The sequence below is a fragment of the Nocardia higoensis NBRC 100133 genome, from assembly GCF_000308595.1.
GTDB classification, from domain to species: domain Bacteria; phylum Actinomycetota; class Actinomycetes; order Mycobacteriales; family Mycobacteriaceae; genus Nocardia; species Nocardia higoensis.
Map to the genome: position 1 here is coordinate 1 of NZ_BAGA01000046.1, position 40980 is coordinate 40980.

35 protein-coding genes and 2 pseudogenes are annotated in these 40980 nt (G+C 70.8%); 24 read left to right on the plus strand and 13 right to left on the minus strand.

Features of this window, described 5'->3' with window-relative positions; genetic code table 11:
- The 3 genes from ON26_RS05415 to ON26_RS05425 form a co-directional block, all read left to right on the plus strand.
- The coding region (locus ON26_RS05415) for a DUF8176 domain-containing protein (protein WP_245545735.1) at positions 1-690 on the plus strand (690 nt) is incomplete at its 5' end.
- A gap of 325 nt (positions 691-1015) precedes the next feature.
- The gene (locus tag ON26_RS05420) at positions 1016-1702 is read left to right on the plus strand and encodes a TetR/AcrR family transcriptional regulator (RefSeq protein WP_373280925.1); all 687 of its coding nucleotides are present in this window, start codon (positions 1016-1018) and stop codon (positions 1700-1702) included.
- Between the two features lie 2 nt (positions 1703-1704).
- The gene (locus ON26_RS05425) at positions 1705-3396 is read left to right on the plus strand and encodes an FAD-binding dehydrogenase (RefSeq protein ID WP_085998951.1); all 1692 of its coding nucleotides are present in this window, start codon (positions 1705-1707) and stop codon (positions 3394-3396) included.
- 322 nt (positions 3397-3718) lie between these two features.
- Here the strand turns inward: ON26_RS05425 and ON26_RS05430 are convergent, their stop codons facing one another.
- Both ON26_RS05430 and ON26_RS05435 read right to left on the minus strand, forming a co-directional pair.
- The gene (locus tag ON26_RS05430; RefSeq protein ID WP_040794872.1) at positions 3719-4975 is read right to left on the minus strand and encodes a diguanylate cyclase domain-containing protein; all 1257 of its coding nucleotides are present in this window, start codon (positions 4973-4975) and stop codon (positions 3719-3721) included.
- Positions 4976-5217: 242 nt separating this feature from the next.
- On the minus strand, positions 5218-6126 hold the full coding sequence (locus ON26_RS05435; RefSeq protein WP_051026716.1) for an STAS domain-containing protein: 909 nt from the start codon (positions 6124-6126) through the stop codon (positions 5218-5220).
- 182 nt (positions 6127-6308) lie between these two features.
- On the opposite strand from ON26_RS05435, the pseudogene ON26_RS05440 reads away from it, so the two are divergent.
- Positions 6309-6578 (plus strand): annotated as a pseudogene (locus ON26_RS05440) (DUF2277 domain-containing protein); the annotation flags it as partial.
- Between the two features lie 198 nt (positions 6579-6776).
- On the opposite strand, the gene ON26_RS05445 reads toward ON26_RS05440, so the two are convergent.
- Positions 6777-9287, minus strand: coding sequence for a LuxR C-terminal-related transcriptional regulator (locus ON26_RS05445; protein ID WP_157171791.1), 2511 nt, complete (start codon positions 9285-9287; stop codon positions 6777-6779).
- A 426-nt stretch (positions 9288-9713) separates the two neighbouring features.
- Here ON26_RS05445 and ON26_RS05450 point away from each other — a divergent pair, with 426 nt between their 5' ends.
- Positions 9714-10232, plus strand: a complete 519-nt coding sequence (locus tag ON26_RS05450) for a L,D-transpeptidase (RefSeq protein ID WP_051026717.1) — start codon at positions 9714-9716, stop codon at positions 10230-10232.
- On the opposite strand, the gene ON26_RS05455 is transcribed toward ON26_RS05450, so the two are convergent.
- Positions 10229-11893 (minus strand): amidase, encoded by a 1665-nt coding sequence (locus ON26_RS05455; RefSeq protein WP_040794876.1) that lies wholly within the window; start codon positions 11891-11893, stop codon positions 10229-10231. The two genes, ON26_RS05450 and ON26_RS05455, sit on opposite strands and share 4 nt — an antisense overlap.
- 215 nt (positions 11894-12108) lie before the next feature.
- Between ON26_RS05455 and ON26_RS05460 the strand changes: the two genes are divergently transcribed.
- Together ON26_RS05460 and ON26_RS05465 are read left to right on the plus strand one after the other, a co-directional pair.
- On the plus strand, positions 12109-12714 hold the full coding sequence (locus ON26_RS05460; RefSeq protein WP_040794877.1) for a ClpP family protease: 606 nt from the start codon (positions 12109-12111) through the stop codon (positions 12712-12714).
- On the plus strand, positions 12711-13304 hold the full coding sequence (locus ON26_RS05465; protein ID WP_040794878.1) for a ClpP family protease: 594 nt from the start codon (positions 12711-12713) through the stop codon (positions 13302-13304). The genes ON26_RS05460 and ON26_RS05465 overlap by 4 nt, the downstream gene beginning before the upstream one ends.
- Before the next feature lie 228 nt (positions 13305-13532).
- Here ON26_RS05465 and ON26_RS05470 read toward each other — a convergent pair whose 3' ends face one another.
- Positions 13533-13898, minus strand: coding sequence for a helix-turn-helix domain-containing protein (locus tag ON26_RS05470; protein WP_040794879.1), 366 nt, complete (start codon positions 13896-13898; stop codon positions 13533-13535).
- Between the two features lie 110 nt (positions 13899-14008).
- On the opposite strand from ON26_RS05470, the gene ilvD reads away from it, so the two are divergent.
- Together ilvD and gnd are read left to right on the plus strand one after the other, a co-directional pair.
- Complete coding sequence (gene ilvD / locus ON26_RS05475) at positions 14009-15775, plus strand: dihydroxy-acid dehydratase (RefSeq protein ID WP_083883748.1); 1767 nt, start codon at positions 14009-14011, stop codon at positions 15773-15775.
- 80 nt (positions 15776-15855) lie between these two features.
- Positions 15856-17328, plus strand: coding sequence for an NADP-dependent phosphogluconate dehydrogenase (gene gnd / locus ON26_RS05480; RefSeq protein ID WP_040794880.1), 1473 nt, complete (start codon positions 15856-15858; stop codon positions 17326-17328).
- 111 nt (positions 17329-17439) lie between these two features.
- Here the strand turns inward: gnd and ON26_RS05485 are convergent, their stop codons facing one another.
- Positions 17440-19035, minus strand: a complete 1596-nt coding sequence (locus ON26_RS05485) for a GMC oxidoreductase (protein WP_040794900.1) — start codon at positions 19033-19035, stop codon at positions 17440-17442.
- Positions 19036-19339: 304 nt separating this feature from the next.
- The gene (locus ON26_RS05490; protein ID WP_040794881.1) at positions 19340-20242 is read right to left on the minus strand and encodes a cutinase family protein; all 903 of its coding nucleotides are present in this window, start codon (positions 20240-20242) and stop codon (positions 19340-19342) included.
- A gap of 128 nt (positions 20243-20370) precedes the next feature.
- Here ON26_RS05490 and ON26_RS05495 point away from each other — a divergent pair, with 128 nt between their 5' ends.
- Positions 20371-20913 carry a YaeQ family protein gene (locus ON26_RS05495; protein WP_040794882.1) on the plus strand — a complete coding sequence of 181 codons (543 nt, stop codon included), beginning with the start codon at positions 20371-20373 and terminating at the stop codon, positions 20911-20913.
- 1 nt (position 20914) lies between these two features.
- Here ON26_RS05495 and ON26_RS05500 read toward each other — a convergent pair whose 3' ends face one another.
- From ON26_RS05500 to ON26_RS05515, 4 genes are all read right to left on the minus strand, one after another.
- Positions 20915-21541, minus strand: a complete 627-nt coding sequence (locus ON26_RS05500) for a TetR/AcrR family transcriptional regulator (RefSeq protein ID WP_040794901.1) — start codon at positions 21539-21541, stop codon at positions 20915-20917.
- A 94-nt stretch (positions 21542-21635) separates the two neighbouring features.
- Entirely contained in the window at positions 21636-22556 is a 921-nt protein-coding gene (locus ON26_RS05505) for a hypothetical protein (protein WP_040794883.1), read from the minus strand.
- Entirely contained in the window at positions 22553-23842 is a 1290-nt protein-coding gene (locus tag ON26_RS31475) for a hypothetical protein (protein WP_157171792.1), read from the minus strand. The genes ON26_RS05505 and ON26_RS31475 overlap by 4 nt, the downstream gene beginning before the upstream one ends.
- A gap of 79 nt (positions 23843-23921) precedes the next feature.
- Entirely contained in the window at positions 23922-24557 is a 636-nt protein-coding gene (locus ON26_RS05515; protein ID WP_040794884.1) for a TetR/AcrR family transcriptional regulator, read from the minus strand.
- 196 nt (positions 24558-24753) lie between these two features.
- On the opposite strand from ON26_RS05515, the gene ON26_RS05520 reads away from it, so the two are divergent.
- The 11 genes and pseudogenes from ON26_RS05520 to ON26_RS05570 all read left to right on the plus strand — a co-directional run bounded on the left by ON26_RS05520 (position 24754) and on the right by ON26_RS05570 (position 36834).
- Entirely contained in the window at positions 24754-25680 is a 927-nt protein-coding gene (locus ON26_RS05520; RefSeq protein WP_040794903.1) for a metal-dependent hydrolase, read from the plus strand.
- Between the two features lie 16 nt (positions 25681-25696).
- Positions 25697-26848 carry a hypothetical protein gene (locus ON26_RS05525; protein ID WP_040794885.1) on the plus strand — a complete coding sequence of 384 codons (1152 nt, stop codon included), beginning with the start codon at positions 25697-25699 and terminating at the stop codon, positions 26846-26848.
- A 215-nt stretch (positions 26849-27063) separates the two neighbouring features.
- Entirely contained in the window at positions 27064-28236 is a 1173-nt protein-coding gene (locus tag ON26_RS05530; protein WP_040794886.1) for an aminoglycoside phosphotransferase family protein, read from the plus strand.
- 259 nt (positions 28237-28495) lie between these two features.
- On the plus strand, positions 28496-29749 hold the full coding sequence (locus tag ON26_RS05535; RefSeq protein ID WP_040794887.1) for a cytochrome P450 family protein: 1254 nt from the start codon (positions 28496-28498) through the stop codon (positions 29747-29749).
- A gap of 220 nt (positions 29750-29969) precedes the next feature.
- On the plus strand, positions 29970-31529 hold the full coding sequence (locus tag ON26_RS05540; protein ID WP_245545737.1) for an ABC transporter substrate-binding protein: 1560 nt from the start codon (positions 29970-29972) through the stop codon (positions 31527-31529).
- A 74-nt stretch (positions 31530-31603) separates the two neighbouring features.
- The gene (locus ON26_RS05545; protein ID WP_040794904.1) at positions 31604-32557 is read left to right on the plus strand and encodes an ABC transporter permease; all 954 of its coding nucleotides are present in this window, start codon (positions 31604-31606) and stop codon (positions 32555-32557) included.
- Positions 32550-33389 (plus strand): ABC transporter permease, encoded by an 840-nt coding sequence (locus ON26_RS05550; RefSeq protein WP_051026721.1) that lies wholly within the window; start codon positions 32550-32552, stop codon positions 33387-33389. Before ON26_RS05545 ends, ON26_RS05550 begins: the two co-directional genes overlap by 8 nt.
- Positions 33386-34417: an ATP-binding cassette domain-containing protein gene (locus ON26_RS05555; protein ID WP_040794889.1), complete on the plus strand. Its 1032-nt coding sequence runs from the start codon at positions 33386-33388 to the stop codon at positions 34415-34417. Before ON26_RS05550 ends, ON26_RS05555 begins: the two co-directional genes overlap by 4 nt.
- Positions 34414-35058 carry an ABC transporter ATP-binding protein gene (locus tag ON26_RS05560; RefSeq protein ID WP_040794890.1) on the plus strand — a complete coding sequence of 215 codons (645 nt, stop codon included), beginning with the start codon at positions 34414-34416 and terminating at the stop codon, positions 35056-35058. Before ON26_RS05555 ends, ON26_RS05560 begins: the two co-directional genes overlap by 4 nt.
- 130 nt (positions 35059-35188) lie before the next feature.
- The gene (locus ON26_RS05565) at positions 35189-36010 is read left to right on the plus strand and encodes an SDR family NAD(P)-dependent oxidoreductase (protein WP_040794891.1); all 822 of its coding nucleotides are present in this window, start codon (positions 35189-35191) and stop codon (positions 36008-36010) included.
- A 3-nt stretch (positions 36011-36013) separates the two neighbouring features.
- Positions 36014-36834 (plus strand): annotated as a pseudogene (locus ON26_RS05570) (LLM class flavin-dependent oxidoreductase).
- Between the two features lie 6 nt (positions 36835-36840).
- Here ON26_RS05570 and ON26_RS05575 read toward each other — a convergent pair.
- Together ON26_RS05575 and ON26_RS05580 are read right to left on the minus strand one after the other, a co-directional pair.
- The gene (locus tag ON26_RS05575) at positions 36841-37521 is read right to left on the minus strand and encodes a hypothetical protein (protein WP_040794892.1); all 681 of its coding nucleotides are present in this window, start codon (positions 37519-37521) and stop codon (positions 36841-36843) included.
- A 2-nt stretch (positions 37522-37523) separates the two neighbouring features.
- Positions 37524-38714, minus strand: coding sequence for a damage-control phosphatase ARMT1 family protein (locus tag ON26_RS05580; RefSeq protein WP_051026722.1), 1191 nt, complete (start codon positions 38712-38714; stop codon positions 37524-37526).
- A 248-nt stretch (positions 38715-38962) separates the two neighbouring features.
- Between ON26_RS05580 and ON26_RS05585 the strand changes: the two genes are divergently transcribed.
- The 3 genes from ON26_RS05585 to ON26_RS05595 all read left to right on the plus strand — a co-directional run.
- Positions 38963-39511 carry a hypothetical protein gene (locus ON26_RS05585; protein ID WP_040794893.1) on the plus strand — a complete coding sequence of 183 codons (549 nt, stop codon included), beginning with the start codon at positions 38963-38965 and terminating at the stop codon, positions 39509-39511.
- 70 nt (positions 39512-39581) lie between these two features.
- Positions 39582-39995: an SRPBCC family protein gene (locus ON26_RS05590; RefSeq protein ID WP_174375368.1), complete on the plus strand. Its 414-nt coding sequence runs from the start codon at positions 39582-39584 to the stop codon at positions 39993-39995.
- A 314-nt stretch (positions 39996-40309) separates the two neighbouring features.
- The coding region (locus ON26_RS05595; RefSeq protein WP_040794894.1) for a Bcr/CflA family efflux MFS transporter at positions 40310-40980 on the plus strand (671 nt) is incomplete at its 3' end.

Sequence of the window (40980 nt, forward strand, 5' to 3'; positions counted from 1 at the left end):
GAAGGTGCGTCGGTCATGGCGTCCTACGCGGTGGGGTCACGACGTGCGTCGCCGGGTGCCCGGCGCCCGGTCTGGCCGGGCATGATCACGCCGGGGGCGGCGCCGGGCGGACGCGGGCGCAGAGGCTCGCCCGGGCACGGCAGCCTGGCGAAGCGCCGGCGGCGCGGACGGCCGCCGCGACGACGCAGACCCTGGCTGGTCACCGCGGTGGCGCTGGGCGTCTCGCTGTCGGCGGCGGCGGTCGTGCTGGCCTATGTCTCCACCGCCCCCGGGCCCCGGCAGTCCGCGACCGTGGCCGACCCGGTGCTCGGCGGCGGACCCGGGTGCGAACCGCTGCGCACCCCGGAACTGGTGCGCGGCAACGGCACCGGTTCGGCGGCGAGCGGGCCCGACGCGGTGCTCGCCTTCCAATACGCCTACTACGTGACCCGCTCCGGCGCCGAGGCCCGCGCGATCACCACCCGTGACGCCGCGGTGTCGTCCGCCGAGGTGATCGACGCGGGCATCGCCTCGGTGCCGCCGGACACCAGGCACTGCGTGCTCATCTCCCCGCTGCCGGACGGCAGGCTGGACGTGGTGCTCACCGAGGTCCGCCCCGACGGCGCCGTCAAGACCTATCGCCAGTTCGTCACGGTGGCCGAGCGCGCCGACGGCGTCCTCATCACCCGGATCGGGCCGCCGGACCGGTAACTCGTGCGGGACCGGGCGATCTCGCCGGCGCCGCCGATTTCGCGGCGTCCGGCCGGAACGACCAACTGCCCGCCGGGTTCCGGGTTGTGGACCACCGGCCGCCCGGGCCGGTGAACGCCGCCGTGGAATCGCTTCGCGAACCACCTTCGCGGGCAGGTGGCCGCTGGGAGATGGCTGCGCGAACCGCCCTCGATCGGGATCGACTCTGATACATTTTCGTATCGGATACATCGGTGTATCGAACGCGGTGCATATCGGCGGCAGCGGCGCGATGTCGGGCCCGCCGATCGGACGGCGGAGCACGCGACTGCCGCTAGGAGGAACCGTGACGGCGGCAGCACAGGCCGGAGATCCGCGGACGAGCGCCGCGTCCCCGGCGCCCGTGCGTAAGGCGGCGGCCGACAAGCCGCCGAGCCGACGACGGGTGCGCACCCGCGATCGCCTGCTCGCCGCGGCCTACGAGGTCTTCGCCGAGGAGGGGTTCGGCCGCGCGAGCGTGGAGCGGGTGTGCGAACGGGCCGGTTTCACCCGTGGTGCGTTCTACTCGAACTTCACCTCCCTCGACGAGCTGTTCCTGGCGATGTGGGAGCAGCGCTCGGCGGCCCTGCGCGAGGATCTGCGCGCGGCGCTGGACGCCCTGGCCGTCGACGGTCCCACCGATGTGCGCGCGGCGGTGGCGGGTCTGCTGGCGGCGGTGCCGCTGGAAGAGGCCTGGTTCCGGATCACCGCCGAATTCACCGCGCACGCGCTGCGCACCCCCGATCTGCGCCGGGTGATGGCCGAGCGGGAGGAGGCCATCGTGGCCGCGCTGGCCCCGACCGTCGGCGCGGCGCTGCGCCGGGCCGGGCGCACCGTCGCCGATCCCGTGGCGCTCGGTCAAGCGCTGGTGGCCGTGCACGACGGCACGGCCACGCAGGTGTTGATGGAGCCGGGCAACCGGACGGTCCTGGGTCGGCGTGCCGACCTGTTCTGCCACGTCGTGCTGGCCTACAGCACGCCAATCGAAGGATGACGATGAGCACAAGCGAATCCGCGCACGCGGCCGGCCACGACGACGAGGTGATCGTGGTCGGTGCGGGCCTGGCCGGTCTGGTCGCCGCCCACGAACTGGCGCTGGCCGGTAAGAAGGTGCACCTGCTCGACCAGGAGAACCGCAACAACCTCGGCGGTCAGGCGTTCTGGTCGCTGGGCGGGCTGTTCATGGTCGACACCCCCGAGCAGCGCAGGCTCGGCATCAAGGACTCCTACGAGCTGGCCTGGCAGGACTGGCAGGGCTCGGCCGGTTTCGACCGCGAGGACGAGGACCACTGGGCCCGCCGGTGGGCCCAGGCCTATGTACGCTTCGCCGCCACCGAGAAGCGGGACTACCTGCGCGCGCTCGGACTCCGGGTCACCCCGCTGGTCGGCTGGGCCGAACGCGGCGGCGGCGCCGCCGACGGTCACGGCAACTCCGTGCCGCGCTTCCACCTCACCTGGGGCACCGGTCCCGAGGTGGTGCGGGTGTTCGCCGAACCGGTCCTGGCCGCCGAACAGCGCGGGCTGGTCCGGTTCAGCTTCCGGCACCGTGTGGACGAACTGATCGTCGAGAACGACGCGGTGGTCGGAGTGCGCGGCAGCGTGCTCGAGCCCACCGATCTCGAGCGCGGCAAGGCGTCCTCGCGAACGGTCGTCGGCGACTTCGAATTCCGGGCGAAGGCCGTGGTGGTGACCTCCGGCGGCATCGGCCACAATCACGCCCTGATCCGGCAGAACTGGCCGGTGGATCGGCTCGGCCCGTGCCCGGAGACGATGATCTCGGGCGTGCCCGCGCACGTGGACGGGCGGATGCTGGCGATCTCGGAGGCCGCGGGCGGTGCGATCGTCAACCGCGACCGCATGTGGCACTACACCGAGGGCATCCACAACTGGGATCCGATCTGGCCCGACCATGCCATCCGCATCATCCCCGGCCCGTCCTCGCTGTGGTTCGATGCCAACGGAAAGCGGCTGCCCGCGCCGTGTTTCCCCGGTTTCGACACCAACGCGACGATGAAGGCGATCCTGTCGACCGGCTACGACTACTCGTGGTTCGTACTCACCCAGTCGATCATCGAGAAGGAGTTCGCGCTCTCGGGTTCGGAACAGAATCCCGACATCACCGGCAAGGATCTCAAGCTCACCCTGGCCAGCCGGGTCGCCAAGGGCGCGCCCGGCCCGGTGGAGGCGTTCAAGAAGCACGGCGTGGACTTCGTGGTGGCCGACACGCTGGCCGAGCTGGTCGAGGGCATGAACAAGATCGCCCGGGGCCCGCAGCTGGATGTGGCCGACCTGGAGCGCCAGATCGTCGCGCGTGACCGGGAACTGGACAACAAGTTCAGCAAGGACGCCCAGCTCATGGCGATCACCAACGCGCGCCAATCCTTCGCCGACAAGGCGGGCCGGGTCGCCAAGCCGCATCGCATCCTTGACCCGAAGGCGGGTCCGCTGATCGCCGTGCGACTGAACATCCTCACCCGCAAGACCCTCGGCGGCCTGCAGACCACGCTGGACTCACAGGTGGTGCGCCCGGACGGCACCCCGTTGCCCGGCCTGTACGCCGCGGGCGAGGTCGCCGGCTTCGGCGGCGGCGGCGTGCACGGGTACAACGCGCTGGAAGGAACCTTCCTCGGCGGTTGCATCTTCTCGGGCCGGGCCGCCGGGCGGGCGCTGGCGAAGTCGTTGTCCTGAGCCTCGTTCGACCGGAAGTGCCGGCAGCCACGAGGTTGCTGCGCCGGCGGCGCGGGCACAACGGGTCTCGATGCGCGCGCCCGCCGTCCGGGGCCACCGGGTCCGGGCGGCGCGGTCGTGATGATCATGAAAACCGACGATGCCGCCGGGAGGGGGAGCCCGGCGGCATCGACTCGGAGATGCGCGACTCGCAGGGGGTTCGAGCCGCACGGTAGTCGGCTCAGGGAGGGCCGACCCGATTGCCGATCGTACGCTGGCGCAGCATCATCGGCCCGCGCCGACACCAGGACAACCTGGACAATCGCACGTCCGGGGTGCATCCTCAGGCGCTCGCTGCGGCCTTCTCCCGGTACATGGCGATGTCGGCGTCGTGCAGCACCTCGGTGAGCGAGCGCGGGTCGGCGGGCGAGAGCCGGGTCGCGCCGATCGACACGCCGATTTCCAGGCGATTGCGCGGCAGCCGGATCGGCTCGCCCACCACCGCGTGCAGGCGCTCGGCGGCGGCGGCGGGGTCGCGGCCCGGACCGCGCAACAGGATCAGGAACTCGTCGCCGCCCAGCCTGCCGATGAGGTCGCCGTCGGCCACCGCGCGACGCAGGCGCCGGGCGATGATCCGCAGCACCTCGTCGCCCGCCAGATGGCCGTGGCGGTCGTTGACCGACTTGAATCGGTCCAGATCGACGAACAACACCGCGGAGAACTCTTCGCGCGCGGGCTCGGCCAGTGCGTGTTCGAGGCGGGCCAGAATGGTGGCGCGGTTCTTCAGTCCGGTGAGATCGTCGTGGGTGGCCTGGTAGCGCAGTTTGCGGTGGCGGTCCCGGTTCTCGGTGATGTCGGTGAACGAGGCCACCACCGCCGAGTTCGGGTCGTCCGGGTCGAGCGGGCGGCAATTGCCCGCCAGCCAGCGTCTGCCGCGATGGTGCCCCTCGATGCCGAAGACGAATCCGGTCGTCGGCTCGCCGGTGTGCACCGTGCGCACCATCGGATGCGCGGCCGGCAGCAGCGGCGCGCCGTCGGCGTCGACCATCCGCAGCGACAGCTCCTGATAACCGCGCCCGACGAGTTCGGCGCCCTCGCAACCGAGCAGGCGCAACGCGGCCGGGTTGATCGATTCGATGCGCCCGGCCCTGGTCATCACCACGACGCCCTCCTGGAGCTGGGAGACGACCGCGGCGAAGTGCTGTTCCATCCGCCGCCGCGCCGCCTCGGCCGCGCGCTGGATGCTGAGATCGTGCAACACCACCTGGTAGGCGTTGCGGCCCTGCCACACCGTGCGCACCGTCGCCGTCTCCACCGGAATCCGCATGCCGTCAGGACGGATCAGGGTCGCGGGCACCCGCCTGCTCGGCCGGATCGCGGTGGCGATCTCCGCGGGATGCAGGAAGTCGGACAGCGGTCGCCCGAGGACGTCGGCGCCCGCGGCGAACAGCCGGACGCCCGCGGGGTTCAGGTACGCGATCGAGCCGCCCTCGTGCACGCAGATGGCGTCGGGGGAGTGCTCGACGAGCGCGCAGTAGCGCTGTGCCAGTTGCGCCACGCCGGTGCCGCCGGGTGTCGCTGTGTAGGTGTTCTCGGCCATGCGAATCCTGTTCGTCGTACGACGCGGCGAATAGCACGGTGTAGCTCGCATCAGGACATCGATCCGGCGAATACCCACCCTGCGCCGAGATCCGAGTCCGAGATGCCGATACCGGAGGAGCGATCGATCGAAAGTCAAAAGAGACTAAGTGGTATCGACGATCGACAATAGCGAATGGCTGTGCCGTGGGCAATTACCCCGCCACCGGGCATTTCCGGCCGGTACCGACTCCGATGCCGCCGTCAGTTCGGCGATTCGCCGGGGCGCCCGTAGTCGGTCACGCGGGTCACTTCGTAGCCGAGCAGCCGCTCGGCCTCTTCGATGCCGCCCTGCAGATCGCCGACGGCGTTCATCTTCGACAGGTCGAGGCCGATCGTCACGAGTGTCAGGGCGATTTCGGAGGACAGTCCGGTGATGATGACGCTCGCGCCCATGAGGCCGGAGGCGTCGACGGTCTGGACGAGGTGGTTGGCCACGGTGGAGTCGATAGTGGGTACGCCGGTGATGTCGATGACGACCACCTTGGCGCGGTTGGCGCGGATGGCGCGCAGGAGTTGCTCGGTGAGCTGGCGGGCGCGCTGGCTGTCGAGTACGCCGATGATCGGCAGGATGAGCAGCTGTTCGCGGACCTGCAGGACCGGGGTGGACAGCTCGCGGATGGCTTCCTGCTGCTGGCGGATGATTCGCTCGCGCTCCTGCACGAACGAGATCGCGACCATGCCCGCGACCCGGTTGGCGGCGGGCTCGTAGACATCCAGGACACGGGTGAGCAGATCGAAATCGGTCTGGTACTTCTCGAACAGCGAACGGGCCAGCACATCGCGCAGCAGCAGCACGATGCCGAGGATCTCGTCGGTCTGCACCCCGCGGACCACGATCCGCTCGGACAGGTCGCGGGCGTAGTCGCCGAGCGCGCCGACCGAGCCGGTCTCCAGCACGGTCACGTAGTTGTCGTAGACGGAGGTGACCTCGGTGAAGATCTCCTCGGGGGTCATCGCCGTCAGCAGTGCGGCCTCGGTGATGCGCCGCGCCCACTGCGCGCGTAGGCCGGTCCGGTTGCTGCGCAGGTGTTCGACCAGCTCCGAGAGCAGGTGTTCGCCCGCGCTGTTCGCACCCGGGGCGGCCCGGGCGGAGTTGAACAGTTCGGACAACGGGGAACTCCATTGATCGAGACGTCATGGTGATGCCCGGACGCCGGGTCGGCGCGCACAGGCCGTCGCCAAGCGGCATCGTATACCGCCCTCCGCGTCGTTCGGACGGGTTTTCCGCGCTGTGCGCCAAGATAATTCGTCAACCGTCCAGTTTGTATAAGGGGTCGCGCTAGCCTCGGTGTATGTGCCGAAACATCACCGCTCTGCGCGGACTGGAACCGGCCGCGACGCCCGAGGAGATCCACGCCGCCGCGTTGCAGTACGTCCGCAAGGTCGGCGGGCTGACCGCCGTCTCGGCGAGCAATCGCTCGGCCGTCGAGGAGGCCGTGGCCGAGATCGCCGCGGCGACCACCCGGCTGCTCGAGCGCCTGCCCGAACGCAAGGTGCCGCCCAAGAGCGTGCCGCCCCTGCGTCGTCCGGAAGTTCGCGAACGCATCGCCGCCCGTGCGGCAACCGGTGACCACGACCGTGCCCACGCGCATGAGCACTCCCACGATCACGGGCACGCCCACGCTCACGATCACGATCCCGCCTGAGCGGGCGGAGTCCGCCCGCGTCGGTGCGAGCCGTACCCTGATGCCCGCCGGCGCGGGACAGCCGCCGAAGCGTGTCCCGACGATGCGGGCCGGTGGAATCAGACCCGGATCGGCTCAGAGCAAGCCGCTGCGGCGGGCGGTATCCAGGGCGCCGACGCGGGAATTGGCGCCGAGCTTGCCGTAGATCCCGCGCAGGTGTGTCTTGACGGTATTGATCGACACACCCAGGTCGGCCGCGATCTGCCCGACGGTGCGACCGGTCGGCAGCTGCTTGAGCACCAGCAGCTCGGTGTCGGTCAGCGCCGGGCGGAAGATCTCGCGGTGGGCGGCCGGATTCGCCCTGATCCTGGCGACGAACGACTCGGCACGCGCGAACCGCCCGGAATAGGCGTCCAACAGCGCGATCGCGCCGGGCACATCGAGGAACGGCCGCACGAGCTCGCCCTCCGCGGCCTCGTGCACCGCCCGCTCCAGCGTTTCCGCCCCGGCCCTCGGCCTGCCCAGTGCGAAGTGCGCCACCGCGCAGACCAGCCATCCGGTCACCCTGCTGTTCGGCCGCAGTGCGCCGTCCGCGCGCAGCAGTGGTTCCATCAGGTCCAGTGCCTGGCGCGGCTTGTCCTCGGCGAGCGCGCAGGCCGCGCGCGCCAGCAACACATCGGGCAGCTCGCCCAGGCGTGATCGGGCCTTGTCGGTGAGCAGGTGGGCGGTGCGCGGTTCACGCATCCGCAGCAGCGCCCAGACCACGTGCGGTACCAGCGCGGCGGTGTTCACCGCGTGGTCCTCCCGGTCGAGCAGGGCCAGCATGTCGCGGTGCAGCGTGTCCACCGCCGTACCCGGCGCGCTCCCGTTCGACCCGTGGCCGGGTTGGGCGGTGCCGAGCCTGGCCAGCTGGCCGACCAGGTGACCGTGTCCGCCCACCAGCGGGCTGTGCGCGCCGTCGCGATCGCGGCGCCAGGCCAGCGCGGCGGTCAGATAGGCGGGTTCGGGCGCCTCCCCGCGCAGGTAGGCGGCGCCCGCGGCGATGGTCATCACCTGCGCGGCGTCGAAGGAGGCGAGCAGGTCGTGATCGGCGGCCACGGCCAGCGCCCGTGCCGCCCGGCGGCGCATGGCGACCGTCGACTCGGCCGCTGCGGCGGCCAGGGCCAGCCGGGTGGCGGTGCGCAGGGCGAGGCGGGGATGGCAGGCGTGCTCGGCCAGCGCCGCACCGCGGTGCAGGAGTTCCTCGCCCTCATGGATCCGTCCGGCGAGCAGGGCCGCGGTCGCCGCCTGCAGGGCCGCGTAGCAGTCGATGTCCGGGTTGCCGGTGGCCGCGGCCGCGGTGAACGCCACCGGCGGGGCGCCGGTGCAGGCGGCCACGTCCACGGCCAGCGCGCCGATCAGCGCCTCGGTCCACGCCGCGGGGGCGAAGGACGCGCGATGGGCGCCGCGCTCGACGGCCAGGTCCAGGTACGCGCCCGCGTCGGCGAGATCGCCGTGCACGAGCGCGTCGAGCACCCGCAGTGCCCACAGGTACGGGTCGTCCATGACCTCGACGGCCGCGCGGGTCAGCTCGTCGAACAGCGCGCCGCCGTCGCCGTCGAGCACCATCGTCAGCCCGGCGGTGACCACGAAATCCAGCAGTTCGCGTCGATCGCCGACGGCGCTCAGATGAGCGAGGGCTTCGGGCAGGTGCCCGGCGGCGTGCAGCCAGCGCGCGGCATGGGCGTGCAGTTCGGTGATGCGGGCGGGACCGAGCCGGTTCGCCTCCGCGCGGAAGCAGGCGCGCAGCATCGGATGGTGCTGGATCCACACATCGGTGCCGCGTGCGGTGCGCAGCAGGGGAAAACCGATCCGGTCCAGTTCGTCGAGGTAGTGCCCCGCGCCGCCACCGGCCAGTTCGTCGGCGAGCTTCTCGGTGAACGCGGCGGGAACGCCGGTGACCGTGAGGAAATCCCGCAGTGCGGGGGTGAGCTCGTCGAGCAGTTCGGCGGCCAGATATCCGGCGACCGTGTGCGGCGGGCGTTCGAGCAGCACCGGCGCGTCGAGTTCCTCCGGATGCGCGGCCAGATGAACGGCCAGGATGCGCACCAGCGCGGCCCAGCCCCTGGTCAACTCGTCGACCGTCGCCAGGCCCGCATCGTCGAGACGTACACCGTGCTCCCCGCACAGCCGCGCCGATTCCCCTGCGGTGAAGGCGAGTTCGGCCGCTCCGAGGCGGCTCAGGCGGGCCCGCAGCTCCAGCAGGTGCCAGCGGATCGGCGGATCGTGGCGGGCGCAGACGATCACCGTGGTGGCGGGCGGCGCGTCCAGCAGGAGACGTTCGAGCTCGGCGGTCGCCTCGGGATCGGCCAGCAGGTGCGCGTCGTCGAGAACGAGCACGCCGTCGGGCGGGAACGCGCCGGACGCGCCGACCAGTTCGGGGGCGCGGGCCCAGCGCACGGTGAGGTCGGGGCGATGGGCGGCCCAATCGGCGACCAGCACGGTCTTGCCCGCGCCGGCCGGTGCGCTGATCAGCAACACCCGGCCGTTGCCCGCGGCCACGGCGGCATCCACGGTGTCGAACAGCAACGGTCTGGCGATCGGCGTGAAAGTGGGCGTCGGCGCCCTCGAGAACCCGGCATGACCGGGGTGGTACGAAGTGCTCACGGCGCCCTGCCTTTTCGATGCTTTCGTGCCATTCCGACTGTTCTGCCACGACCGAAAGAACTCGATTCACCACACCACGCGCTCAGAGAGCAGAATTTACCGGACCGATGCCCGTGAAGTCCGTGCCCGTGGTTGTTGTTATTCAATTTTCACCGCCGCGGATCCGCGTTGTCCGCTCGTCGCTTTTTCTTTCGAACAGAAGAATTGCCGGGCGTGCCGCGGTGGGTTCGGGTGTGCTCGTCGTATGCTGCTGCGGTTGTGGCCGGACAGCTGTCCGACGACGCCGCAGCGACGACTCGGCAACGGTTGCATACCGTTGCGACCCTGCGCTCCCTGCGGCGGCCATGATCGAAAGACACCTCGCGGTGAACCCAAGCAGCCCGTCGGTACGACGAGGTCCGATCGGGTAGAGAGGTCAGGTGCGTGATGAGTTCTGTGCGTTCGTCCCACTGGGCGGGTCGTCTCGCCACCGTTCTAGGTTTCGCCTCCGCGGCCGCGATGGCCACCGGGATCGCCGGTATCGGGGTCTCGCGGGCCGAGCCGCTGTGGCCGGGCGGCCCCGACATCCCGGGCGTGCCCGCCATCATCAAGCCACCGCCCGCGCCGTGTTCGGAGCTGGCTCGCGCGTGTATGCGGCTGACCACCAACGAGGCCTGGCTGATGGACGGCGGCCGCACCGTGTACGGCCCGACGCCCGTCTCCCACGGCATGCCCGGTTACGAGACGCCGCCGGGGGTGTTCACGGTCTCGTTCATGAAGCCGTTCCACTGGAGCACGATGCACAACGCGCCGATGGAGTACGCGATCTTCTTCAACGGAGACATCGCCTTCCACATCGGCCCCGTCGACAAGCAGTCGCACGGCTGCGTGCGGATGACCCCGGAGGGCGCCAAGGCGTTCTTCGACTACCTGTCGCCCGGTGACCGCGTGGAAGTGGTCGTCTAGCCCGGTGTCGTGGCCGTGGCCGTGGCCGTGGTCGGGACGAATCGATAGGCGGGATTGAAGGTCTCGGTGTTGGTGGGATCCGGGCCGGGGCCGGGCGGCTGCGGCGTGACCGCGGGCAGCGCGCGCGGGCTCGGCCGCAGCGGCGGTTCCTCCCGCCAGTGCGGCGCGGCCGCTTCCAGGGCGAGGCCGAGGTCGATGAGTTCGGCTTCGGCCCAGGGCAGGCCGCCGATCTGGACGCCGAACGGCATGCCGGTCACCGACGAGCGGCCCGCGGGCATCGCGACGGCGGGCGCTCCCGTGTAATTGGCCCAGGCCACCGGCACGAGATCGGCGTCCAGCAGCGACAGCGCGGCCGCCTGGGCGCGCTGCGTACCGTCGTGGGGCGCGCCGGGCACCACGATCGCGGTCAGGCCGTGCTCGGCGAACATACGGTTGTAGTCGCGCTGATACTCCGCACGCGCCTGGCTGAACTCCTGATACTCGGTGAACGGCGCGGCCAGTGCCGCCAAGCCGAGTCCGACCACCGGCAGACTGCTGGGACGCAGTTCGGGTATCCGGTCCGCCCACTGCCGATGGTAGGTGCCCAGTTCCCTGGCCCCGCCGGTGGCCAGCACCTCGGGCTCGCGCGGCAGCCGCACGTCGCGCAGTTCGCCACCGAGATCGGTGATCAGGCGCAGGAATTCGCCGAACAGCCGGCCCAGCTCGGCGGGCAGGTCGACGCCGACGACGCCGAACACCTTGCCGGACAGTGGTTTCGGACCTGACGGTGCCGCGATCGGGTAGAGCGATTCGGCGGGCGGGGCGGTCGTGGTGACCGGATCGTGGGGATCCGGTCCCGCCATGAACGACAGCAGCAGCGAGGCGTCGCCGAGGCTGCGGCCCATCGGCGAGGGGTGGTCCCTGGTCCACATCACCGGGATGATCCCGTAGTTGCTGCACCGTCCGAAGGTCGGCTTGATCGCGCTGATCCCGCAGCGTGAGGCCGGTAGCCGCGCGGATCCGCCGGTATCGGTGCCCAGCGCCAGCGGCGTGAACCGGGCGGCGAGCACCGCCGCGCTGCCGCCGGAGGAGCCGCCGACGGTATCGGCGATCCGCCAGGGATTGCCGACCTGTGGTGTCGCGGTCAGCAGCGCGAATTCGTCGAGCCGGGCATGGCCCATCAGCACCGCGCCGTTGTCGCGCAGCTTGCGCCAGACCGTCGAATCGCCCGCCGCGACATTGTTTTCGAGGATGCGGCTGGATGCGGTCAGCGGCAGCCCGGTCACCGCGTACAGATCCTTCACGCCGATCGGCAGCCCGCACAACAGCGGCGCGTTGCCTGCGGCCAGTCGTGCCGCCGCCGCGTCGGCCTGCGCGCGAGCCGTTTCGGGGTAGACGTGGACCCAGGAATTGATCTCCCCGTCGTATTCGGCGCTGCGCCGCAGGCAGGCGTCGAGCAGTTCGCCGGGGTGCAACTCGCGGGCCTGCAACAGGCTGACCGCCTCCAGCGCGGACAGCAGCGCGGGATCGGTCGCCCGTATCGAGCCCGGGTCGGGCAGGGCGGGCGATCGCCGGGGCAGGGCCCGGCTCGGAGCGGCGCCGAACAGCGCGCCGGCGCCCGCGGCGGCCGCCCCGACGCGTGCGGTGCGAAGGAACGACCGACGCGAGAAAGACAAAGACACGTATCCCCCTGATTCATCCGATAGCGCGTGCGCTCCCGGCGCTGCGCCGATGCACGGAACCTGACAGGACACATCATTGGGTCGCTGAAATCAATTGCAGCTCATGAGTTTTCGACTTGAAAGCCCCGAAATACCCGGGCTCTCGCCGCTGTGAGCGGATCTGCTCCCGGCAGCACGGGCCGCGATTCGGCCGGTCGCCGGGGCACGGTGGTCACATGGCTCACGACGACAAGACACCGCTGTTCGACTGGCGGGCCAGAGCGCAATTGCTCGGCCGCCGCATCCTGGTCCTCGACGGTCCGCTCGACGACGACAACGGCACCCTGCTGGCCACCCAACTGCTCACGCTGGCCGCCGAGAACGACACCGCCCCCATCGCACTGTGGATCCATTCGCCCGGCGGCTCGGTGCCCGCCATGCTCGCCATCCGCGACGTGATGCGGCTGGTGCCCTGTGAGGTGTCCACCCTCGCCCTCGGCCTGGCGTGCAGCGCGGGACAGTTCCTGCTCTCCGCGGGCACACCGGGCAGGCGCTACGCCCTGCCGCACGCGCGGATCCTGATGCACCAGGGCTCGGCGGGTATCGGCGGGACCGCCGTCGACGTGGAGGTGCAGGCGAGCGATCTGCGCCACACCGTCGAAACGGTGCTCGGCCTGATCGCCGCCGACACCGGACAGCCCTACCAGCGGATCTACGAGGATTCCCTGCACGACCGCTGGTTCACCGCCGCGCAAGCCGCGGAGTACGGATTCGTCGACCACATCGTCGGCGAGTTCGATCAGGTCGTGCCGTTCCGTAGTCGAGCGGGTATCGCGATATGAGCACCTACACCATCCCCAACGTCATCGCCGCGCATCCACGCGGTGGCGAGCGCATCACCGACATCTATTCGCATCTGCTCGCCGAGCGGATCATCTATCTGGGCACCCCGATCGAATCCGGAGTCGCCAACGCATTGATCGCGCAGCTACTGCACCTGGAGTCGGAGAACCAGGACCGCGAGATCGAGTTCTACATCAATTGCGAGGGCGGCGATCTGCCGTCGATGCTTGCCGTCTACGACACGATGCAGCACATCGGCGCCCCTGTACACACCACCTGCGTCGGCCAGGCTATCGCAGTGGGTGCGGTGCTGCTCGCGGGAGGCGCCCCCGGCCACCGCGCCATCCTCCCGCACGCGCGGGTGGTCCTGCACCAGCCCGCCGCCCGCGGGCAGGGGCCGATCCCCGATCTGATCCTGCAGGCCGACGAGCTGGTCCGCATGCGCTCGGAGATCGAGGAGATCCTGTTCCGGCACACCGGTCAGCCGGTGGAACGGCTACGCGAGGACACCGACCGCGACCGTGTGTTCACAGCTCGGGCCGCGGTGGACTACGGATTGGCCGACACGGTGCTGAGCCCGCGCGGCTGAGACCGGCACCTGCCCGGCGCGGGCGGAACACGCGGCTCGTCCCGCCGGGACACCACCGCCCGGCGGGAGACGTCCTCGCGCCGCGACACGACACATCCCGGAACGCGTAGGCAGGCCAACGACATCGGAAAGCGGCGGGCAGGGCGATCCGGACCCGAGTGGGCCGGGGTGGGCCGGACTCATGGATGGCCGGGACGCCGGACTCGGGCGGGTCGGGGCCAGCCGAGGTCAGGCGGCGCGCAGCACGACGCCGGGGCCCGCGCCGGTGCGGCGTCCGGGCGCCGCGCGCCTGTGGTGCGCGCGCAGGTCGTCGGCGATCTGCACGGTGAGACCGATCAGCGTGATGCCGAGTGCGCCCGCGACCGCCGCGATCATCTCGCTGGAGGGTTCCTTGCGGCCGCGTTCCACCTCGGAGAGGTACTGCGGTGAGATGCCCGCGCGCCGCGCGATCTCGACCAGCGTCTCGCGTTGTTCCAGGCGCAGGGTGCGCAGGCGTTCGCCGAGCACCTCCCGCCACAGCGGCTCCGGGGCGGGTGCGGGCCGCCGGTCCTCGCGCCCACCGGGGATCGAGTGCAGTCTCGGATGCTCGGTCATGGTCCTCAGGCTACGAGCGGCCCCTTTCGACCGGCCCCCGATTCCGCTGTGGGCGGACGACTTCGGCGTGCCCGCCACGCCACGCCGGGGCGAGCGCGCATGATGGGGCGGTGTCCGACAACCGGAGCGAACTCAGCCGGCCCCATCCCACACCCCGGCCGGAACACGCACCGCCGGATCCCGAACCACGGCCCGATCTCAAACCACGCAGCCGCGATGTGACCGACGGCCTGGAGAAGACCGCGGCACGCGGAATGCTGCGGGCGGTCGGCATGGGCGACGACGACTGGGACAAACCGCAGATCGGCGTGGCCTCCTCGTGGAACGAGATCACCCCCTGCAACCTTTCGCTGGAGCGCCTGGCGCGCGCCGGCAAGGACGGTGTCTACGCCGCGGGCGGGTTCCCCATGCAGTTCGGCACCATCTCCGTCTCCGACGGCATCTCGATGGGGCACGAGGGCATGCACTTCTCGCTGGTGTCGCGGGAGGTGATCGCCGACAGCGTCGAGACCGTGGTGCAGGCCGAACGCCTGGACGGCACGGTGCTGCTGGCGGGCTGCGACAAGTCGCTGCCGGGCATGCTGATGGCCGCGGCCCGGCTCGACCTGGCCTCGGTCTTCCTCTACGCGGGCTCGATCCTGCCCGGCATCGCCAAGCTCTCCGACGGCAGCGAGCGCGAGGTCACCATCATCGACGCCTTCGAGGCGGTCGGCGCCTGCTCGCGTGGGCTGATGAGCCGCGCCGACGTCGACGCCATCGAACGCGCGATCTGTCCCGGCGAGGGCGCCTGCGGCGGGATGTACACCGCCAACACCATGGCCAGTGCGGCCGAGGCACTCGGCATGTCGCTGCCGGGCAGCGCGGCGCCGCCCGCCACCGACCGTCGCCGCGACGGTTACGCCCGGCGCAGCGGCCTGGCCGTGGTCGAATTGATCCGGCGCGGCATCACCGCCCGCGACATCCTCACCAAGGAAGCCTTCGAGAACGCGATCGCGGTCGTGATGGCCTTCGGCGGCTCCACCAACGCGGTGCTGCACCTGCTCGCCATCGCGCACGAGGCGGAGGTGGATCTCGAGTTGGCCGACTTCGCCCGGGTGGGCAGGCGGGTCCCGCATCTGGCGGACGTCAAGCCCTTCGGCGCGCACGTGATGACGGACATCGACCGCATCGGCGGCGTGCCGGTGATGATGAAGACCCTGCTCGACGCCGGTCTGCTGCACGGCGACTGCCTGACCGTCACCGGCGCGACGGTGGCCGAGAACCTCGCCGAGATCGCCCCGCCCGATCCCGACGGCACCGTGATCCGCGTGCTCAGCAGGCCCATCCACCCGACCGGCGGCATCACCATCCTGTCGGGCACGCTGGCTCCCGGCGGAGCGGTGGTCAAGTCGGCCGGCTTCGACTCCGAGGTCTTCACCGGGACCGCGCGCGTCTTCGACCGGGAGCGTGCCGCGATGGACGCGCTGGAGAACGGTGTCATCGCCGCGGGCGATGTGGTGGTCATCCGCTACGAGGGCCCCAAGGGCGGGCCCGGAATGCGCGAGATGCTGGCCATCACCGCCGCCATCAAGGGCGCGGGCCTGGGCAAGGACGTGCTGCTGCTGACCGACGGACGCTTCTCCGGCGGTACCACCGGCCTGTGCGTCGGGCATGTCGCCCCCGAGGCCGTCGACAGCGGGCCGATCGCCTTCGTCCGTGACGGTGACCGGATCCGCCTCGACGTGGCCGCGGGCACCCTCGACCTGCTCGTCGAGCCGTCCGAGCTCGCCGAGCGCGCGCGGGGCTGGCAGCCGCTGCCTGCCCGCTACACCCGCGGTGTACTGGCGAAATACGCCCGGCTGGTCGGCTCGGCATCCGAAGGCGCGGTCTGCGATTGAGGCCGAGGCCGATCACCGACGGGGTGGCCGGTGCAGTAGCTTGAAGCGCAGAACTCACCGTCAACGAAGAGAGCTGATCGATGCCGACCACGACGGAGCCGACCTCCTCCGAGCAGACCACGACCGCGCGCGCACAGATCGGTGTCACCGGCCTGGCCGTCATGGGCAGCAATATCGCCCGTAACTTCGCCCGGCACGGGTACACGGTCGCGTTGCACAACCGTTCGGTCGCCAAGACCGACGCGCTGCTGGCCGAGCACGGCGGCGACGGCGACTTCGTACGCACCGAGACCATCGAGGAGTTCGTGGCGGTGCTGGAGCGGCCGCGGCGCGTGCTCATCATGGTCAAGGCGGGCGAGGCGACCGACGCGGTCATCGAGGAGCTGGCCGCGGCGATGGAGCCGGGCGACATCATCATCGACGGCGGCAACGCCCTCTACACCGACACCATCCGCCGCGAGGCCGCCATGCGCGAGCGCGGTCTGAACTTCGTCGGCGCGGGCATCTCCGGCGGCGAGGAAGGCGCGCTCAACGGTCCGGCCATCATGCCGGGCGGTCCCGCCGAGTCCTACGAATCGCTGGGCCCGCTGCTGGAGTCGGTGGCCGCGAAGGTCGACGGGATCCCCTGCTGCACCCACATCGGCCCGGACGGCTCCGGCCATTTCGTGAAGATGGTGCACAACGGCATCGAATACGCCGACATGCAGCTCATCGGCGAGGCCTACCATCTGTTCCGCGAGGCGCTCGGCTTCGACGCCAAGCAGATCGCCGACGTGTTCACCCAGTGGAACAGCGGCGATCTGGAGAGCTACCTGGTGGAGATCACCGCCGAGGTGCTGAACCAGGTCGATGCCAAGACCGGCCGCCCGCTGGTGGACGTGATCGTCGACGCCGCCGAGCAGAAGGGCACCGGGCGCTGGACGGTCAAGTCCGCGCTGGATCTGGGCGTGCCGGTGACCGGCATCGCCGAAGCCGTGTTCGCCCGCGCGCTGTCGGGCTCGCGCGCCCAGCGCAAGGCCGCCCTCGGCCTGGCCGCGGGCAGCCTGGCCGAGAAGCCGACCGATGTCGAGCAGTTCACCGAGGACATCCGCCGCGCGCTCTACGCCTCCAAGGTCGTCGCGTACGCGCAGGGCTTCGACCAGATCGCCGCGGGCAGCGCCGAATACGGCTGGAACCTGAAGCCCGGCGACCTGGCCACGATCTGGCGCGGCGGCTGCATCATCCGCGCCCGCTTCCTCAACCGCATCAAGGAGGCCTACGACAACGATCCCGCGCTGCCCAGCCTGATCCTGGACCCGTACTTCCGCGAGGCCATCGAGACCGGCATCGACAGCTGGCGCCGCGTGGTCGCCACCGCGACGCTCCTCGGCATTCCGGTGCCCGCGTTCGGCTCCTCGCTGTCGTACTACGACGCGCTGCGCTCGGAGCGCCTGCCCGCCGCGCTCACCCAGGCCCAGCGCGACTTCTTCGGGGCGCACACCTACGAGCGCGTCGACGCCGAGGGCAAGTACCACACCCTGTGGAGCGGCGACCGCTCCGAGATCCAGGCCTGACCCGCGCGAAAAGCGCACTCGGGCAACGGGAAAGGGCCGGACGATCGTCCGGCCCTTTCCCGTTGTGAGGGCAACGTGCCCGGCTGCCCCCAGCTCGGCCGGGGCACGGTTTCAGATGACGGCGCCGATGTCGTTGGCGACCAGGTTGTCCAGCGCGTGCTCGGCGACCGCCGCGATGGTCATCGACGGATTGCAGGCCGCGGTATTGCCCGGCATCAGCGCACCGTCGAGCACGTACAGGCCGCGCTGGCCGAGCACGCGACCGTTGACGTCGCACACCGTGCCCATGCACGCGCCGCCCAGCGCGTGCCAGGTGGAGGGGAACACCGCATTGGTGTCGAGCAGGGTTGTGTCCGGCCCGGCGATGCGGTGTGCCAGCGGGCCGATCCGGGTGTTCTGGATGAACGAGTCGCCGTCGGCGGGCCAGTGCAGTCTCGCTTCGCCCGCCGCCGCGTCGTAGTCGAACCGGCCGCGGTCGCGGCTGACGCCGTAGCCGACCATCATGGTGCTCATCGGGTCGATCTGCAGCGGCGGAATGGACGCCTGGACCAGCGTGCAGGCCGTCTCCGGATCCTCCCAGTTCTTGCTGCCGTAGACGACCGGACCGCCTTGCGCCTTACCGAAATTCGCGCCCGGGTTGTTCCAGACGTAGATGCGGTCGGCATTGGTGCCCCAGCCCTCGCCGACCGCGTCGGGCAGATCGGGGATACGCCCGGTGGCCTTGGCGCGCACCAGCAGCTTGGTGGTGTTGACCGACCCGGCCGCCATGATCAGCGTGCCCGCGGTGAGGATCTTCTGTTCCACGACCGTGCCGGTGGTGTCGAGGTGGTTCACGTAGATCGTCCAGCGCCCGTCGGCAGCACGCTCGACATCGGTGACCTCGTGCAGCGTCTTCACCTCGACCAGGCCGGTCGCCTCGGCGGCGGCGATGTAGGTGACGTCGACGGAGTTCTTGCCGCCGTTGTTCACGCCCATCGCGCCGTCGCCGTTGGTGTAGCTGGGCTTCATCTCCCCGCGCAGTTCGGCCAGCGCGTAGTTCCAGTCGATCGGCATGGGGATCTTGTCCAGCGGCAGGCCCGCCCGGCGCACATTGTCGGCGAAGACCCTGGCCGCGAGATAGTTCGGGTGCTCGACGAGTTCGTCGGGCGCCACCGCCAGCCCGAGCATCCTGGCCACCCGCGGGTAGTGCACCCGGTCGAGCACGTCCCAGTCGATCTCGCCGGGAAAGTGCGCGGCGAACACCTCTCGGGTGGGCTGCAGGGACATGCCCTGGTAGACCAGCGAGCCGCCGCCGACGCCCGCCGGGCACAGTGCGGTCATGTTCTCGCCCGCCACCGCCTCGATCAGACCCGTGTACGGCTCGAACACCAGCGGCGTGCCGAACAGGTTGGGATTGGAGCGGTACCACAGCAGCCGCTTGTCCGGTGCGGACGCGCGCGGGAAGGTCTCGGCGTTCGGCCCGGTCGGCCAGCGGAGCCCGCGCTCGAGGACCGTCACCGGCACGCCGGCCTGTGCCAGCCGCAGCGCGCTGATGCCACCGCCGAATCCGGAACCGACCACGACGACGCGGTGTTCTTCGAAAGCGACCGGGATCTGATTGCCCCGGGCAGCGACCGCGTGCCGTCCGTTCGCATTCCAGGAACCCGCGACCAGTACACCTGCCGCCGCTGCTCCGGTCAGCACGGACCGGCGCGTGATTACCGACATCGACATCCCTTGAATCGAAAGTAGAGCGACCGGACAACGCTGTCCGGTCTCGGGGGAGTCTGCCGTGTGCGTCACATCGGAGTCAAGCATTACGGCCGTTGCGTCCGATCGCCGGGCTCGATCCGAGGCCCCGACGGCGGGCGGCATGCTCGGTCGTTTTCGGCGACGACCTGCCGGCGCGCGCCGGAATCCGTTCCGGTAAGGACGATCCGTGCGCTCCCGGGCGCGCCGAAGCCGAGCGCGCCGGACCCCGGTGCGCTCGGCTCTTCCCGTATCGATTCCAGCGGCCGCGGCGGCCGCCGCTTCAGATCAGCGCGCGCAGCTTGCCGCGCAGCCAGCCGATGGCCGTCTCCCCGCCGGCGACCCGATAGTACGGATAGCTCTGGTGCGCGCCGGAGCTCAGGAAGTTGTCGATCTGGCGCTTGCGCTCCTCGTAGGCGGAGTTGTTGAGCTGGTCGTGCAGCAGTCCGAGACCGCCCGCGGCGAGCACGTCGGCGAGCAGATCACCGGCGGGCAGTTGGTAGAACTGCGTCGGATCCGATGCCTGCGCGAACATCCCGGCGATCCGCGCGGCGAAATCGCCGTCGGGGGTGGCGCAGTAGAGATCCTCGGGCACGCAGAAGGTGTAGGCGACCGGGCTGAGCCAGCCGAAGCCGCCCAGGCGCGGGCCGCCCGCGCCCGCACCGGGGACCGGCGGGCCGATCAGCTGATCGGTCGGCGAGCGGCGCGGGTCGGCGACGAGGCCGACCAGCCCGACCCGGTCCGGCGGCACGACGCCGAGCCCGGTGCCGATCTCGGCGGCGACATCGCCCGCCGCGTCGGCGCCCTGGCTGTAGCCGAGCAGCGCGAAACGTGTACCGGGACATTGCCTGGCGACATCGGCGATCAATCCCCGCGCGCCGTCGGTGGCCTCGCGCTTGGACCTGCCGTAGACCTCGCCCTCCCACGGAAAGGCGGTCGCCGCGTAGGTGACGTAGTCGACCCGGACATTGCCGGGCAGACCGTCGGCCGCGCCGGCGAGAATGCCCTTGCCCGGCTCCTCGTGCGAGGTCTCCCAGGTGCCGGGTACGACCACGACGTGGAGGTCGGGGCAGGAGCCGGGAGAGGCGGTGGCGGTGGCGGCGCCGATCGGCAATGCGGCCGCGACCATCGCAACTGCGCAGGCCGCCGCGTTCGTCAATCGAGCGTTCGTCCATCGAGAGAGCATCGTCGTACTCCGTCTCTGCACTGCCGGGCGAGCGCCCGGATGGTGAAAGGTGCCCTGCGAGCAGGACACCGATGGTCGGCCGAACCCTGCCGAAATAGTAACCGGCCAGCCGATAGGCTGCTGGCTCTATGGCACTCAATGCGACTGTTCACAGCTTTACCGTCGGACTCGCCGACCTCGACCGTGGCGTCTATGACGATCTGGAGCTGCGCGTCGCCCGCCATCCTTCCGAGACGGCGGAATTCATGCTCACCCGCCTGCTCGCCTACTGCCTGGAATACACCGAGGGCATCGCCTTCAGCGACGGCGGCGTCTCCTCCACCGATCAGCCCGCGGTGCTCGCGCGCGACGCCACCGGCAGACTCACCGCCTGGATCGAGGTCGGCGCCCCCGATGCCGAGCGGGTGCATCGGGGCAGCAAATCCGCTGAGCGCGTGGCCGTATACACCCATCGCGATCCGGCCAAGGTGCTCGCGCTCTACAGCGGCAAGCGAATCCACCGGGCCGAGCGCATCCCGCTCTACAGCTTCGATCGCGCGTTCGTCGACGACGCGGTGACCGCGATCGAAAGGCGCAATACGGCGACCCTTTCGGTGACCGAGGGCTCGTTGTACCTGGAACTCAACGGCAAGGCGTTCGAGACGGTGGTGCACGAGCACCGGATCGGATAGCTCACCGATTGCGGTGGGCGACCGTGGTGAGCGCGAAGGCGATGTCCACCGCCGCGGACGCGAGCCGGTCGCGGTCGATGGGCAGGCGACCGTCGGCCCAATCCAGGTACAGCGCCACCAGCGCTCCGCTCAGCGAGGTCGCCTGGATCGCGAGGGTCTCGTCGTCGGCGGGCACCAGATCGCCGGCTTCGGTGCCGAGCAGCGCCACCAGCGCGCGGATGAAGGAGGGCGCCCTGGCGGCGCTGTGCTCGTGCAGGGTGTCGTCGCCCAGCGGCTCGCGCAACAGGATCCTGGCCCGCCGGGGATCCTCCTCGAAATACCGGGCGCACATATCGATGACAGCCCGCACGGCCGCCCGCAGGTCGCCGGTCGGGGGCAGGTCCTGGATGCGTGCCATCAGGTCGCTCTCCAGCCGGTCGTAGACCGCGCGCAGCAGCGTCTCCCGGCTGTCGAAGCTCTCGTAGAAGTAGCGCGGGCTCAGGTTCGCCTGCCGTGCCACCGCCCGCATGGTCACCGCGGACGCACCGGCGGTGCCGAGGATCTCGGTGGCGACCGCGAGCAGCTGCTCGCGCCGGTCGGCACTGCGATCGTCCATGGTCTGGCCGCGCCAGAGTCTCGGTGAACTCATCACCTCATCCTCGCACTCCGCCCCGGGCGCCCCGCGCCGGACCGCCCGCCGCCGGTGGGGCGGGACCGGCGGTCCAGGGGCGCCGCGGCGGCGGTCAGCGCTTCAGGCGATCGTCGGACTTCAGGTAGTTGATCGCCAGGTCGCGCCGGGTGATCCCCGGCTCGCTCTCGAACACCGCGCGCAGCGCGTCGAGAACGCCCACGCCGGTCAGGTGATCGCCGGGGTGCAGCCCGCCGGCGAACCGGAACTCCACCGTCGCCGTCCCGGAGGCCGCGTCGGTGGTGGTGACCAGGCGGTAGCGCAGCGGCACGCCCTCGGGCTCGGCCTTCGTCCAGATCGAGTGGTAGCCGACCTGGGTGCCCAGATCGCGGTGCACGCCGACCCGCTCGACCAGGCCCGCGTCGCCGATCTCGACATCCACGGCGGTGGCGGGGGTCTCGGCCGCGCTCGAGCCGCCGAACACCGCCTCGTCGAGGGTGTGCAGCCCGGCCTCGTAGAACCTGTGAACGGCCTGCACCGCGGCGACGGCCGCGTCGCTGTCCGCCGCTCCGAGCCCGGTGCCCGCCAGGGATCCCCACGGATACACTCCGGCGTCGGGGAACCGGACCTCCTCGATCAGTTCCACCCGCCGGATGTCGCGGGTCACCTCGGCCAGCGTGCGCGCCATCCGGATCGCCACGGCCGACTGGAAACCGGCGCTCGCGTGGAAGGTCGAGGAGCCGGCCCGGCAGGCGTCGAGGATGTCGGTCTCCGGCAGCCGCTCATCCAGCGGCAGCGTGGTCACCACGTCGTAGCCCGCCCGGAGCAACTGCGGCACCGCCGTCTTCGGCGCGTCGGCGGCCGTCTCCTCGGCGCCGGGCGCGTAGACCACGCAGTCGGTGCCGGTGGGCGGCTGCTCGGTCCCGGTCGTGCGGGCGACGAGGGTGAGATCGGCGCGGGCGTCGACCCGTTCGGCGATCCGGTCGGCGACGGCGCCGTCGCCGTGGACGGTGACGCGAATGCGATGCCGGCTCATGCGTTCTCCAGGTGGTAGCGGGGGGCCAGGTCCGGGGTCACCACGCCCGGTGCGGCCGCGCACAGGTCGGGCACGACCGCGAGCATGGCGTTGACCGAGATGTCGGTGACCGCGGACCATTCCCCGTCGAAGTTCTCGTCGTCGAGTTCGTTGCGCATCTCGATGGTTCCCGGGCTGCCCTCGACCGTGATCACGTGACCGCCCGCGGTGCTGCGCGGATGGTCCGGCCCGAGGTGGGCGTTGCCGAGCCCGACGTGCCAGCACTCCTCGTTGGTCATGAACAGCTTGTCGCCGATGTAGCCGCGGTAGGTCATGTGGATGGCGCCGACGCTGCCCGGCTCGATCACCGTCCCACCGGCTTTCACCTGCACGCGGGCGGGCACCGGATAGACGTGGCGCTCCACCCGCACCTGATCGGCGCTCGCCCCGAACAGCGTGTGCGCGACATTGGCGAGCACCGCGTCGAAGTAGAAGTGCTGCATCAGGGCGATGGCGTGGTTCGAGTCGACCCGGTCGAGCGCGGTGCCGAAGCCGAGGCTGGCCAGCCCGCCCCACATGCCGTCGGGCGCGGGGGAGAGATCGCCGACCTCGAGGAAACGCACCCGGTCCACCTGGTCGAGCAGCCCGGCCAGTCGCAGCAGCAACTGTTCGACCATCAGCCCGGGGTGCAGGCCGGTCCCGTGCAGCGAGACCCCGCCTTTCAGACAGGCCTGCTGCAACCGGGCACCGGTCGCGCGCCGCGGGATCGCCTTGTCCACGAGCGCACCGGCCAGCTTGTCCAGCACCGGCCGGATCGGGGCCGCGGGCGCGGAGTCGATCGCCTTCATGGCCAGCCGCAGACCGGACAGCGCGCCCTTGAGCTGTGCCCCGAAGGCGTCGCCGGTGACTCGCATGGCCGAGACCGTGCGCAGCACCGACAGCGGCGACTGCGAGGCCGACAGCCAGGTCGGCATCGCCGGATTGTGGTACGAGGCCGCGGAGACGACGTTCTTGCCGGATTCGAGCAGGTCGATCACATCGGCGTCGGCGCCCTGCACCAGCGCGGGCGTCGTGGGGGTGTGCACGACGACGTCGGCGTCCAGCGCGAGAATCGCCTCCTTGGAGGTCGTCGCCGCGACCCCGACCGGCGGCAGGCCGACCAGCTCCCCGATGTCCTTGCCGTTCTTGTGCGGACTGAACACCTTGACCCCGACGACCTCGAAGTCGGGTGATTGCAGAGCGGTGCGCAGCGCGCGACCGCCCATGTCGCCGGGGCCCCAGATGATGAGCCGATATGGACGTGCCACGTAACCCCTCCTTGCTGTTGGACGCATGTCTAACACGACTTCGATTCCAGCGGGCGGGTTTTCGTGTGTGCGTACCAGTTCACTGGCGAGGGCCGGGGTCGGCCGCGATCGCGCCGGGCTGGGCGATGATCGCGGAGCCCATCCACCGGCGCAGGTAGCGGCGCAATTCGTCGCCCTCGCGCGGGGGCGAGCCGGGGGAGACGAAGAACGACTGCATGGTGCGCAGGATGTACTCGACGAGCTCGGGCAGGGATTCGTCGTCGTAGCCGTAGCGCTCCCAGTCGACATCGAAGCGCCGGATCATGGTGAGCCCGAAGGCTTTCGCCTCGGGCGAGGTGATGCCGTCGCTGTGCGCGCTCGAATGCTCGCCGGTGAGCAGCAATCCCAGGTGCGGGATGCGCCTGACCTCGGTGAGGGTGAATGCCACGCCCTCGGTCATCGCCTCGACCGGCTCCTCCAGCCCGGCGACGTGTGCGGCCAGGCGGTCCAGGAATCCGGCCACCGATGCCAGCGCCGCGGCTTTCATCAGGGCGTCGGCGCTGGGGAAGTAGCGGTAGACGGTCTGGCGGATGACGCCGAGCGATTCGGCCACGTCGGCGATGCTGATCTCCGAGCCGGTCCGCGCGATCAGCTCCACGGCGGTGTCGACGATGCGGCGCGCGGCCTCCTCGTCGTTGTCCGGTGGCTGCCCGCCCCACCCGCGTCGTCGTGCCACCGGCTCGCTTCCCGACTCGAATCCGCTCGAAAATCACGCTCTGATCAGGGCTTCGACGCTATCACAGGGGATGGTGGCGAGGTCGTGACGGACTCTTTCGCCGAAAGTGATCATACAACTGAGGTTGCGTTTGTATGATGAGCGCACAGTGGCGCCGCCGTACCCGCGTGCGCCGGCAACCGACGAGGTGGGCGACGTGACCGATCTGGTAGTCCGGAAGATGAATTTCGCGTTCGAGGATCACGAAGTGCCGTTCCTGTGGAATCCGCGGAATCCGGCGTTCTCGAGCATGGCCAACGCGGTGTCGTTCCTGGCCATCGGCTTCGAGAAGATGATCGTGAACATGATCCTGCAGGCCAAGCCGGTGATCACCGATCCGGAGGTGGCCGAGGAGGCCGAGGCGTTCATGCGCCAGGAGGGGCAGCACTCCACCGCCCATCGCCAGCACGTCAAGGGCCTCATCCGGCACTATCCCGGACTGCAGGAGACCCTCGACGAGGTGATCGGCGCCTTCGACGAGCTCACCCGCGACACCTCGCTGGAGTACCGGCTGGCCTACACCGCCGACCTGGAAGCCACCTTCACCCCGGTCTTCAAGCTGATGCTCGACAACGAGGCCGCGCTGTTCCGCCCCGGCGACGACCGGGTCGCCTCACTGTTCATCTGGCACTTCGTCGAGGAGGTCGAGCACCGCAGTTCGGCACTCATCATCTTCGATTCGGTGGTCGGCAGCGACGTCTACCGGATGCGCCAGGCGCCCTCGATCTTCAAGCACGTGCTCGACGTCATCGCGATCGCCTCCGAGGGCTTCAACAAGCACGTCCCGGTGGAGGAGCGCAAGGTCGACGCGATGGCCATGTTCGCCAGGTACCGGCGGGCGCAGAAGCTGCGCAAGTGGATTCCCGGCCTGGAGCCGGCGAACAACGGGCCGATGCTGCGCGCCTTCGACGACCTGCCGTTGCGCGAGCAGCTGGTCGCGCTCGGCGGCGTGGTGCGCTCCCAGATGCCGAGGCACAATCCGGCGCACGAAAAGCTACCGGCGCTGGCCGACGAGTGGTTCGAGCGCTACGAGGCCGGTTACGACGTGCAGCGCTGGTACACCGCCGACGCGGCGATCTCCTGAGCGGGGCCGGTAGATCATGTCCGAACACTGTTCCGCCACGTTCTCCCAGCTCGCCGAGCGGCTCGGCTTCTCCTGCGCGGAGATGGGCGGGCTCGTCGAGTTCCGCAGCCCGTTCGCCCTGGAGAACTGGACGCTCCCGGTCCTCGAGCTGACCATCATCGTCGGCGCGGTCCTCGCGCTGGTCCTGGCCGTGGTCCGGCTGCGCCGCCACGGCGACCCGACCGATCTGGTGCTGTGGTTCGGCGCCACCGCCTACCTGTTCATCATCGAGCCACCGCTGTACTTCCCGGCCGCGTTCGGCATCGAGGAACACGTGGACACGATGTTCGCGCACAACGTGTTCACCGTCGACTTCCTGTGGGGCAGGCTGCCGCTCTACATCGTCGCCATCTATCCCTTCCTGGCGACGCTCGCCTTCGAACTGGTGCGGATGCTTGGCGTCTTCCGGCGCTACGGCGTGCTGATCGGCGCGGCCTGCGTCGGCTTCGTGCACCACTGCTTCTACGAGATCTTCGATCACCTGGGCCCGCAGTTGCGCTGGTGGGAATGGTCGACCACCAACCCGGTCAACCAGCCGATGTTCGACTCGGTACCGCTGCCGAGTGTGGTGGTCTTCGCCGCACTGTGGCCGATGTCGCTGGCGCTGTGCGTGCAGTACTTCGTGGGCAGGCACGTCGATCGCGGTCGCGAGTTCTCCGGGCTCGAATTGGTCTGGCGCACCGTGGTGATCGGCCTGCTCGCCTCGATCGGCACCTTCCTGCTGCCGCTGCCCGCCACCGTCCTCGGCATCGCGGGTACTCCGGTGCGCGGCACGGTCTACGCGCTGGAGTTGGTCGCCGTCGTGGCCGTCGCGGTCTGGGCGCTGAGCGCGCAATGGTCGCGGCTGCGCAGGGAACCCGATCAGGCGCCGGGTTACGTCAACCGGTTCGCCCGCTGGTACGGGGTGCTCTATCTCGCGGTCATGGCCGTGCTGTGGGCCGCCGCGCTGCCGGACTACTTCGCCGCCGTCGACGGCGTGACCGGCAACGGCGATCCGCTGGGCAACCTCTGGTACACGCTGGCCTGCTTCGTCCTGGCGATCCTCGTCCTGATCGCGGTGTTCACGGTGCCGACGGCCGGCAGGCCCGAGCCCGCGGGCGATCGGGAGCAGGCGCCGCAACCGGCCTGACGATCCGGGCGAACAGATGCCGCGGCCACCGGAAGGGCGCGCGGCATCGTTCGTTCGCCGCCGCGCGCGCCCGCCGCGCCCGAGCATGTGCGTCAATGTGGTTGCCGTGCAATCACTTCAACGCGCCGGACGTGCGATACTCTCGCTCGGATCTCGTGCACCCGGCAGTGCGTCGGCCCGGTGCGGCAGTCGCACAATCGAATCGAGGCACGTGAATGAACCACAAGCTCTGGTTGCTCGGGCGATCCGTGACGGTGGGCGCGCGGATGGTGGGCGAGGCGATCACCCGGCCCAAGGCTCGCACCATCGACGACGTGCCGGTCTCGGGCGAGACCATCACCCCGGAATGGCTGACCGCCGTGCTGTGCCGGGACACCTCGGGTGCGCAGGCGATTTCGTTCGATACGGTCAACGGCAGCGCGGGCACGTCCACCCGGGTGGCGATCCGGGTGCGCTACAACGACATCGGGGAGCAGGCCGGCCTGCCACACGAACTGTTCGCCAAGACCACCACCGCCTTCTCCCAGCGCATCCTGCTCGGCGGCGGCAAGATGATCGACGGTGAGACCAGGTTCTTCCGCGACTTCCGTCCGCGGGTCGAGATGGAGGCTCCGATCGGATACTGGGGCGCCGCCGATCCGGGTTCGTGGCGGTCCATCGCGCTCATGGAGGACATCGCCGCCACCCGGGGCGCGGAGTTCATCGAACCGAACGCCAGGATCGGCCGGGACCAGATGGAAGACCTGGTCCGCAATCTGGCCCGGCTGCACCGCACCTTCTGGGAGCATCCGGACATCGCCGTGCTCAAGACCACCACCGAGGCGCTGCAGGCCTATCTGGCCGCGATCGACATGAAGAAGCGCTGCGAGGTGGGGCTGGTCCGCGCCGCCGAGGTGGTGCCCGAGCGTCTGCACGGCCAGAGCGAGCGACTGTGGGCCGGGGTGTCCACCGCCATCGACAAGGCCACCGACGAACTCCCGCAGACCCTGCTGCACGGAGATCCGCACATCGGCCAGACCTACCGCACCGCGCAGGGCCGGATGGGCTATGTGGACTGGCAGGTCGTGATGCGCGGCGGCTGGGCGCACGATTTCGCCTACACCGTCAACTCCGGGTGCGAACCCGAGGACCGGCGCGCCTGGGACGCCGATCTGCTGCGCGCCTACCTCGACGAACTCGGCCCGCTCGGCGGCAAGGCGCCCTCCTTCGACGAGGCCTGGCTCGCCTACCGGCAGCAGTCGATGTTCGCCTATGCCGCTTGGGCTTTCACCATCGGCCGAGCGGCCTATCAGCCGAAGATGCAGTCCGAGCAGACCTGCCTGACGCTGCTGCGCCGGATCACCACCGCCATCGACGACCACGACTCGCTGGGCGCACTGGGCGTGTAGTTCCGTCGAAAATCGTTTCGTTCGAGCGGTTTTCGGGGTTCGCGTGGCCGTGGTGTGCCGACGGTTATAGGATTCGACGAGTTCTACCGGTGAGTGCGTGAAGTGCCGCCGGGGCAGCGTGTTTCGGCGGTCGCCGGTGTTGCGGTCGTCCGCACATGTGTTCAGCCAGAGCAGTTCGTCGATGGACGGTCGTGCCGCCATCGGGCACAGCGTGGTGCCACAGCCGCAGTACACGAGAACGAAGTCTGGAGTTCTTCCTTTGAGTACGCCCCAGTCCCGGGTGCCGGTTTCCTCGTGCCCGGTCGCACACGGCTCACCATTCGCCTCCGACGAGGTCGCCATCCCGCTCTACACCGAGGAGTTCGCCGCCGACCCGCACCGGTACTACGGGCAGATGCGGGCCCGCTACGGCTCGCTGGCGCCGGTGGAACTCGCGCCGGGGGTGCCGGCCACATTGGTCGTCGGCTACGCGACCGCGTTGCGCGTGCTCAACGACCCCGATCACTTCCCGGCCGACCCGCGCACCTGGCAGCAGGGCATCCCGGCCGACTGCCCGATCCTCCCGCTGATGGAGTGGCGGCCGATGGCCAGCCGCTGCTCCGGTCTCGAGTTCGAGCGCTACCGCCAGGCGATCACCGCGGGTCTCGAACAGATCGACCTCTACGCCATGCACGACAAGGTGAGCCGGATCGCGGTCCCGCTGATCAACACCTTCTGCCAGGACGGGCAGGCGGATCTCATCCGGCAGTATGTCTTCCCGCTGGTGTTCGCCACCGTCAACGAGATCCTCGGCTGTCCGCCCGAGATCGGTCAGCAGGTCGCGGCCGGCACCGCGGCGCTGCTCGAGGGTGTGGAGGCGGAGAAGGGCAACCAGATGCTCGGCGAGGCGCTGCAGCAGTTGGTGACCCTCCGGCGCTCCGAGCCCCGCCACGACATCACCACGGCGCTGCTGCACCATCCCGCCGGGCTCGACGACTCCGAGGTATCCACACATGTCTCGCAGGTCTACGGCACCGGTATCGAGTTCGAGCTCAATCTCATCGTCAACACCCTGCTGTTGATCTTCACCGACCACCGCTTCGGCGACAGCGTGCTCGGCGGCAACCTCAGTTCGCGCGACGCCCTGGACGAGGTGCTGTTCAACGACCCACCGGTGGCGAACATGCTGGTCACCTACCCGCGCCAGCCGATGCTCATCGACGACGTCTGGCTGCCCGCACACCAGCCCGTGGTCATCTCGATGGCGGCCTGCAACAACGACCCGGCGATCCGCACCGGCGATCTCACCGGCAACCGGTCGCATCTGGCCTGGGGCATCGGCCAGCACGCCTGCCCGGCCCAGTCGCTGGCCCACCTCATCGCCAAGGACGCCATCGACCAGTTGCTCGACGCGTTGCCCGAGATTCGCGTCGTGCTGCCCGAGGGCGGACCTCGGTGGCGGCCGGGGCCCTTCCATCGCGCCCTGGCGGAACTGCCCGTGACCTTCCCGCCGATGGCGCCGCTGATCGCCTGATCCGCCCGGCCCTCGACGCCGCCGGTCCATCGCCGGCCGCGGTGATACCGCCGCGACCAGGCGATTCGGCTTCATGTGCGCACATATAGCTCGGTCGGCGGATCATCCGATGATTGTTTACGCTCGATTCGCCGGAGGCTTCTCGGTGGCCTGGCGTGGATCGAGCGGAAGGTGGCGGACAGTGGGGATCACGGCACGTCGCCGGACAATCGCCATTCTGGTGGCTGCCTTTCTCGCGGCCTGCGCCTGCGCGTGTGCGCCGTCGTCGCGCCCCGACGGGATCGTGCTGGCCGACGGCTATGAACTCGGCGGGTACAACCCGGTCGCCGGGCACGGTGAGGCGGGGGAGTCGAAGATCTACGACGGCCTGCTTCGCCTGGTCGGCGGCGCGGGTATGCCCACTTTCGAGCCCGCGCTGGCGGCGCGGCTGCCCGATGTCGCCGAGGACGGGCTCAGCTGGACGCTGCGGTTGCGCGCGGGGGTCACCTTCACCGACGGCACCGCGCTGGACGCGGCCGATGTCGTCGCCACCTATCGCGCGATTCTCGACCCTGCCTCGGCCTCGCCGCTGTCCACGGCCTTCGAGATGATCGAGTCCGTCGAGGCGACCGGCCCGGCCGACGTGCGCTTCGCCCTTCGCTATCCGTACGCGGCCATGCCGGCCAAGCTGCTGATCGGCATCGCTCCCTCCGAGCGGCTGACCGGTGGGCCGGCCGCGGAATCCACACTCAACACCGACCCGGTCGGCACCGGTCCCTACCGGCTCGAGTCGCTGCGCCCCGACCAGGCCGTGCTCGTCGCGAACGAGAACTATTGGGACGGTGCGCCACAGGTGAAGCGGCTGACGCTGGTGCACGTCGCCGACGACAACTCCCGTGCCCAGCGCCTGCTGGCGGGCGAGGTCGACGGTGCGAACCTGCCGCCCCGGCTCGCCGCCGGATTCACCGACCGCGCCGGGTTCGAGGTCTCGGCCAACACCTCCGCCGACTGGCGTGGTGTCTCCCTGCCCGTGGGCGATCCGGTGACCGGAGATCCGGCGATGCGTGCCGCCCTGAACCGGGCGGTGGACCGGCAGGCGATCGTCGACCACGTGCTCGCCGGCTACGGCAGGCCCGCGTCCACGCCGCTGCCCTCGGCGTACGGCCCGGCCTACGACATCGGCGCGGGCTTCCCCTACGACCCGCCCGCCGCCGAACGCCTCCTCGACGACGCGGGCTGGCGGCGGGGCCCGTCCGGCGTGCGCGAGAAGGACGGTGTGCCTGCCGAATTCACCCTCATGTACTTCCCCGAGGACACACTGCGCCGCGACCTCGCGCAAGCCTTCGCCACCGACGCCGACCGGATCGGGGTACGGGTGAACGTGCGCGCGGTGGATCGTGCGGGGCTGCCCGACCGGCTGCCCGCGGACGCGGGCCTGCTCGGCGGCGGCGACCTGCCGTTCGATCCCGATCCCCAGGTGTACAAGACCCTGCACTCCCGATACGCCGATCCGGCGGTCGGCTCGCCCTACGACAACGCCTCCGGCTACGTCGATCCCGCCGTCGACGAAGCGCTCGACGCGGCCCGCCGCACCCGCGACCCCGCCGAGCGCGCCGCGGAGTACCGGCGGGTGCAGCAGGCCTATCTCGACCGGCCCGGCTACGTGATGCTGGTGTTCCTCGACCACACCTACGTCCGCGCCGACACCGGCTACACCGGTGCGGTCCCGATCCTCGAGCCGCACAGCCACGGCGCGGGCTGGGGCCCGTGGTGGAATCTGCGCGACTGGACGTCACGGTGACGACCGTCGCCGAAGCCCCGCACCGGCCGGTGCCGGTGATCGCGCGTGGCCGCCGGGCCCGGGGGATCGCCCGGATGTGCCTGCGGCGCGCCCTGTTCGCGGTACCGCTCGTGATGGTCACCTCGATCGTGCTGTTCGCGCTGGCGGCCCGCTCGCCGTTCGACCCGCTCGCCGGCTATCTCGGCGACCGCTACCTGACCATGTCCACCGCCGACCGGCAGCGCCTGGCCGCCGAACTCGGTGTCGAGCAGCCCTGGTGGCGGCAGTGGGCGAGCTGGGCGGGCAGGGCCGTGACCGGTGATCTCGGCTACTCCCGTGCGTACGCGCAGCCGGTCACCACGGTCGTGGCCGAACGCGGCCCGTGGACTGTGCTGCTGTCGGGCACCGCACTGGTGTGCGCCGTCGTAGCCGCCCTGCTCCTCGGGCTGTGCGCGGCCCGGCGGCCCGGCGGCCCGCTCGATCGCGCCGCCACCGTACTGGCGACCGTGGTCCAGTCGGTGCCCCCGTTCGTCCTCTCCCTCGCCACGGTGAGCCTGTTCGCGGTCGGCCTCGGCCTGCTCCCGGTCGCGGGCCTCACCGATCCCGGCGCGGATCCGACCGTCGGCCAGGTCACCCGACACCTGGTGCTGCCCGCCGCGGTGCTGGCACTGTCCCTGCTGCCGTGGCTGTTGCTCTCCCTGCGCCAATCCCTGCGCGCCGCCGCCGAATCCGACGCCGTCGTGGGCGCCCGGGCCCGTGGCATCCCCGAGTCCGTCGTGGTGCGCAAGCACATCCTGCCGGTCGCGCTCGGCCCGTTCACCACCGTCATCGGCTTGCGCCTGCCGGAGCTGCTGGTCGGGGCGGCCGTCGTCGAAGAGGTGTTCTCCTGGCCCGGGCTGGCGGGCAGCCTCGTCACCGCCGCCCGCGAACTCGACTTCGCCCTGCTCGCCGCGCTGACCATCGGCACCACCGTGCTCGTGCTCGCCGGCTCCCTGCTGGCCGATGTCGCCCATGCCCTCATCGACCCCCGGGTGGGGTGCGATGTCTGAGCCGAACCGCACCGGGGTCAGGACGCTGCGCTGGGCGACGGCGGTCCTCGCCGCCGTCGCGCTGTACGCGCTGCTGGTCCCCGCCCTGGCCGGTTCCGATCCGCGCCTGACCGACTTCGCCGCCGCCGACCTGCCGCCCTCGGCGACGCACTGGTTCGGCACCGATCTGTCCGGCCGGGATCTGTTCGAGCGCACCGCCTCCGGCCTGCGGGTCTCGCTGCTGATCGCGGCCGTCTGCGCCATCGCCGCCACCGTGCTCGGCCTGGGCGTGGGGGTGGCCGCGGGCGCGCTCGGCGGCAGGCCGGACCGTCTCGTCATGCGCCTGGTCGACGGCGTGAACGCGCTCCCGCACCTGCTGGTCGGCATCGTGGTCGTCGCGCTGTATCCCGGCAATATCGTCGCGATCATCGTCTCGATCGCCTCGACCCACTGGACGCAGGTCGCCCGCATCGCCCGCGCCGAAGTCCGCATCGCCCGCACCGCCGCCTATGTCGAGGCCGCGCGGCTGGCAGGCGCGTCCGGCCTGCGCGTCACCGCCACCCACCTGGCTCCCGCGGCGGCCGGGCAGGCGCTGGTCGCGATGGTCCTGCTGCTGCCGCACGCGATCTGGCACGAATCGACCCTGTCGTTCCTCGGCCTAGGCTTGCCTCCGGACCGGGCCTCGCTGGGCACCCTGCTGCAGGACGCCCGCGCGGCCGTGCTCACCGGCTCCTGGTGGACACTGACCTTCCCGGCGCTCGCCCTGATCGTCACCACCCTGGCCGTCGCGGGAGCGGGCGCCGCGCTGCGCGATCGCATCACCCCGCCGCTGCCGGAAAGGGCTGTGCGATGAGCGCTTCCGAGCCGGTGCTCGCCGTCGAACAGCTGACCGTGCGCATCCCGACCGCGGCCGGGACCGTGCACGCCGTGACCGACGTCGATCTCACCCTGCGCGCGGGCCGTGTCCACGCCCTCGTCGGCGAATCCGGCTGTGGGAAATCCGTGACCGGCGCGGCGATCTGCGGTCTGCTGCCCGCCACCGCGACCGTGGGCGGCCGCGTCCTGCTGCGCGATCGCCGGCAGCCCGCCGCGGGGGATCGTCCACATCGCCCGGCGGGACGACGAGCGCGGGTACTCGGGCACCATGGCGCGGCTCGCGGCCTCCGGGATGGCGCCGCGCCCGTAGACCTGGTGGCCGCGAGCCCGAAGACCTGGCGGCGCATCCGCGGCCGTCGGATCGCCTGGATCCCGCAGTCGGCCGCCACCTACTTCACTCCCGTGCGCACCATCGGCGCTCAGCTCGCCGAGACCTGCGCCTATCTCGAATCCCCGCACCGCCCCGCCGAACTGCTCGACCTGGCCGGGCTGGCCCCGGCGGCCGCCGATCTCTACCCGCACGAACTCTCCGGTGGCATGGCCCAGCGGGCCGCCATCGCCTGCGCCCTCGCCGCGACCCCGCAGGTGATCGTCGCCGACGAGCCGACCGCCTCGCTCGACCCGATCCTGACCGAGCACACCCTGACCCTCCTGCGTGCCGCCGCCGACGCCGGAGCCGCCGTCCTGCTCATCAGCCACGATCTCGACACCCTCGCCGAGCACACCGACCACGTCGCCGTCATGTACGCCTCGCGGATCCTCGAAACCGGCCCCACCGCAGCCGTATTCGCCGACCCCTGGCACCCCTACACCCGCGACCTGCTCGCCGCCACCCCCGCGGGCGGCCTGCACCCCATCCCCGGCACGCCGCCCGCGCTGACCGACCCGGCGGGGGACTGCGTCTACCACCTGCGCCGTCCCGCGCCGGGCTTCTCCGGCGGCCCCACCCACCTGACCACCCATGGCGACCGCACCGTCCGGCGCCTGATCGGAGCCGCCCCGTGAGCCTGCGCGCCCACGCGGTGACCGCCGATCACGACGGCGCACCCGTCCTCACCGGCGTCGACTTCGGCATCGAGCCGGGCCGGATCACCGGCCTCACCGGACCTTCCGGAGTCGGCAAGACCACCCTGGCCCGTGTCCTGGCGGGCCTGCACCGGCCGTCCGCCGGGCGCGTCACCCTCGACGAGGCCCCGCTGCCCGCGACCCACGGCGGCGAGATCGCCCTGCTCTACCAATCTCCCCGGCAGGCCGTCACCCCGCGCTGGACCCTCGCGCGCATCATCGCCGAACCCCTGCGCCGCACCGTCGCGGCCGCCGCCCGGGACGAGACCGTCCGCGTCGCCGCCCGCCGGGTGGGCCTGACCGACGATCTGCTCGGCCGCAGGCCACACCAGGTCTCCGACGGCCAGCTGCAACGGGCGTGCCTGGCCCGCGCCCTCGTCCAGCGCCCCCGCTACCTGGTCTGCGACGAGATGACCGCCATGCTCGACCCCGCCACCACCGCGAGCCTGACCGCCGTCGTCACCGCGCAGGCGCGCGAAGGTCTCGGCGTCCTGGCCATCAGCCACCACCTGGCCCTGCTCGAGGCGTGGGCCGATATTCGCTTCGCCCTGGACAGCGACGGTCTCACGGCGCTGCCCTGACGGTGCATGGCAACTCCTCGGCGTGACCGGAGGTCACGTCGGGCGCAAGCGATGCTCTCGCCTCCGGCTACGGGGCGGGCTACTGTGTCAAGCAAATGCTTGGTTGTTAAGGGGGAGCGAGGAGAGTCCGGTGATCGATCCGAAGCGCTACGGACCGTGGGCGGTGATCGCCGGCGGCTCCGAAGGCGTCGGCGCGGCGTTCGCCACCCAGCTGGCCGAAGCCGGCCTGAACCTCGTGCTCATCGCCCGCACACCCGAACCGCTGGAACGCACCGCCGCCGCGGCGCGCGAGTCCGGCGTCGAGGTGCGCACCATCGCGGCCGACCTCACCGATCCCGCCGCCATCGCCGAGATCATCTCCGCCACCGCCGATCTCGAAGTCGGCCTGCTGATCTACAACGCCGGAGCCAACAGCTACGGCAGCGAATTCGTGGTCGGCGACCTCGACCGCTTCCGTTCGGTCATCGACCTCAACATCACCGCCCAGCTGGCCCTGGTGCACCATTTCGGCGCGCGGATGCGGGCGGCGGGGCACGGCGGCCTGCTGCTGGTGGGCTCGATGAGCGGTTTCCTCGGCGGCTACCACCAGACGGTCTACGCCGGGGTGAAGGCGTTCGGCAGGCTGTTCGCCGAATCCCTGTGGCTGGAACTGCGCGAACACGGCGTGGACGTGCTGGAGCTGGTCCTCGGCGTCACTCGCACGCCCGCCATGCAGCGCGCGGGCCTGAACTTCGACGTCCCCGGCATGCGGGTGGACGAACCCGAAGACGTGGCCAGGGAGGGTCTGGCGCATCTGTCCGACGGGCCGCTGTGGATCGCGGGCGGCAATGCCGAGGCGGTGGCCAAGCGCAACGGCCTCGACCGCGCGCCGCTGCTGCTGAAAGCGCACGAGCGGATGCGCGAACTGTTCCAGGCGCGCGACATGCCGGCCACCGCCGGGCGGAAGGACTGACCGATGCGTCTGGGGATAGCCACCCCCGCGTCACCCGCGTGCCGGGCGCGCACGCGGACTGGGAACGCGGTGCGGGCATCGCCGAACCGGCCCGCATCGCCACCCACGCCGACGCACTCGGCTTCGCCCACCTCACCTGCAGCGAGCACGTCGCCGTCCCGGTGCCGGTCGCCGAACAGCGCGGCGGCACCTACTGGGATCCGCTGGCCACGTTCGGCTATCTCGCCGCCCTCACCACCCGCATCCGCTTCGTCACCCAGGTGCTCGTGCTCGGCTACCACCACCCGCTGGCCATCGCCAAGCGCTACGGCATCCTCGACGTCGTCTCCGGCGGCAGGCTGACCCTCGGTCTCGGCGTCGGCGCCCTCGAAGAGGAATTCGCCACCCCCGAATACCACGGCGAGCACTACGAATTCAGCGGCGTCCTGGTCGATCCGCACGCCGTCCAGGACCGGGTGCCGCTGTGGGTCGGCGGCCGGACCAGGCGCTCCCTGCGCCGTGCGGTGGAACTCGCCGACGGCTGGACCCCGTTCGCCCTGTCCCACAGCGCGGCCGCCGCCATGCTCGCCGAGGTCGACCTCCGGCCCGATTTCGAGGTGGTCCTGTCCGCGGGACCGGTCGACCCCCTCGGCGACCCGTCCGCCACCGAATGCCGCATCACCGCCGCCGGCGCCGCGGGCGCGACCACTGTCAATGTCTCCGTGGCGGCCGAGTCCGCCGATCACTACTGCGAACAGCTCGGCGCCCTGGCCGATCTCGCGACCCGCTGGACGGGCGCCGAGCCGGACGGCACCGGCGCCGGCACGCCGAGAACCGATGGATGAACCGGGTCACCCGACCAGATCAGCGGACCGGGAAGCACGACGACGCGCGTACTCGACCACCTCCTCGGCCCAGCCCGGCTCGCCGTCCCGGGCGGTGCACTCCCGCAACCGCTCGACGGCGTCGTCCAGACTCGGGCCCGGACCGCCGTCGGCGAGCAGGACGACGATCGCCTCCCGAGTTCGCGGCCCCGGCTCCGGCAGGGCGAGCAGCTCTTCGAGGTATCGGCCGGGCTCGAGCAACTGCACCGCCCGCCGCGCATAGGCATGCACCCGCCGGGGCAGGTCCTCGCGAATGGCCTCGATATCGGAGTGCAGCGCGTGCCCGCCCGGCTGGTCCGGGTCCACCCGCAGGGTCCACGGCGCGGGCGGCTCTCCCGGTCGCGGATGGCGGTCGAGCAGATCGGGCCCGGTGGCCGCCTCCAAGGGGACCGGCTCGAGCCCCCGTGCTTCGGCGCGCAGGCAGCAGTACTCCCACCATGCCGCGGGCGTGGCGGTCAGCGTCAGCCCGAAGGCGAGCGTCTGCTGACCGTCGCTCCACGTCCGCGACACCCGGGTCCGGCCGACCGAGGCGACCCCCGCATCCTGCACCCGTATCCAGGTGGGCTCGTTGCCGTGAAAACCATAGGGCTGCAGCAGTTTTGCGATATCGCGCTGGAGTCGGCGCAGGGCCGTGTCGGGACTGACCATGATCAGGCAGAGTAGCGCCGCGCCCCGACAGCGTCGGGGACGGCCGCTTGGACCACGGCGTGCTCGCCCGAGGTCCGCCACGGCAGGCCGGTGCGATCCAGCTCCTCGACCCGACCGGCGGACAGTCCCACCGCCACATCGGACTTCGCGGTGCGCAGCGCCAGAACCGGGGAAGGGAAGTACGCCACGCACGCCGCGAAATCGGTCGTGGCAGGCCAGTAGCGGTCGCCGACGAGCCGCCGGTAGTTCAGGTCGCCCTTGAGGACGGTGACGGTCGCGCTCGACAATTCCCGGGCCAGGTCGGCGGGCATGTCCCGGAATTCCAGCGGCGAGCAGTAGAACGGGTGCGCCCGGACCGACAGCGCACCGTTCGCGACGGCCTGCCGCAGTCGCGTGCCGATGCGGCGCGTGTGCTCGTCGGGGTGCTCGCAGAGCAGGGCGAGCACGGCGAGCAGGTCCGTCATCGTGGCGTCCGAGACGTAATAGGGCTGTGGCTTGAGGTGCAGGGCGACCTCGGACACCCCGCGCGCGGTGAGTAGGTGGTCGATGAGCACCAGGTCGGGCAGGAGCTCGCGACCGGCATTGTCGGCGATCACCGTGACCGTCGGGCGCTCGGCCGCCGCCAGCGTCTCCCACAGGAAGGCGGTGTCGTCGGCCAGCAGCGCGGTGCGGGTGTCGCTCGCGCCGGTCAGCCGGAATCCGAGATCGGCCTGGTTGCCCCACAGCGCGGAGCGCACCAGCGCGTCACCGACGGCGTCGCGGTCGCCGGAGCGCGCGAGATCCGCCAGCGCCGACAGTTCCGCCTCGACGGTGGGACCGGTGAGTTCGGCGTTCTTGGCCGGCGCGAACGGATCGATTCCGCGCCAGATCCCCGGATCGAAGTACTCCACCGCCGCGAGCAGCCGGCGATAGAAGAAGCTCTCGGCCCACAGGAACGGCACCTCGCCCCACGGGCGGCCCCACCACGGGCGACCCCACTGCTCCCACAGCGGCCGGTCCGCGGGATCGCCGTCGAGCCGTTCCAGCACACCGGAGGTGGATTCGTCGAGCAGTCGCCGCAACGCGCGCCGCTGCCGCTCGCCGTAGGGGTGCGCTTCGATCACCTGCTCGACGAGCTTGGGATGACGTTCGTGGAACACGCTGTGCGGGAACGACGGCGACATACCCACCGGAATCCGCGGCGGAAGTTCCATGTGATCAGCGCTCCTGTGCTCGACATCGCCGCCGCGCCCGGCGTCACCGCCCGACATGCGGCGCCACCACCCTAGACCGCCGCGCACGCGCCGGCCCGGCTCTCGCGCGCCCGTCGCGGAGCTTTCCCGACTGTCTCGCCGCGCTGTCCGCCGCGGTGCCTCGATCCCACACGACGAATCGGCGACTCGCCGACCTGAACTGCGCAGTCCGGCCGGTGAAGTGATCTCGGTCTCGGTAGGGTGAGCCCATGGCAGTTGGGCTCGGCATGAGGATTGCCCGGCTGCGGGCTCTGATCGACCATCCGAACACCGGCGCGGGCGAACGCGCCGCGGCGCAACGGATGCTCGACCGCATTCTGGTCAGATCCGGCGCCGAGGCGCGCAGCACGGTGGCCGGCCGGGTCTACGGCGCCCGCTTCGACAGAGCGGGCAGGCACGCCGACCTCGAACGCATCGTCGAGATGATCCGCGAGGACATCGTCTTCGCCCGGACCCTCTCGGCCTCGGAATCGCCAACCGAACTCGCCCTGGTCAATCCCATCCGCGACGCACCCTCCGACATCTACTACAACGTCGAGGCGCCGTTCTACGGGCGGATCGTGATCACCCTCGAGAACGTGCCCCCCGACTGGGGATGGGTGGTCGACGAGTGGGGGATCGAGAACGTCAGCCCGAAACTGCAGGCCCTCGCCGACGAACTGGCCGAGATCCTCGACGCCTACAACTACGGCGGCACCGATGTGGGCAAACGCTTCTTCGGCAATGTGAAGGCGGGCGGCGTCACGCTGGTCTGGTAGCCGTCCCGTGCGGCGCGCACTGTCCGATTCGATCAAGACCGGCGGCGGCGCGGCTCGTAGTGTGCCGAGGATGAGCAACGATGCGAGCGCAACCGACCGCAGCAGGCACATCAGCCGCGTCATCGCCTGCCCACCCGAGCGGGTGTACGACTTCGCCGCCGACCCGGCGAACCTGCCCAGGTGGGCGGCCGGCCTGGCGGGCCGCGCCGTGGTGCCCGACGGCGACAGCTTCCTCGCGGATTCGCCGATGGGCCGCGTGCGGGTGCGCTTCACCGCCCGTAACGCACTCGGCGTGCTCGACCACGACGTCACGCTGCCCTCCGGCGCCACCGTGTACAACCCCGTCCGCGTCATCGCGCACCCGGCCGGGTCCGAGATCGTCTTCACGATTCGCCGGCTCGCCATGACCGCCGAAGAATTCGACCGCGACTCGGCCATGGTCGCCGCCGACCTCGACCGCCTCGCGGCGATCCTCGAGTCCTGAGGTTCTCGCCCGTCCGGGTCGGCCGGCAGGGAGTGAGACGGCTCTGCGCCGGCGATGTACGGCACCACTAGCGCCGGACAGGGCTACATGAACATCCCCGGATGCAGTCTGCTCGACGTCCAGCCCGGCGGCGGTGACGGAGCAGGGCCCCTCACCGCCCGAACCGGCTTTCCGGCATCCGATATTCCGCCGGGCGGAAGGCGAGCGTGGGTCGCCGGCGACGAGATGGTTACCTTGTGGCGTACCACTCTGCGCGGGTTCCGGGGAACGAGTGATCTTTCGCGGCCACCCGGACTCGATTTTCGGGAGACGGAATGAACACGCGACTATCGGCGTCCGGCGCACCGACGCGCGACGTCAAGCGTTCGGTGATCCTGGTCCTGGGCGCCCTCTCGGCGTTCGGACCGCTCTCACTGGATCTCTACCTGCCCGCGCTCCCCGACCTGTCCGACGATCTCGGTGTCTCGTCGGTGACCGGTCAGCTCACCATGACCGCCTGCATGATCGGCCTGGCACTCGGCCAGCTGACGGTCGGTCCGTTGAGCGATCGCTTCGGCCGCCGCACCCCGCTGCTGATCGGCGTCGCCGTCTACGCCCTCGCCTCGCTGCTGTGCGCGCTGACCCCGGGGGCCGGGACACTCATCGCCCTGCGCTTGGTCCAGGGCGTCGCCGGCGGTGCGGGCATCGTGATCGCGCGGGCCATCGTGCGGGACCTCTTCGAGACCAGGGCCGCGGCGCGGATCTTCTCGCTGCTGGCCATGGTGACCGGCATCGCCCCCGTGCTCGCCCCGGTTCTCGGTGGTCAGCTGATGCACGTGACCTCTTGGCGCGGCCTGTTCGTCGCGCTCTCGCTCATCGGCTGTGCGCTGCTGATCGCGGCGCTGCTGGCCATCGAGGAATCCCACCCGAATCGCTCGGGCGGCGGTCTGCGCACCGTCGTCGCGAACTTCGCCGTCGTCGGGCGCGATCCCCGGTTCCTCGGCTT

Bases quoted from the DNA above. Each gene is read 5' to 3' on its own strand.
- ON26_RS05425 (WP_085998951.1), top strand. From the start codon at position 1,705: ATGAGCACAAGCGAATCCGCGCACGCGGCCGGCCACGACGACGAGGTG.
- ON26_RS05430 (WP_040794872.1), bottom strand. From the start codon at position 4,975: ATGGCCGAGAACACCTACACAGCGACACCCGGCGGCACCGGCGTGGCG.
- ON26_RS05450 (WP_051026717.1), top strand. From the start codon at position 9,714: ATGAGTTCTGTGCGTTCGTCCCACTGGGCGGGTCGTCTCGCCACCGTT.
- ON26_RS05460 (WP_040794877.1), top strand. From the start codon at position 12,109: ATGGCTCACGACGACAAGACACCGCTGTTCGACTGGCGGGCCAGAGCG.
- ON26_RS05465 (WP_040794878.1), top strand. From the start codon at position 12,711: ATGAGCACCTACACCATCCCCAACGTCATCGCCGCGCATCCACGCGGT.
- ON26_RS05470 (WP_040794879.1), bottom strand. From the start codon at position 13,898: ATGACCGAGCATCCGAGACTGCACTCGATCCCCGGTGGGCGCGAGGAC.
- gnd (WP_040794880.1), top strand. From the start codon at position 15,856: ATGCCGACCACGACGGAGCCGACCTCCTCCGAGCAGACCACGACCGCG.
- ON26_RS05485 (WP_040794900.1), bottom strand. From the start codon at position 19,035: ATGTCGGTAATCACGCGCCGGTCCGTGCTGACCGGAGCAGCGGCGGCA.
- ON26_RS05490 (WP_040794881.1), bottom strand. From the start codon at position 20,242: ATGCTCTCTCGATGGACGAACGCTCGATTGACGAACGCGGCGGCCTGC.
- ON26_RS05495 (WP_040794882.1), top strand. From the start codon at position 20,371: ATGGCACTCAATGCGACTGTTCACAGCTTTACCGTCGGACTCGCCGAC.
- ON26_RS05500 (WP_040794901.1), bottom strand. From the start codon at position 21,541: ATGAGTTCACCGAGACTCTGGCGCGGCCAGACCATGGACGATCGCAGT.
- ON26_RS05505 (WP_040794883.1), bottom strand. From the start codon at position 22,556: ATGAGCCGGCATCGCATTCGCGTCACCGTCCACGGCGACGGCGCCGTC.
- ON26_RS05525 (WP_040794885.1), top strand. From the start codon at position 25,697: ATGTCCGAACACTGTTCCGCCACGTTCTCCCAGCTCGCCGAGCGGCTC.
- ON26_RS05530 (WP_040794886.1), top strand. From the start codon at position 27,064: ATGAACCACAAGCTCTGGTTGCTCGGGCGATCCGTGACGGTGGGCGCG.
- ON26_RS05545 (WP_040794904.1), top strand. From the start codon at position 31,604: ATGTGCCTGCGGCGCGCCCTGTTCGCGGTACCGCTCGTGATGGTCACC.
- ON26_RS05550 (WP_051026721.1), top strand. From the start codon at position 32,550: ATGTCTGAGCCGAACCGCACCGGGGTCAGGACGCTGCGCTGGGCGACG.
- ON26_RS05555 (WP_040794889.1), top strand. From the start codon at position 33,386: ATGAGCGCTTCCGAGCCGGTGCTCGCCGTCGAACAGCTGACCGTGCGC.
- ON26_RS05575 (WP_040794892.1), bottom strand. From the start codon at position 37,521: ATGGTCAGTCCCGACACGGCCCTGCGCCGACTCCAGCGCGATATCGCA.
- ON26_RS05580 (WP_051026722.1), bottom strand. From the start codon at position 38,714: ATGGAACTTCCGCCGCGGATTCCGGTGGGTATGTCGCCGTCGTTCCCG.
- ON26_RS05585 (WP_040794893.1), top strand. From the start codon at position 38,963: ATGGCAGTTGGGCTCGGCATGAGGATTGCCCGGCTGCGGGCTCTGATC.
- ON26_RS05590 (WP_174375368.1), top strand. From the start codon at position 39,582: ATGAGCAACGATGCGAGCGCAACCGACCGCAGCAGGCACATCAGCCGC.